Source organism: Opitutaceae bacterium TAV5 (genome assembly GCA_000242935.3).
Classification (GTDB): domain Bacteria; phylum Verrucomicrobiota; class Verrucomicrobiia; order Opitutales; family Opitutaceae; genus Geminisphaera.
In genome coordinates this window covers 2443358-2499327 of the sequence record CP007053.1, presented here as the reverse complement: position 1 = coordinate 2499327, position 55970 = coordinate 2443358, and the positions used below count along the sequence as shown (strand labels likewise).

At 65.6% G+C, this 55970-nt stretch carries 52 protein-coding genes and 1 tRNA gene (1 of these 53 cut by a window edge); 20 read left to right on the top strand and 33 right to left on the bottom strand.

Annotated elements, in window-relative coordinates:
• Window positions 1-807: the 5' portion of a LacI family transcriptional regulator gene (locus OPIT5_10965; protein AHF90638.1), read on the bottom strand. The gene continues 264 nt to the left of window position 1, outside the view; only the first 807 of its 1071 coding nucleotides appear in the window; its start codon is at window positions 805-807; its stop codon lies beyond the left edge, outside the window.
• Between the two features lie 95 nt (window positions 808-902).
• On the opposite strand from OPIT5_10965, the gene OPIT5_10960 reads away from it, so the two are divergent.
• From OPIT5_10960 to OPIT5_10945, 4 genes are all read left to right on the top strand, one after another.
• On the top strand, window positions 903-1754 hold the full coding sequence (locus OPIT5_10960; protein ID AHF90637.1) for a hypothetical protein: 852 nt from the start codon (window positions 903-905) through the stop codon (window positions 1752-1754).
• Window positions 1755-1776: 22 nt separating this feature from the next.
• The gene (locus OPIT5_10955; protein AHF90636.1) at window positions 1777-3837 is read left to right on the top strand and encodes a heparinase; all 2061 of its coding nucleotides are present in this window, start codon (window positions 1777-1779) and stop codon (window positions 3835-3837) included.
• A gap of 4 nt (window positions 3838-3841) precedes the next feature.
• Window positions 3842-4531: a hypothetical protein gene (locus OPIT5_10950; protein ID AHF90635.1), complete on the top strand. Its 690-nt coding sequence runs from the start codon at window positions 3842-3844 to the stop codon at window positions 4529-4531.
• 95 nt (window positions 4532-4626) lie between these two features.
• Window positions 4627-4941, top strand: a complete 315-nt coding sequence (locus tag OPIT5_10945) for a hypothetical protein (GenBank protein AHF94301.1) — start codon at window positions 4627-4629, stop codon at window positions 4939-4941.
• Here the strand turns inward: OPIT5_10945 and OPIT5_10940 are convergent.
• From OPIT5_10940 to OPIT5_10930, 3 genes are all read right to left on the bottom strand, one after another.
• Window positions 4901-6271 (bottom strand): cytosine deaminase, encoded by a 1371-nt coding sequence (locus OPIT5_10940; GenBank protein AHF90634.1) that lies wholly within the window; start codon window positions 6269-6271, stop codon window positions 4901-4903. The genes OPIT5_10945 and OPIT5_10940 overlap by 41 nt on opposite strands.
• Before the next feature lie 66 nt (window positions 6272-6337).
• Entirely contained in the window at window positions 6338-7264 is a 927-nt protein-coding gene (locus OPIT5_10935) for an AraC family transcriptional regulator (GenBank protein ID AHF90633.1), read from the bottom strand.
• An 88-nt stretch (window positions 7265-7352) separates the two neighbouring features.
• Window positions 7353-8351 carry a myristoyl transferase gene (locus tag OPIT5_10930; protein ID AHF90632.1) on the bottom strand — a complete coding sequence of 333 codons (999 nt, stop codon included), beginning with the start codon at window positions 8349-8351 and terminating at the stop codon, window positions 7353-7355.
• Between the two features lie 16 nt (window positions 8352-8367).
• Here OPIT5_10930 and OPIT5_10925 point away from each other — a divergent pair, with 16 nt between their 5' ends.
• A complete protein-coding gene (locus tag OPIT5_10925) occupies window positions 8368-8604 on the top strand; it encodes a hypothetical protein (protein AHF94300.1) in 237 nt (78 codons plus the stop codon).
• A gap of 70 nt (window positions 8605-8674) precedes the next feature.
• Here OPIT5_10925 and OPIT5_10920 read toward each other — a convergent pair whose 3' ends face one another.
• The 5 genes from OPIT5_10920 to OPIT5_10900 all read right to left on the bottom strand — a co-directional run bounded on the left by OPIT5_10920 (window position 8675) and on the right by OPIT5_10900 (window position 15845).
• Window positions 8675-9388 (bottom strand): hypothetical protein, encoded by a 714-nt coding sequence (locus OPIT5_10920; protein AHF90631.1) that lies wholly within the window; start codon window positions 9386-9388, stop codon window positions 8675-8677.
• A 74-nt stretch (window positions 9389-9462) separates the two neighbouring features.
• On the bottom strand, window positions 9463-11493 hold the full coding sequence (locus tag OPIT5_10915) for a sodium:solute symporter (protein ID AHF90630.1): 2031 nt from the start codon (window positions 11491-11493) through the stop codon (window positions 9463-9465).
• A gap of 19 nt (window positions 11494-11512) precedes the next feature.
• A complete protein-coding gene (locus OPIT5_10910; protein AHF90629.1) occupies window positions 11513-12262 on the bottom strand; it encodes an N-terminal cleavage protein in 750 nt (249 codons plus the stop codon).
• Window positions 12263-12276: 14 nt separating this feature from the next.
• On the bottom strand, window positions 12277-14544 hold the full coding sequence (locus OPIT5_10905; protein AHF94299.1) for a hypothetical protein: 2268 nt from the start codon (window positions 14542-14544) through the stop codon (window positions 12277-12279).
• 80 nt (window positions 14545-14624) lie between these two features.
• Complete coding sequence (locus OPIT5_10900) at window positions 14625-15845, bottom strand: hypothetical protein (protein AHF94298.1); 1221 nt, start codon at window positions 15843-15845, stop codon at window positions 14625-14627.
• An 862-nt stretch (window positions 15846-16707) separates the two neighbouring features.
• Here OPIT5_10900 and OPIT5_10895 point away from each other — a divergent pair.
• Window positions 16708-17727: a hypothetical protein gene (locus OPIT5_10895; protein AHF94297.1), complete on the top strand. Its 1020-nt coding sequence runs from the start codon at window positions 16708-16710 to the stop codon at window positions 17725-17727.
• A gap of 89 nt (window positions 17728-17816) precedes the next feature.
• Here the strand turns inward: OPIT5_10895 and OPIT5_10890 are convergent, their stop codons facing one another.
• Window positions 17817-17924: a hypothetical protein gene (locus OPIT5_10890; GenBank protein AHF94296.1), complete on the bottom strand. Its 108-nt coding sequence runs from the start codon at window positions 17922-17924 to the stop codon at window positions 17817-17819.
• A 27-nt stretch (window positions 17925-17951) separates the two neighbouring features.
• On the opposite strand from OPIT5_10890, the gene OPIT5_10885 reads away from it, so the two are divergent.
• The 5 genes from OPIT5_10885 (at window position 17952) to OPIT5_10865 (ending at window position 19298) form a co-directional block, all read left to right on the top strand.
• Window positions 17952-18185 carry a hypothetical protein gene (locus OPIT5_10885; GenBank protein ID AHF94295.1) on the top strand — a complete coding sequence of 78 codons (234 nt, stop codon included), beginning with the start codon at window positions 17952-17954 and terminating at the stop codon, window positions 18183-18185.
• A 24-nt stretch (window positions 18186-18209) separates the two neighbouring features.
• The gene (locus tag OPIT5_10880) at window positions 18210-18620 is read left to right on the top strand and encodes a hypothetical protein (GenBank protein AHF94294.1); all 411 of its coding nucleotides are present in this window, start codon (window positions 18210-18212) and stop codon (window positions 18618-18620) included.
• A gap of 142 nt (window positions 18621-18762) precedes the next feature.
• Window positions 18763-19014, top strand: a complete 252-nt coding sequence (locus tag OPIT5_10875; protein AHF94293.1) for a hypothetical protein — start codon at window positions 18763-18765, stop codon at window positions 19012-19014.
• A gap of 20 nt (window positions 19015-19034) precedes the next feature.
• On the top strand, window positions 19035-19166 hold the full coding sequence (locus OPIT5_10870) for a hypothetical protein (GenBank protein AHF94292.1): 132 nt from the start codon (window positions 19035-19037) through the stop codon (window positions 19164-19166).
• A 12-nt stretch (window positions 19167-19178) separates the two neighbouring features.
• Entirely contained in the window at window positions 19179-19298 is a 120-nt protein-coding gene (locus tag OPIT5_10865; GenBank protein ID AHF94291.1) for a hypothetical protein, read from the top strand.
• 80 nt (window positions 19299-19378) lie between these two features.
• Here the strand turns inward: OPIT5_10865 and OPIT5_10860 are convergent, their stop codons facing one another.
• The 10 genes from OPIT5_10860 to OPIT5_10815 form a co-directional block, all read right to left on the bottom strand.
• On the bottom strand, window positions 19379-19888 hold the full coding sequence (locus OPIT5_10860; protein AHF90628.1) for a hypothetical protein: 510 nt from the start codon (window positions 19886-19888) through the stop codon (window positions 19379-19381).
• Between the two features lie 285 nt (window positions 19889-20173).
• On the bottom strand, window positions 20174-20689 hold the full coding sequence (locus OPIT5_10855) for a hypothetical protein (protein AHF90627.1): 516 nt from the start codon (window positions 20687-20689) through the stop codon (window positions 20174-20176).
• Between the two features lie 263 nt (window positions 20690-20952).
• The gene (locus tag OPIT5_10850) at window positions 20953-22314 is read right to left on the bottom strand and encodes a hypothetical protein (protein ID AHF90626.1); all 1362 of its coding nucleotides are present in this window, start codon (window positions 22312-22314) and stop codon (window positions 20953-20955) included.
• Between the two features lie 3 nt (window positions 22315-22317).
• On the bottom strand, window positions 22318-22989 hold the full coding sequence (locus OPIT5_10845; protein AHF90625.1) for a biopolymer transporter TonB: 672 nt from the start codon (window positions 22987-22989) through the stop codon (window positions 22318-22320).
• A gap of 8 nt (window positions 22990-22997) precedes the next feature.
• Window positions 22998-23435: a biopolymer transportern ExbD gene (locus tag OPIT5_10840; GenBank protein ID AHF90624.1), complete on the bottom strand. Its 438-nt coding sequence runs from the start codon at window positions 23433-23435 to the stop codon at window positions 22998-23000.
• An 87-nt stretch (window positions 23436-23522) separates the two neighbouring features.
• Entirely contained in the window at window positions 23523-23951 is a 429-nt protein-coding gene (locus OPIT5_10835; protein AHF90623.1) for a biopolymer transportern ExbD, read from the bottom strand.
• A gap of 34 nt (window positions 23952-23985) precedes the next feature.
• Window positions 23986-24678: a flagellar motor protein MotA gene (locus tag OPIT5_10830; protein ID AHF90622.1), complete on the bottom strand. Its 693-nt coding sequence runs from the start codon at window positions 24676-24678 to the stop codon at window positions 23986-23988.
• Window positions 24679-24918: 240 nt separating this feature from the next.
• Entirely contained in the window at window positions 24919-26181 is a 1263-nt protein-coding gene (locus tag OPIT5_10825; GenBank protein AHF90621.1) for an amidase, read from the bottom strand.
• 14 nt (window positions 26182-26195) lie between these two features.
• A complete protein-coding gene (locus OPIT5_10820) occupies window positions 26196-26663 on the bottom strand; it encodes an endoribonuclease (protein AHF90620.1) in 468 nt (155 codons plus the stop codon).
• A 3-nt stretch (window positions 26664-26666) separates the two neighbouring features.
• Window positions 26667-27596 (bottom strand): acetamidase, encoded by a 930-nt coding sequence (locus OPIT5_10815; protein ID AHF90619.1) that lies wholly within the window; start codon window positions 27594-27596, stop codon window positions 26667-26669.
• A 303-nt stretch (window positions 27597-27899) separates the two neighbouring features.
• Here OPIT5_10815 and OPIT5_10810 point away from each other — a divergent pair, with 303 nt between their 5' ends.
• From OPIT5_10810 to OPIT5_10795, 4 genes are read left to right on the top strand one after another with little or no spacing between them, the layout of a single operon-like run.
• Window positions 27900-28703 (top strand): hypothetical protein, encoded by an 804-nt coding sequence (locus OPIT5_10810; protein ID AHF90618.1) that lies wholly within the window; start codon window positions 27900-27902, stop codon window positions 28701-28703.
• A gap of 35 nt (window positions 28704-28738) precedes the next feature.
• Window positions 28739-30124 carry an adenine permease gene (locus OPIT5_10805; protein AHF90617.1) on the top strand — a complete coding sequence of 462 codons (1386 nt, stop codon included), beginning with the start codon at window positions 28739-28741 and terminating at the stop codon, window positions 30122-30124.
• A 17-nt stretch (window positions 30125-30141) separates the two neighbouring features.
• Window positions 30142-31731, top strand: a complete 1590-nt coding sequence (locus tag OPIT5_10800; GenBank protein AHF90616.1) for a GTP cyclohydrolase — start codon at window positions 30142-30144, stop codon at window positions 31729-31731.
• Window positions 31724-32794 carry a creatininase gene (locus OPIT5_10795; GenBank protein AHF90615.1) on the top strand — a complete coding sequence of 357 codons (1071 nt, stop codon included), beginning with the start codon at window positions 31724-31726 and terminating at the stop codon, window positions 32792-32794. Before OPIT5_10800 ends, OPIT5_10795 begins: the two co-directional genes overlap by 8 nt.
• Here the strand turns inward: OPIT5_10795 and OPIT5_10790 are convergent.
• On the bottom strand, window positions 32663-34141 hold the full coding sequence (locus OPIT5_10790) for a uracil-xanthine permease (protein AHF94290.1): 1479 nt from the start codon (window positions 34139-34141) through the stop codon (window positions 32663-32665). The genes OPIT5_10795 and OPIT5_10790 overlap by 132 nt on opposite strands.
• Before the next feature lie 101 nt (window positions 34142-34242).
• Here OPIT5_10790 and OPIT5_10785 point away from each other — a divergent pair, with 101 nt between their 5' ends.
• Complete coding sequence (locus OPIT5_10785) at window positions 34243-34833, top strand: phosphoribosyltransferase (GenBank protein ID AHF90614.1); 591 nt, start codon at window positions 34243-34245, stop codon at window positions 34831-34833.
• Here OPIT5_10785 and OPIT5_10780 read toward each other — a convergent pair.
• The 3 genes from OPIT5_10780 to OPIT5_10770 form a co-directional block, all read right to left on the bottom strand.
• A complete protein-coding gene (locus OPIT5_10780) occupies window positions 34772-35737 on the bottom strand; it encodes a cupin (GenBank protein ID AHF90613.1) in 966 nt (321 codons plus the stop codon). The genes OPIT5_10785 and OPIT5_10780 overlap by 62 nt on opposite strands.
• A gap of 119 nt (window positions 35738-35856) precedes the next feature.
• Entirely contained in the window at window positions 35857-38214 is a 2358-nt protein-coding gene (locus tag OPIT5_10775) for a TonB-denpendent receptor (GenBank protein AHF90612.1), read from the bottom strand.
• An 84-nt stretch (window positions 38215-38298) separates the two neighbouring features.
• Window positions 38299-40101, bottom strand: coding sequence for an adenine deaminase (locus tag OPIT5_10770; protein ID AHF90611.1), 1803 nt, complete (start codon window positions 40099-40101; stop codon window positions 38299-38301).
• A gap of 47 nt (window positions 40102-40148) precedes the next feature.
• Here OPIT5_10770 and OPIT5_10765 point away from each other — a divergent pair, with 47 nt between their 5' ends.
• Window positions 40149-41408, top strand: a complete 1260-nt coding sequence (locus tag OPIT5_10765) for an amidohydrolase (GenBank protein AHF90610.1) — start codon at window positions 40149-40151, stop codon at window positions 41406-41408.
• A gap of 63 nt (window positions 41409-41471) precedes the next feature.
• Here OPIT5_10765 and OPIT5_10760 read toward each other — a convergent pair whose 3' ends face one another.
• Window positions 41472-42374: a phosphorylase gene (locus OPIT5_10760; GenBank protein ID AHF90609.1), complete on the bottom strand. Its 903-nt coding sequence runs from the start codon at window positions 42372-42374 to the stop codon at window positions 41472-41474.
• 13 nt (window positions 42375-42387) lie between these two features.
• A complete protein-coding gene (locus tag OPIT5_10755) occupies window positions 42388-43455 on the bottom strand; it encodes a purine nucleoside transporter (GenBank protein ID AHF90608.1) in 1068 nt (355 codons plus the stop codon).
• Between the two features lie 502 nt (window positions 43456-43957).
• Between OPIT5_10755 and OPIT5_10750 the strand changes: the two genes are divergently transcribed.
• A complete protein-coding gene (locus tag OPIT5_10750; protein ID AHF90607.1) occupies window positions 43958-44779 on the top strand; it encodes a cytochrome C in 822 nt (273 codons plus the stop codon).
• A 122-nt stretch (window positions 44780-44901) separates the two neighbouring features.
• Window positions 44902-45675 carry a hypothetical protein gene (locus tag OPIT5_10745; GenBank protein AHF90606.1) on the top strand — a complete coding sequence of 258 codons (774 nt, stop codon included), beginning with the start codon at window positions 44902-44904 and terminating at the stop codon, window positions 45673-45675.
• Window positions 45676-45774: 99 nt separating this feature from the next.
• Here OPIT5_10745 and OPIT5_10740 read toward each other — a convergent pair whose 3' ends face one another.
• From OPIT5_10740 to OPIT5_10730, 3 genes are all read right to left on the bottom strand, one after another.
• The gene (locus OPIT5_10740) at window positions 45775-50400 is read right to left on the bottom strand and encodes an autotransporter (protein AHF90605.1); all 4626 of its coding nucleotides are present in this window, start codon (window positions 50398-50400) and stop codon (window positions 45775-45777) included.
• A gap of 120 nt (window positions 50401-50520) precedes the next feature.
• Window positions 50521-50596 (bottom strand) — tRNA-Met (locus OPIT5_10735).
• Between the two features lie 87 nt (window positions 50597-50683).
• The gene (locus OPIT5_10730) at window positions 50684-51229 is read right to left on the bottom strand and encodes a hypothetical protein (GenBank protein ID AHF90604.1); all 546 of its coding nucleotides are present in this window, start codon (window positions 51227-51229) and stop codon (window positions 50684-50686) included.
• A 144-nt stretch (window positions 51230-51373) separates the two neighbouring features.
• Between OPIT5_10730 and OPIT5_10725 the strand changes: the two genes are divergently transcribed.
• Window positions 51374-51826: an aspartyl-tRNA amidotransferase subunit B gene (locus OPIT5_10725; GenBank protein ID AHF90603.1), complete on the top strand. Its 453-nt coding sequence runs from the start codon at window positions 51374-51376 to the stop codon at window positions 51824-51826.
• Between the two features lie 158 nt (window positions 51827-51984).
• Here OPIT5_10725 and OPIT5_10720 read toward each other — a convergent pair whose 3' ends face one another.
• The 4 genes from OPIT5_10720 to OPIT5_10705 form a co-directional block, all read right to left on the bottom strand.
• Window positions 51985-52098, bottom strand: coding sequence for a hypothetical protein (locus OPIT5_10720; protein ID AHF94289.1), 114 nt, complete (start codon window positions 52096-52098; stop codon window positions 51985-51987).
• Window positions 52099-52113: 15 nt separating this feature from the next.
• The gene (locus tag OPIT5_10715; GenBank protein ID AHF90602.1) at window positions 52114-54021 is read right to left on the bottom strand and encodes a sulfate transporter; all 1908 of its coding nucleotides are present in this window, start codon (window positions 54019-54021) and stop codon (window positions 52114-52116) included.
• 78 nt (window positions 54022-54099) lie between these two features.
• Window positions 54100-55068, bottom strand: a complete 969-nt coding sequence (locus OPIT5_10710) for a chromosome partitioning protein ParB (protein ID AHF90601.1) — start codon at window positions 55066-55068, stop codon at window positions 54100-54102.
• Between the two features lie 58 nt (window positions 55069-55126).
• Window positions 55127-55744, bottom strand: a complete 618-nt coding sequence (locus OPIT5_10705; GenBank protein ID AHF90600.1) for a peptidoglycan-binding protein — start codon at window positions 55742-55744, stop codon at window positions 55127-55129.
• Between the last annotated feature and the right edge of the window lie 226 nt (window positions 55745-55970).

The following is a 55970-nucleotide window of genomic DNA, read 5'->3' as shown; positions in this document are numbered from 1 at the left end:
GTTGCTGCTGCTCATCACCACCACCTCGGGCCGGTGCAGCGCGTGCCACGCCCGGAACTCCGCCATGTCCGCCAGCGGCGGGATCAGCGGCCCGCCGTGGTGCATGTATTCCTCCACCAGATACGCCGCCAGATAGTTGTGGTCCACCCGCTCGTTGTGCTCCGGGGAATAGATGAAGCCGATCCGCCGGAACCCTTTCTCCCGCACCTTCCGCATCGCCAGCGCCAGCCCGCGGAACTGCGCCGCCCCCACCATGTGCAGTTGCGGCCGGCGCAACGTGTAGCCGAAGGCCACCGCCGAAAACCGCTCCCACGGGAAATCCAGCTCCATGTTCGCCTGCGGCAGCGGCGGCACCAGGATGCCCCGGATGTTGCGCGAGCTGAAAATCGACGCCAGCCGCCGGCTCGTCATCCCCGGCGCGTGCAGATCGAAGACGTCGATGCCGTAGCCGTAGCGCTTCGCCCGCGCCACCGCCCCCTCGTAATACTCGTGGAAGATCGGCCGCCAGTCCCACGGCGGCACGTTGTTGACCAGCCACGCCAGCGTGCCCTGGAACGCGTGCGGCGCCAGCCGGTTGCGCCGCGCGATCAGCGCCGACAACATCGGGTCCGGCGCATAGCCCAGCTTCGTAGCGATCCGCTGGATACGCTCGCATGTCGCCCGCGGCAACCCCGGATGGTTCTTCAATGCCAGGCTCACCGTCGTGCGGTGCACCCCGGCCGCCCGCGCCACGTCCGCCTGCGTCGGCGCGCGCTCCGGCTTCCCGCCCTCCCCGCCGCCGGCCGCCTGCGTCCTGTTCTCATTCACATGTGCGAATGCATGTGCCGTTGTCGGGCGCGTCAATCCGGAATCAAGTCTCCCCCACGCCCACCTCCCCCTCCATCCAACCCGACCTCGATATCATGCACCCGACCACCCGCCTCCTCCCGCTCGTCGCCCTGGCCGCCCTCGCGCCCGCCCCGGCCTCCCTCGCCGCCCTGATTCTCGACGAGACGTTCGAAACCGCCCGCACCACCTCGAACCTGCCAGCCACCTCGGCCTGGTATTCCTCCCGCTCGTCATCCAGCGTCTCCTACGAGAACAGCTCGCTCACCCTCAACACCGGATCGAACTCCACGCACCTCCTCACCTGCTTCACCGACAGCGGCAGCGTCACGCTCGGCGTCGGCGAAACCCTGACCGTCGCCTTCACCTTCTCGATCGCCGGCGTCACGGATTCGGCCGGCGGCCTCCGCGTCGCCATCCTCAACTCCGGCGGCAGCCGGATTTCCGCAGACGGCCTCGGAGCCGGAAACGCCACGTTCAACGCCTATACCGGCTATGCCGCGCTGCTCAATCCCGGCGCCACTGTCGACGGCCCCGTCAGCATCCGGAAACGCGACAAGACCAACGAGGTCCTCCTCACCGGCCTCACCGCCTACACCAACTTCGGCTCCGGCGGCTCCGCCGACGCCGTCATCGCCTCCGGCCAAACCTACACCGGCACCTTCATCATCACCCGCAGCTCCGACACCGCCACGGGCATCTCCTTCAGCATCGCCGGCACTTCCCTGAACTACAGCTACACGGACTCCTCCGGACTCTTCTCCTTCGACACCCTCGCCATCGCCGGCATGAGCAATGCCTTCACCAGCCTCACGCTCTACGACGTGACGATCTCGACCTCGACTATCCCCGAGCCCCGCGCCATCCTTCTCGGCTTCGGCGTCACGGCCGGCCTCGCCACCCTCCTGTGGCGCCGCCCCCAACGCTGACCGGCTCCGCCCCGCTCCCGCCATGCGCCCCTGCCTCCCCGTCCTTGCCCTGCTCGTGCTCGCGCCGGCCCTCTCCGGCGCAGCCAGGGAGAACTCCGCCGACTGGACCGCCCCGTCCTCCCCCCGGCTCTACGTGACCGCCGCCCGGCGCGACGCCTTCAAAACCTGGTGTGCCACCGGCGAAGGCGCCGCCTCCTTCGCCCGCCTCCGCGCCGAATTCGACGCCGCCTGGCTGTCCGCGCCCCTGCCCGCCGAGCCGCAACCCTACGGCACCCCCTTCCCCGCCAACAAGGATCCCCGGGCCGTGCAGGCGTGGCGCGCCGCCCAGCGCGACGCCAGCCTGCTGACCGGCGCCGGCGAGGCCGCCGTCGTCCTCTGGCTCGCCACCGACGAGCCCCGTTACCTCGCCCTCGCCAGGGCCGCCCTCCTCGCCGGCTCCCGCTGGGCGCCCGACGGCGCCGCCGGCCTCGCCTACAACGACGAAGCCGCCTTCCGCCTCTGGCGCAAACTCCCCTTTCTCTACGACCAGCTCCGCCCCGTCCTCACCGACGCCGAACGCGCCGACCTCCTGCCCCGCCTGCGCGCCTGGGGCGCCCCCTTCTTCGACCTCGTTCACTCCGACCTGCGGGACACCCGGCGCAACTCCCTCGACTCCTCACCCCGCAGCCACTCCGTGCGCTTCGTCGCCACCGTCGGCCTGGCCGGACTCGCCCTCCTCGACGACCTGCCCGAAGCCCGCGACTGGTTCGCCTTCGCCGCCCGCTGGTATCGTGACCAGTTCCCTCCCTGGGGCGGCGACGACGGCGGCTGGTCCGAGGGCATCCGCTACTGGGAAACCGGCGTCGCCAGCGAACCCGTGCGCTTCCAGGACGCCCTCGCCCGCCTCGACCACCCCGACGCCTGGACCCATCCCTTCTGGCGACAGACCGGTTACTTCGCCGGCTACCTCCTCCAGCCCCGGCCCGCCACCTCGTTCGGCGACATCTCCGGCACCGGCAAGGTGAACCTCGACTGGAAGAACGCCCGCTTCCTCCGCAAACTCGCCCGCATCTTCGGCGACGGCCACCTGCGGGCCTTCGCCGACCTCGGCGAACCGGCGCCCCCGTATCCGCTCGCCCTCAACAACTACCCCTCCGGCATCGAATACCTCCTCTCGGATTTCGCCGATGCGGACAAACCCCTTCCCGCCACCGCCGACCTCTCGGCCCTGCCCTCCGCCCGCTGGTTCCGCGACATCGGCTGGGTCAGCCTCCACTCCGTCCTCGGCCGCCCCGCCGAGGACATCATGCTCACCTTCATCTCCAGCCCCTACGGCTCCTTCAGCCACAGCCACGCCGCGCAAAACGCCTTTATCCTCTCCGCCTGGGGCGAGGAACTCGCCGTCAACGCCGGCTACCGCGAATTCCACGGCTCTCCCCACCACGATGGCTACGTGCGCCGCACCCTCTCGAAAAACGCCCTCCTCATCGGCGGCGAAGGCCAGACCCCGCGCTCGAAGGCCGCCACCGGACGTATCCTCAGACTGGATGCCGGCGACCGCTTCATATGGACCACCGGCGACGCCACCGCCGCCTACAACGCCGGGCGCGCCTCCCCCCTGGCCGACCGGGTGTTGCGCGACATCGTCTTCGTCGATCGCCGCTACTTCGTGATCCGCGACACCGTCCGGCTCCCCCAACCCCGTGTCGTCGACTGGCTCCTCCACTCCGAAAAAACCATCGCCTGGGACGCCGTCACCCAGACCGCCCTCCTCCGCAACGACCGCGCCCGGCTCGCCGTCGCGCTCCAGAGCCTCCAGGGCCCCCTTCTCGCCGGGACCAGCGACACCTGGCCCGTGCCGCCCGACCCCGCCTGGCTCGCCCGCTTCAATCTCGCCACGCAAGGCCACCTCGCCGCGCGCACCGCCGCCCCCGCCCGCGAGCACGAGATCGTCGCCGTCCTCTGGCCCTCCGACGCCGACACCCCGCCGCCCGCCCTCACGCTCACCCGCGACGGCGACGCCACCCTCTGCACCATCACCCGTCCCGACGGCGCCACCGACCGCGTCACCTTCGCCGGCTCCGACCGCCTTCACCTCGACTAGCTCCATGCCTTCCCCCACGCCATTCCCCGCCCGCCGGTCCGGCTTCACCCTCACGGAACTGCTGACCGTCATCGCCATCATCGGCCTCCTCGCCGCCATCCTCGTCCCCGTGCTCGGCCGCATGCGCCTGACCGCCGCCAGGGCCGTCACGACCAGCAACCTCCGCCAGATCGGCACCGCCATGCAGCTCTACATGGACGACCACAAGGACAAGCTCCCCGGCCCCCTCAATACCGGCCAATACAACACCTACAACGCCACCGACCGCCGCACCCTCGGCCACCACCTCTGGAGCTACTTCGGCGCTCCCGAGCCCGGCCCCACCAACAAGATCCTGCCCGTGATCGAAAACCCCGCCCACACCCGCCTGCGCCGCAAGAGCCCCAGCCCCGTCTTTGTCGTATGCAAACGGATACAGGAGGACGACGGCACCACGCCCGCCGGCCTCGCCGACGTCAACCCCTGGGGCTACCTCAACACCGGCACCGGTGTGGAGAGCGCCTCCATCCCGGCCCCCCGCATCCCCAACCGCTCCCGCACCTGGGCCGTGGAGGATGTCGATGCCCTCCACCCCCTCGGCATCGACGCCAGCTGGAACGACTCCGTCCCCGCCCAGCCCGTCTTCGGCAACGTCCGCATGACCCTTTACTTCGACTGGCACGTGGCCGCGACCCCCGTCGACCGGCGGCAATAATCCGGCCGGCGCTCCGCGCCCTTTCCTTTTTTCATGACCCAACCCGGCATCAACCATGCCGTCGAATACGCGTCATCGGAGTCTGCCTCCTCAGGATGGTCTCCATCGGCGTCATCTTCAGGAAATTCAACCGGAACGTCGGCGACTGCTTCCGCGGCGGCTCGCAGGGCACCTGGTGGCTCGTCGGCATGAACGCCTCCATGCTCAACCTCGGCGCCGTCATCAGCATCCCCATCACCGTGCCCACGATGCTCTGCCTCTTCATCCGCCGGGTGCCCGCCTCCGCCAGACTGCCGCAGCCGCCCCCTCTACCCCTCTGGAGCCGGCGACGCGGCCTTGCTGGCAGCGGTGAACCCCGAGGCCTTGGCATCATGTGGAAAAACGCGGGATGCCGGGCAACTCCGGATTGACCAGCGCCTCCCCCAGGATCAGGCGGCGGCGCCCGGTGGGGCGGGAAAGCAGGGCGTTGATCCCCGGCGCTTCCGTCACCACCAGCACGGCGCGCGCTCCCGGCGCCACCCGGCCGTGATCGGGCAGCCCCATGATGTCGGCCGGGGCGGTGGATACGAGCGCGGCCGCCTGCTCCATCCGGGTATCGAGATGAGCGATACGGATGCTCTCGCGCAAAACCTCCAGCAGATCGTAGTCGCCCCACGCGTAAAACGCGTCGCGCACGTTGTCGCTGGCGCAGGCCACGGGACTCCCCTGCGCCAGCGCCTCGTGGATCAACGTAACACCCCGCCAGCGCGGCGTGGCCGGCGCCGCTTCCGCTCCCTCGCCGGAATAACGGCGGCCCTGGAGGTAAAGGTTGCACAACGGCAGCGAGATCAGGCGGATGCCCGCTTCCCGGACGAGCGCCAGGGTCGAGGCCGCGCGGGCCGGATCCTGCGCGGCAAGCGAACAATTGTGCCCGCAGGCCACCGGGTGCGGAAAGGCGTTGCGCAGCACGGCCTCGGCGGTCGCGCGCAGACACTCCGCATGGGCGAGCCCGCTTTCGTCCACGTGCAGGTCGAGGCCGATGCCGAGTTCCCTGGCCGCGGCCATCAGGTAGTCGAGCTGGCTCGGCAGGTCGGGATCGGGTTGCGGGAAGCCGCCGAGCGCCGATGCGTGGTGACGGGCGGCCAGGCCCATGACGGCCTTCGACGCCCCTCCCGCGAAGGCTTGCAGGCCGCACAGGGCCACGGTTTGCAGCGTGATGCGCCCGGCCCACTCTTCACGCAGGCGGTCCATGACCGCAAAGGAGGCGGCTCCGGTATTCTCGCCGGAGTCCAGGTGGGTGCGCAGCGCCACCGTGCCATGCGCCCGGGCGGACCGGAGCGCCACGGTCGCCCGGCGATAGATGTCCTCCTCATCCCAGCGGACGCTGTCCGCGCGCAGGACCGACAGCGCGTCCCGGAACTCGCCGCGCGGATTGGGGGCGCGGTCCCACGTATGCGTCTTGTCGAGATGCGTGTGGCAATCGACGAGACCGGGAAAAACCACCACGCCGCCGAGGTCCGTGCCGTCGCCGCTCCCGCCGGCCGCCGACACGCCGGTGATCCGGTCGCCCGTAATCCCGATGTCCACCTCGACCCACGGCTCCAGCGGGTCCGGCGCGGCGGGCGCGAGCCCGGCGGGGAGGCAGGCGGAAGGAACGCGGGCGCGGCGGTAAAGCATGAGAAAAGTTGGCGGGAGGAAGACGACGAGGCGAGCCGGCAGGGCAGGAATTCCGTCGTCATCGCGGTGTCCGCCGCCAGCCATCCGGACAACAGCCTGGGCCGATGACTCCGGAATCCGGATACATAGGCCGTGGCGAGGCGGGCGCGATCAGCTCCGGAGCAGCCGCTGCTGTTCCTGCTGCCGGTAGATGCCGGGGGAAAGGGTCGTGCGCAGCCTGAAAAAGCGGCTGAAATAGGACGGATCCTGGAACTGCAGTTCGTAGGCTATTTCGGCAATGGTGCGCGGCGAGTAGACGAGGAGACGTTTCGCCTCCAGCAGGATCCGGTCGTGGATATGGTCGCTCGCCGTGATGCCGGTGTGGATACGCAGTTCCTCGTTCAGGTAGGAGCGGGAGACGTTGAGAAGCTTTGCATAGTCCGACACTCGCAGGAGGCGGGGGAATTGCTGGTCGAGCGCCATGCGAAACCGCTGCGCCAGCGAGGTGGCCGCCGGGGCCGGGTGCGCGGGCTCCGGCTTGCCGGGCGTCTCCAGATGCCGCCTGATCTTGCTCAGGATGATCGTGATCAGGGCCCGCACGATGTCATCCCGGCCGACCAGCGGCCGGGCCGCCTCGGCCAGCAGTTGTCCGAAGTGCTGTCCCATCTCCGTCGCCTCGCGACCGCTGAAATGCAGAATCGGCACCACCGGCTCGTGCAGGAACGGCAGCCGTCCCAGCAGTCCGGGATAATCCGAGTCGGAGTGGAAGAACGAGTGAGGAAAACCCAGCATGATGCCGCGCGGCTCGATGCGGTGGTTCCAGGCATGCAGACGCCCCGGCGCAAAGAACGCCAGCGACTGGCCCGTAAACGCATGTTCCTCCAGATCGCATCTCAGCGTGCCCTGCCCTTCCTCGAGCCAGAGCATCTGGAAAAAATCATGCCGGTGCGGCTGGGTGCGCACCTGCCGCGGGTCCACACTCTCCTCGTAACGGAAAACATGAAACGCCCCCGGACTGCGGTAGCCCTGGATGTAGCGGGAAAAAGGCAGACTGGCCACGATGTCTGCCGACAGTGTTGAACGCGCGACTTTGATCATGGTGACACTTTCATTGCATCTCCGATGCCAGATGTGGTGTTTTTAAATACCGGCAGCCGGTACTTTTGTCGTCAGAATGGCATTCCCCTCACTTTTCATCCGGCGGGCGCGGCGGCAGAAAGGCGAACGAGGCGAACCGCTCCAGCGGAGGCGGTTTGTCGAGCATGCCGACATCGGCCAGCGCCTTGATCTGGGCCTGCAGCCGCTCCGGCTTGAGGAGGCCGATGTACTCGCCCGCGGCGGGATCGCCGGCGACGAGCCGGCTGGCATTCATCACCTGCACGGAGAAGTCGATAAACGCCTCGTCCATCTTGTCGTTGTCCGCACGGATCAGCGCCTTCGCCGCCCGGTTCTCCCCCTTCAGGAAATCGTGCCAGCCCCTGGCGGAGGCGGCGACAAAGGCGCGCACCACGTCGGGATGCTCGCGCAGGAATTTCTGGCTGGTGAAAATCACCCGGTACGGATCGTAGCCGGCTTCGGAGATGAGCAGGGTCTTCGGTTCGATGCCGTTCTTGCGCACGAAGTACGGTTCGTTGGTGATGAAGCATTGCTGGATGAAATTCCGATCGGCCATGAACTGGGCCAAGCCGTAGTTGAGCGGCACGATGTTGAGGCGGATTTTGAATTTGGCTTCCAGAAAACGCACCCAGGCCGCGCCGGGCGTGGTCATCACGGTCTTGCCGTCGAGTTCGGGGAACGAACTGACGGGATTGTCGGCGTGCAGCAGCAGCGCCTGGGGATCGTGCTGCATGAGCGCCGACACGATCACGAGGGGAAGCCCCTGTTGCACCGCCAGGAGCACATCGTCGCTCCGGCCGATGGCGAAGGCCGTCTGGCCTGTCGCCACTTTCTGGGTGCCGAACGCGCCCGGGCCGCCCTGGTTGATCGTCACGTCGAGACCGGCATCGCGATAGAGCCCGGTGGCCACGGCCTGATAAAAGCCGCCGTGCTCGGCCTGGGCATACCAGTCGGTTTGCAGCATCACGGGGATGGGTTCCCCGGCCTTGCCCGGCAATTCCGACCGGGAACAACCCGCCAGCAACGCGAGCACGACGGCTCCCGCCAGACCCGCCCAACCGGTCGACATCACGGATAAAAGACTCATGCGCCTTTATCCCAAGCAGGATGAACGCCAACCGGCCGGTTCCCCGACGCAAGTGCCCATTCTTCGGAAAAACTACCACGAGCGACACGGGTTTCCCGGTCGCCGTTCCGGGCCGGGCGCCCGTTCACCCGGTCCCCGGAAAATCAACCAACAACGGTCTGATTCCATCCGCCTGCCTCTGACCCCATCCGCCTGCCTCCAGACGCAAAAAATAACGACCAGCCCCCTTATCTAAGCGCCATTCCGGCCTGACCCCGTTCGCTTTCGCCGTTCGCTTTCCCGGAAATCAAACCGGATAGAAACGTTTATCGATGTGGTTCGGATGAGCAATCAGCCGGCTCGCGCTTGGAAAGTTCCAATCCCGCCCATTCTTCGTAATGATGGAAATTGGCTCGGGATAACGCCGGGTAAGAGGAAAGCTCACGCTCCGGGACATGGCGTCCGTAATTGTATCGTCCCGCCAGGATCAACCATGCGTTTTCGGCGTCCAACGAAACGCCCTGCGCGGCAAGCTCATCGAGCGGGATCGCCATCTCGGCCGTCCAGCCCCGATCATCGTCCCTCCAGTGATTGAGCGTGCCGTCAATTTGCGCGGCCACCCGCAAACCGCTGCGATAATCAAGCGTGCCGGGCAGCCCCTTGTGGCCGCGTCCGGGATAAAAAAACGCCGTCTTCAATCCATTGGGCGTGACATAAAACTCCCAATACCAGGAGGCCGACACCGGCCTGAGAAACAACTCCAGAGTGTCGCCCGTCTGGTAGTGCTGCCGCTGATCCTCCGTCGCCTCCTGCACCACGTCGCGATCCACGACGCGGAACGCCACATAGAGATGCCGGTCATCCCAGGCGAATTGCACGTCGCCGGGCTCCTCCGGCATGGCGCCCGAGCCATCCGGCAGCCCAAGAGGGCCTGATGGGGCCGAGCGCCACACCGCCTCGTCCAGTTTCCCGTCAACGACAACAGGCGTGTCCGTCCGCAGTGCGCGGACGACGGGGATTTTTCGAGAATGATCGGTCATGGTGGACGGTAAGGATGCGCAGCCGGGAAAAGACAGCATGCTTGCCAAGACGATCAAGACGCGCCGGTGGTGATTCATGGCTTGATCTTCTCTTCTTTGACCTGTACGCGCTCCGCCTCCGTCACCGTCCCGTCGTCGGAAGCATTGCGTGCCGTGGTTCGCAGCATGCGCACCATCACCGCCAAATCCCTGAAACCGCCCCATAGAAACCAGACCACGGTGATGAGTCCGGCGACAATGGTAATGCCCACCTTGAATCCCCACCATTGTTCCCAGGCGGAATCAGGGACGGGCCAAAAACAGTTGATTGCCGTGCCGATCAGAAAAACGAGAACGAAGAACATGGCCCAGCTGATTTTGAGCACGTAAATGACCTTGTCGCCGCGCGTGAATTCCGGTCCGACTCCGAGCCGCTGCCACCACGTCCTCCTGTTGGGGGATAGTCGGGGCTGCCTTATATGCTCGCCAGCCACCGCGTATTTACCGCGATGCAATAATTTATCCATGTTTGCCGGGGGCGTTTTGGAAAGCAGCGAAACGGTCACGTAAGCCGCCATCGCCGCGCATGCCGCGCCAAAAGACATTTGCATGCCATTAAACGGAAACGCCTCGGGCAACGAATTCCACAACCAGTAATCCGGCGAGGCCTCGCGCCAGCCGGGCAGCAACGACGGCCAGACAATGTTGCGCAGGACAATCCCGGATACGGCCAGCACCGACCCCGTGATCATTGCCGCCCATGCGCCGCCCGCCGTGCCGCGTTTCCAATACAGTCCGCCGATGATCACCGCGCCTGCTCCACCCAGATAAATGGCCCCCGTGATCTGAAAATACATGTAGATGTAGTCGTGCAGCGGAAATACCAGGCTCCAGGTGAAGGCGAACGCGGCCACGCTCAGGATCGACAACCGCAACACCCACATATGCACGCGCGGTGGGAGCGGTTTTTTGCGCAACGGCAGCAGCACATCCTGAATGAAAATGCTGCCCCACGAGTGCAGATAGGTGTTGTCCGTCGAAACGGCCGCAATGATGACAACGGCGGCGAAGATGCCCATCACGCCCACCGGCAGGATGTCACCCAGCGCCATGGGGACGAGCATCTGTTTCCGGATTTGCGCATCACCGATCTGCGACAACTGCTCCTGCACCAACGCAGCGTTCTCCGAAAACTGCGGCAGATGCAGGTAGGCGAAGACAAAGATCGGCACCATCAGGATGACAAGTCCGGTGATCATGCCTCGAAACTCGCCGAGGATGCCGGCCATGCGCGCCTCGTGGGGGGTGCGCGCGGCGGCGTTGTAGCCCTGCGATCCTTGCCAAGCCCGGGTTCCATAAACCTGCAACACGCCCATCATGAGAAAAAACCACACGTTAAAATCTGTCACATTCTGCTGTTTGAATGGATTGATGCGCGATTGCCCTTCCGGAGCGTGACGCAGCCCTTCCAATACATCGCTCCACGACATATGCCAGAGTAGGATGAACAGGATCAGCAGCATTGCGAGCGTCACGAACTGTCCCTGGATCATGTCGGTGATCATGATTGAAATCTGCCCGCCCAGCATGGTCATCGTCATGGCCACCGTCAGCAGGATGACCATGACCGGAGCGATGGTCGGGATTGACCAGCCAAGCCATTCCACCTGCTGCGGCAGACCGGTGAAATGAACCAGAAAACGCGCGCTTACCGCCGGGAAAATGCCGTAGTTGAGAATACCCGATAGCCAAGCAAGAATGCCGGAAAAGATGCGAAAATTATGGCTGTAACGCATCTCGAAAAACTGGGCCATCGTCAGAGCGCGCGTTTCGCGATAGCGATAGACCACGAAGCCGGACAGCGCCAACACAAGCCCGATGGGGGCGACCATATTTATCCACCATGCGGCAGCAAAACCTGCCTGATAGTATTTCTCGAAATTGGCTGCGATGGTGATGGCGCCAAGCGCGGTAATTCCTTGGCCGATAGAGAGAAGATAGCGGCCAGCCATGCGGTTGGCGGCAAGGAAATCGGCCACGCTATTCGTCAGGCGAGAGGCTCCCCAGCAAATCGCCAGCAGAAGAACGATGATCCCGGCCGGGATCATCCAATCGACAAAATGCATATTCAAGGGCCGGAGAAGATTAGTAACGGCGGCGTTCGCCCCAGAAGACATGCGCCTGCGCTTTTTCGATACTGCCTTCCGAAGTATTGGACGGAATCGTGGCGGGGTCGCGGGTCTCGACGTGCGTGTCAATAAAGGCGACGTTGACCTTGCCCTTGTGGACGGCAAGCAGACCGAGGGGTTTTTGTCCGGTCCAGATATTGCCGGGATTGAAAACACCGCTGTAAACAAAACGCCGGGCGTTACCCGTGGCCGACAACAAGTCGCCATCCGTGAAGAAGGCGGTTTTTCCGGGCGACCTGAGCATCTCAATGGTCTTGGCATTGCCCTTCACGTCTCCGTGATCAATATCGCCATCATACGTGCGGCAGACGGACATCACGATGCCATAGGTGCGCAGGTTGTCGCTAAGTCCGGTGAGTGGCGAGGGGTGACGGAGAAAGCTTTCCGGACAAGTGAAAACGCCAGTCTGTTTGGCACTGCTGTTCGTGCTAATCCCCAGATAGGAGCGGAGCGAATACCTGTTGTCACCCCCCACTTGCCACAGGTAGGCATCGGGCAGATGGCCGCGATTCTCGGTTATCCAGAGCTGGCCCGCCGTGGCGATCTGGCGCAGGTTGCTGACACAGAGGGCGGTTCGGGACGTGCGGCGCACACTGGAAACAACAGGCAAAATGATGCCGGCAAGAATGCCGATGATGACGATCACCACCAGCAATTCGACCAAGGTGAAAGCGGAGGCGTTTCGAGTCTGGCGGGTCGTTTTCATAGTCATTGGGTTCGTCAGTTTTGCGGTTTTGGCTTTTTGGGAGTGTTCCGATATTCTTTCAAAATTCCTGCAACGCGCTCGCGGAATCCCGCATGGGCGAAACCCACCGCATAAAAGTTTTCCTCGAAGATTTGCCGGAAGACCTCCTTCCGTTCCTCCAGCAAGGCGTGGATGTCTTCGGCGGGCGGGGGCGTTTGATCTGTCACGAGGCGGAAGAGGCGGCTTTGCTGGCGGGTGTAAGCCAGCCCGGCGCGGAGGAATTCCACGCGGGCCGCCACCGCCGTATCGACGGAGGCGATACCCGCGGCCTCGTCCAGCAGGGATTCCAGTTCGCCGAGTTGTTCCGGGGTGTAGATACGGGAAGCGACGGCGAAGAATCCCTGTCTGGAGCCCGCCTGTTTCAGCACATCCACGATTTCCTCTTCGCGGAGCGTGTCGTTGCCCGATTCCCCGCCCATGACGGCTGCGATTCTGTCGGTCAGTTCCTCCACTTTTTCAAAGTAGCGGCGGACGGGCGCGGCAGCGGCTCCGAAGCCCGTCCGGCAATAGTCGTCAACCAGCGCCATCGCATCCTGCGACGGGTCCCACAACAGACGGGCCAGCACGTAATAGTTGAGCCCTTGCGTGGCCCAGTGGTGCACGACGGCGTCAAAGTCGGCTCCGACCATCCCGGTCTCGAAGCAGCGCTTGATGTCGCGATCCAGTTTGCGGACGTAGATGGCGGGAAAGCCTTGGCCGGCGTGAAACAAGTTGGGGCGCAGGAACAGGCGGTCGGTCACGCCCGCCCAGCCCTCCCACAGGCGACGGTCCTGTTCCAGGGTGTTGTCGTTGAGATAGGTCAGCCCGACAAAGCCGATCAGGACGTTTGGGTGAAGTTTCTGCCGCAGGGGAGGGGTCCTGTAACTGGCGTAGGCATACGTGCCGAGAGTCAGGTCGGGGCGTTCCGCGGCCACCTCGGTGGCGATGCGGTTATAGAAATCCACCATGCGGTCGCTGAGCGAGGGATAGGAGAAGGCCAGCGGTTTTTCCTCGCGGATGACCCTGAAATTCAGCGGATTGCCATTGGGGGGATCGAGTCGGCGGCACGCCTCGTCCATGCAATAAAAATTCTTCCCGTCCTCGTCGTTGGGCGAGATGGAGAAGGAGATTTCGCCGGGCGACTTCGCAGCCTTGTCCAGTATGTCGCGGGCGATGGCACGGGTCAGGTCGTGGTTGGCGGCGCAGAGGCGGATGCGGCCCGGCAGCAAGGGAGCGCGGCTTCCGTCGGGTTGCAGGGCGAACCATTCGGGATGCGCCTCGCCGTGGCGTTTGAACCAGTCGTTGAAAGCGTGGGTGTAGCGGTATTGGAGACTGCCGCCCGTGCGCTGATGCCGGAACCAGTCGCCTGCCACGAGCGAGTTTTCGATGTAACGCTCCAGTGGCAGTTGATACACCGCCAGCCCCTGCTTGACCCGGCTCCCCAACGAGGAGAGGGAAGCTCCGCGTGGTCCTCGCGTGACGGGTCCCCAGTTGCGCACCCGCCGCTGGTTGAGGGCGGGCGCGTCGCGCCAGTCCGCACGGACCGCCTGTATGCGATGGGTCTTCGGGTGCACGGTTCCGTTTGGTCCCGGCCAGAGCCAGCGCACGCCGCATTCCTCCTCCAGAAAAGCCAGCGCTCCGTAAAGCGTCCCTCGTTCGCCGTGCGAGCCGTGATAGGCGCTGTCGGGTTCGTTGTCGGGTTCGCTCTTCGCGAGGCCGTCACGCCCGGCGATCAGGAGATGGTTGCCCCGGGTCACAATGCGGAATCCTTCGGGGGGGAGATTATCAGCCCCGGCATCCAGGCCGTGTTTCAATGCGCCGAGGAGAACGGCGCGGGGATAAGGCCCGCCATCTGCCAGCACGGCGTCCTTTTCGAAGACCACGGCGTTCTCGTTGAAAATGGGCACGCGCACGCCGCTCATCGCCTCGAACGCCGCCTGCAATTCCTCCGCAGCGAGTTTTTCCGCCGGGCGGGGTTTTGCCGGGACGATCAATGCCAACCGCGTTTGGCCCGCGTCTGTGTCGAGCAAGGTAAGCGGTTCGCCGTCCAGCAGTCGCTTCTGGCGGAAGGCGGGCGCGCTTTTTTTCACCGGAGCAGGCACGAACGCCTGGCGGGGGGCTTCCTCGCCGAGCGGCACGGTGTCCCATCCGGAGCGCGTGGCGGGCGCTGGCTCCTCCCCCGCAAAAACCGCCGCTCCCGCTCCGAGCCCGGAGAGGAGAGCGAGAAGCCGGGCAAAAGAGCCTCCGGAGAGGCGGCGTGTCATCGGATTTTTACTGCGCATGATGTGTTTTGGTGGTCGAAGAGGGCATGATGTCTGGTGTCGGAGGGAGATTGCGGCATGGGTTATCGCGACCGGGCCGCGCGGATTTTCCTGACGGCGAGCAACCCCGCGATGGCGGCGAGTCCGATAAGAATGCCGGTGGCGCGGGGTTCGGGGACAACCGCCGAGGCGATCACACTGAGAACCCCGGCGGATGCCAGTTGAGTCGTATCCCAATCGAGACTGCTCCCCTTCCATGTGTAGGGAAGCGCCACGCTGGAAAAGCTCCCGGCAGTCTCCGCCGAGAAAAGGGTGAAGCTGACGCTTTGGCCGTCTGTCAGGACAAGGTCCTCAAGGAACGACACGTTGAGGGTGCCGCCAAGCGTCAGCGTCTTGCCTGCGGCAACCGTGAAGGACCAGTAATCCTCGCCGCGCGTCTGCCCGCCCAGGGCCAGCGAGACTGTCGCGTCCGAGGCAAGCGTTACGTCGTTGGCGAAATTGAGGATGCTCGTGTTGCGGGCATCTTGCAGAGTTCCGTGAACCGTAACAGCCCCGCTGATACGGCCCGCGCCGCCGAGGGCGCCGCCGGCCTGCACCTCTACAGCGCCCGTCCCCGTGCCGCTGGTGTCTGAGTCGGCGTTGTCCACGAGCAGCGTGCCGCCGGAGATTTGGGTGCCGCCGGTGTAGGTGCTGGCCGCTTCGAGAATTGTCGTACCGGCGTCCTGCCGCAGCTTGACTTTTCCCGTAATGGCGATGACGCCCCCGTCTTTTGTCACGAAGCGATAATCTGTGTTCGTGTGATTGAAGTGCAGTTCCGAGTTGTTGCCGCTGGCGGCGACCGTGGCCACGTTGAGCGTGCCCGCGGCCTTCGTCGTGGTCCGCCCGCCGATGTAGAGGTAGCCGGTGTAGGTGCTGCCGCTGCCGAGTGTCAGCGTGTTGGCTGTGACCGATCCGCCATTGCTGACTTCAAGGTAACCGCTCGCGTTGGCTTGGCGGCCGAGAGTGATTGTGTTCATTGTCAGCGAACCGCCGTCCACCGTCACGTAGCCGGTGCCGCTGGCGGTGTTGCCTACATACAAATCGTTGGTGCTGCTGACGGTGCCGCCGCTGTTGACGGTAAGCGTCCCGGCGTAGCCAAGCTGAATTAGGCCGCCCGCAATCACGGAACCGCCCGCATTGACTTCCAACGTGCCTTCTTGGGCATTCGCACCAACGCCCAGACTGATCGACGAAGTGGAACCCATGGTGAGCGTGTAGCCCGTGATGGAGAGACGGCCTGTGCCTTGGGTTCCTCCGATGGTCATCGTCCCGGAGGACGCGTTAGCCGAGATGATTTTTGTCCAGCCTCCGTTATAAATTTGGACCGTATTGGCGGTAGTAGGGATGGATGTGCCGGTCCAGTTTGCGGCCGTGTGCCAATCGCCCCCTTCGGGATCAGAATTGATCCACGATGCGGCTCGCGAAGTGCTTACACCGCCCATGAGCGGCGCCAGTGCCAGTAAAAGGGTGCGAGCAACGGCGGTTAGACGTTTGGGGCGGGACAGACATCTGTCCCTCCCATGCGCGTTACGGTTACGGAGGGTGATGGTGTCGATGTTTTTCATGTGTTTTTGGCGTTGATTGCGATGGTTACAGATGGCGAAGGAGGCATGGGCGGCGGGGAGACAGGCGTGGGATGGTGGCGGTGAAAACGAGACTGGCTGAGATTAACCCGGATACCGCGATTGAGGCTCAAGCGGTGAGGTTTTCGGTTTTCAGTTTCATATGGGTGTAATGAAGAGACTGTAGCCAATGCATGCTACCGGGTCACTCCATAGTCAATATAATTTCAATTAACTTCTTTAAAATTAAAAGATACAAGCAAAACCCATGCCAATCGCCATCACATCGGGAGGCCGGCATGGCGACCGCCGGCCTCTCGGCACGACGGGACCGGGAGCCGCGGAGGGGGGGCTTCCAATCAGTTCTACTTTGGTAAAATGACCGAAGACCACGGACGCGAATAGCCACGCCCCTGCTACAAACCCGCTCTTGCCTGTAGGGGCGTGCCTCGTGCGCGTCCGGTTTGGTTCAATTTACCAAAGTAGAACTAGTTTCAATAAAGTTCCATGAAACTTGTCTTGTTCTCCGACCTCGCGCCTGTTTGAAAAAAACCGAACCCAAGCCATGCCCACGACCCCCGTCCGAACCAAACGAGCCAAAGTAAAATTGTCCGACCTCGCGAAAGCCGCGGGCGTGTCGCTGTCCACGGCCTCGCTGGCCGTCCGCAACGACCCGATCATCCGACCGGAGCTGCGCCGGCAAATCTCCGAGCTGCGGGAGCGCATGGGATATGTGCCCCTGCGGCGCAGCAGCGCGGCAATCGCCGCCGGGACATCGCACAAGCTGCTCTTCTCGCTCGTGGATCGCTCGCTGGAGGAAGACCCCTACAGCGCGATCCTCAACGGGGTGATCTTCGGCTGCCGGAGGCGCGGGTGCGCACTCACCATGAGCGACACCGACGGGACGGTGCCTCCGGACAAGGATGCGCACCGCAACCTCGCCGGCGTGATCCTCGCCGGAGTTGTCACCGAGGACATCGTGGAGGCCTACCGGAGCCGGGGGCTGGCGGTGGTCGTGGTCGGCGCCCACCACTTCTCCTCGGCCGTCCATTCCGTGCAGGTCGATCTCTTCGAGGCCGCGCGGATGACCGTCCGCCGGGCACTGGAGGACGGAGCGCGCCACTTCGTCTATTTCGCGAAAAACCTGGAGACGGACGTGGGCAAGTATTTCCTGCTCTACCTGCGTTCCACGCTGGAGGACCACGGTCTGGAACTGCCTGCCCCGAACGTGTTTCTGGCCGATTACCGGGACGAGGCCCGGGTCTCCTCGCAACTCGAACGCCTAGGCCGGCACCTCCGGCCGGACACCGCGGTCTTCACCAACGGGCTGGAACATGCGGACGTCTATCGGACCTTTCTCGCGCTCTCGAAGCGGAATTCGCGCGTTTATTCGATCTCGTATTCGGACAGTCCGATCAACCATCGCAACTACCCGTGCCTGAACATCGATCTGAACCAAGCGGGGCGGATCGCGGTGGACCGGCTCTGCCTCATCATCGAGGCGGACGACGACGACGCGCCGGATTGCTACACCTGCCTGCTGCGCCCGGACGGCTGGCTCCCCCGTGCCAGCGTGGCGCAATAAGTCGGTTCTTCGCGGAATGGTGAAGGGTCACGTAAAGGGTCAAACCTTTACTTTGATATTTTCAAAAACAGGCCGAACGGGCCAAAGGGTCACTGGCTGGAGTTGACGAGCGACGTGCCGGCCTTGCGGGCGATCATTTCGGTGAGGCGCTGGACCTCAAGCTCGGCGTTGCGCCGCTCGATCCGCGCCAGCTCCACGCGGCGGTTCAGTTCGAAAGTGTCCTTGTGCAGCGTCTCCAATCCGGCGCGCAGCTCCGTGAGCTGTTTTTCCAGCGTGGCGATCTCCGCGGCGCGGGCGGTGGCGGTTTCACGGGCGGTTTTGGTATCGGCGGCGATCTTCGCGCTCTCGGCCCCCTGGCGCGCCTGTTTTTCCTCCTCCTTCTTCTTTTCCTCGGCCTGGCGTTCCGCGGCGCGGCATCACGCAAAAATGCTTACCCAAAAACACCCGTGCTCAACTGAGCGCTGGCGCCGTGAATCCCACGCATGGCAACCCTCGACTATCAGCGCACTGTTTTTGCCTACCATGGTTGCGACCGGCACGCGGCGAAGCGTATCCTGGACGGCGATACGTTCCGTTCCAGTGACAACGACTACGACTGGCTCGGGCGCGGCATTTATTTTTGGGAATACGGCCCCGAGCGCGCCCTCCAGTGGGCCAGAGAGACAGGATGGAAGCGACGGCCCAAGCCATCCAGGCGCTTCCAACCCGCCGTGGTCGGCGCGGTCATCCACCTAGGCCGCTGCCTGGATTTGCTGGATGTGCGCTACACCACGGCATTGCGAGATATTTATCCGGAGTTTGTCCAGCTTCACCGGGATACTGGAGTGGATCTCCCCAAAAATTCAGGGATAATGGACAGCTCCGGTCTCCCGTTTTTGAGGCGGCTTGATTGAGCAATGCTGAACTGGGGTGTTCCTGCATCATGGAAAAATCCCACATCCAGATCGTTGTGCGTGATCCGGCCTGCATCGTCGGTGTTTTTCAGCCGCGCAGTCACTCTTGACCATTCCCCCCTGCTTACGCATCGTTCTTTCCATGGTCGCCGCCCGCAAGAAAACAAAAAAAGCCATCAAACCTCCAATGACAGTCGATGAGCTTGTTGACGCTACGATCAAGCACGTCAAAAGCATGACCCTTGAAGAAGGCATCCAGTCACTTATCGACGCTGGCATTTACACCTCTCGCGGCTACCTCGCCAAACCCTATCGTGTGCCCGGCGAAAAAGTCCCTCGCCTCAAGATCCTCCCCGGCCAGTTGAGGGCGAAGGCGGTGGCGAAAGTGAAATAATCCCTTCTCCGTTTTTGCTCATGCTGGCTCTCCATGGTCGCTGTCCGAAAAAAACGAAGAAAATCTCTGTCACGTCTTCCCGCCCCATGACCGTTGACGAGATCGTTGCCGCGACTATCCAGGACATCAAGAGCATGACCAAGGAGGACTGAATCCTTTCGCTCGTGGATGCGGGCATTCTCACCCCTCGCGGTTATCTTGCCAAACCCTACCGTGTGCCCGGACAGAAGCTCGTTCGCACTCCCATCCCGGCGCGCAAGCCGAAGGCCAAAGCGACGGCGTGATACCCCCCCCACGGCAAGCCATAAAGGGGCAAGCCTTTACTTTTGATATTTTCAAAAACAGGCCGAACGGGGCCCAAGGGTCACTCGCTGGAGTTGACGAGCGACGTGCCGGCCTTGCGGGCGATCATTTCGGTGAGGCGCTGGACCTCGAGCTCGGCGTTGCGCCGCTCGATCCGCGCCAGTTCCACGCGGCGGTTCAGTTCGAAGGTGTCCTTGTGCAGCGTCTCCAGCCCGGCCCGCAGCTCCGTGAGCTGTTTTTCCAGCGTGGCGATTTCCGCGGCGCGGGCGGTGGCGGTTTCGCGGGCGGTTTTGGTGTCGGCGGCGATCTTCGCGCTCTCGGCCTCCTGGCGCGCCTGTTTTTCCTCCTCCTTCTTCTTTTCCTCGGCCTGGCGCTCGGCGGCACGGCGGGCGGCGTCCTCACGCGCTTTCGCCTCGGCCTCCGCTTTCTTCGCCGTTTCGGCCTGCTCCAGCCGGAGCGTCTCCGCTTCCTTCTGCAAGGCCAGCTCGGCGGCGTGCTTCGTGTGATTCCAGTAAACGCCACCGAACAGCGCGACAAGGACGAGAGGAACGATCAGGTAAAAGCGGTTCATTTGAGATGGAAGTTTGAAGTTGGTAGTTGGGAATTTGCGGTTTGTCGTTGGAAATTGGTGACAGGGGGATGCGTTTACCGGGGGTGCCGCAACTGGCCGCAATCCCTTTCGATCAAGATCAACCGCGAATGAACGCGAATAGACGCGTACCGAGCGCAGCGACAGTCTGACATCCAGAAAGACGGATGACGTACATAATTATCCAAACATGAGTTTATTGTATTTTATTCGCGGCCATTCGCGTTCATTCGCGGTTAAAAAACGATCAGGTAAACCGTATTGCGGCTAGCTGCCGGCGGGGGCCGGAGGAACGATGCCTCCGGGCGGGATCTTGCTGATGACACCCTCGAGCGCCCGCTGGTTGGCCCGGACTTTTTCAACGTAGGTCTTCAGGAACGCCTCCTCGGCCAGCGCGGCTTCGTGGACGGTTTTCACCGACGCGATGTCCGCCTGCACCGCAGCCACGTCTTTCTTCAACTGGTCGAGCCGGCGGCCGGATTGCTGCATGTCGGAATACGCCTTGTCGCGCTCGTCGAGCGCGCGCTGGCGGGCTTCCTTCGCGGCCTGCTCCTGCGCCTCCTTTTCGGCGCGCTCTTTTTTTCGCTGCTCCTGGAGCGCCACCGCTTCCTCGATCGCCTTGCGGCGCGCCTCGGCCTCGGCTTTCAGGCTCTCCTCCTTTTCGGCGCGGATTGCGGCCTGTTTGGCCATCTCCCGCTCCTGATAGCCGCTGCGGAAATTCCAGTAAAAACCTCCGAAGGCGAGGACGGCAATGATGGGTGCGAGAAAGTAGGCTTTGTTCATGGCGGGTGTGGAAGTTGGTCGTTCGAAGTTCGAAGGGGCGTTCTAAAAATTCATTTTTGAACAGAAGGAAACAAAGGTAACGAAGGTAAAACAGAGAAATCCATGAATAATAACTTATTGATTTTAATAAATTTAAAGAAGAATGAACGGTAAGCGTTTCTGGTTGTTCTTCGTTCTCTTCGTTGCCTTCTGTTCAATTTTCAGATCCCTCTGTAGTTGGTAATCGGTATCTTGTAGTTAATTCCTGGTGACGAGTCGTGAGGTCAGCTTTTGCCGGAGCGGGCGGCGAGGGCGTCGCGGACAGCGCGGGTGAGGCGCCTGACGTCCTCGGGTTTGGCGTCGGGATGGGCGGCGGCCTCTCCGGCCCATTTTTCCGCCTCCTCGAAGCGTTGCAGTTCGTAGTCGATGTAGGCGAGGAACAGGCGGGCCTGGCCCGGTTTTTCCAGCCCTTCCTTGCCGAGCGCCGCCTCCAGCCGCGTGCGCGCCTCTCCGATCTCCCCGAGCGAGTAGTGCAACTGGGCCAGCGAAAACTCCAGTTGCGCATCGTGCGGGAACATTCCGATGGCCCGCCCCAGCGTTTCGACGGCCTGTTTCTCCCGGTTGGCCTGCTGGCAGGCGGTCGCGAGCAGTTCCCAGTTGCGCCGGGTGTTTTCGATCGCGCCGGAGGCGAGCCCTTCTTCCAGCAGCGTGATGGCCCGGTCGTAGTTTTCCAGCGTGAGGTAGAGGGCCACGAGGCTGAAGTTTTCCTTCGGCGAATCGAGCAGGCCCTGCTGCCGGGCGCGCTCGAGCGTGAGGATCGCCCGCAGATTGTAGCGCGCGGTCTCTTTCGGATCCTTCGATTCCGAGGCGAGCCCGAAGTAGGTCGCCGCCAGTTGCTGCCAGTACTGCGCGGAGTCGGGATGGCGGCTGACGAGCAGTTCGAGCAACTCCGCGGCAGATGCCGCTTCCCCGAGTTGCTGGTGAATGGCGAGGAGCAGGATATACGGCTGGTCGCCGGGGGCGGCTTTCAGGTAAAGGCTTTCCCCGGCTTCGGCGAGGGCCTGCCGGAGCAGCCCGTGGTCGGGTTTTTCCGCATCCAGCGTGGCCAGGCTGTACAGGATCGAGGCGGCGTAGAGGCGCGCATCGAACGTGGGTTGCGGCGCGCCGGCAAACCAGAGCCGGATCTGCTCGTACGCTTTCCGGAGGAAGTCGGCGCGCCGGGCAGGGTCCTTGGCCTCGGAGCCCTCCTGGTAATAAAGCTGGCTGAGCAGGTAGCGCTGGTCGACGAGCGGTTTTTTCTCGAAGAAGCTGTAACGTTCGCCGAGCGCGAGCGCGGTCTCGAGCGGCGCGATCGCTTCGGCATACCGGTCGACCGTCAGCAGGATCTGCACCTTGATCTGCGAAAGGATGGCGCGGTCGAAGCTGTCGGCGGCCGTCCCGGGCAGCAACTGGTCGATGAGCCGGAGCGAGCCGGCGTAATCCTTCGCCTCGGTGAGCGTGCGCAGTTTGCCCAGCTCGGCAGAAACGGCGGCCGAGATTTCCTTCTTCGGCGCATCGTCGGCGGCGGCGCGGACGGAAAGCGGCGGCAACAGCGCGGCGAGAAGCGGCAGGAGGCGGAGCAGAAAAAGGCGGAGCGCGGTTTTCATGATTCAGTCCCGGGTCGGGTTGAACGAGATCGGCACCTGCATGCGGGCGTTGACGGTGGCGCCGCCTTTTTTGCCGGGCCGGAACTTCCATTTCATGACGGCGTTGACGGCCTCCTGCTCGAACTCGCGGTGACTCGAGCTGATCACGTAGGCGTCGCGCACGTCGCCGGAGGTGTCGACGATGAAACCGACCATGACCTGGCCGCCAATGCCGGCGCGGCGCATGGCGAACGGATACACGGGAGCGGACTGGAAACGCGGCGTGGGCCGCTCGTCGAGGCTGGCCAGATCGAAGAGATTGGCCATGCCGGAGCCGGCGATGCCCGTTCCCGGCCGCCCGGCGGGGATCGAGATGACCCCGGTCGGCCGCGACAGGCCCGGAGGGGGCGGGGGCTGGATTTTTTGTTCGAAGGGCGAGGGCACCGCCGAAGGCGTGTCGGTCTGCATCGGCGGCGCCAGGTCGGAAAGGTCGGCGGTCGCCTCCTCGGGCGTGGAATCGACGACCTCGGGCTCGTCGGGCTCGACCGCCGGCATCGGCATCAGCTCGATGGTCGGCACCTCCTCTTCGGCCGCGGCCACGGTTTTTTCGGACGGCTTGAGCCATTGTCCGCCAAAAACGAAGCCAGCGTGCAGGAGGATCGCTCCGATGATGCCGATGATGAGGTCGCGTTTCATGGGTCAGGTCAGCGTCCGGTGGGTCGATAGGCGGTCTCGATGGAAACCTGGGTGATGCCGGCCTTGCGGACTTCGTCGAGCGCGTTGATGGCGGCGCCGTAGCGGGCCCGGTCGTCGCCGGTGACGAGCACCCGCGGGTTCGGGTTCGAGGCCTTGTAGTTGATCAGGCGCGGGGCGATTTCCGAAATGTTGATCAGCTCGCGGTTCCAGTAGGCGGTGCCCGGCTCGGACAGTTGCAGGACAATCGTCTCGTCGTCGTTGTTCTGCTGCTGAGGCGCGGGCGTGGCCTGCGGCAGGTCCACCGGCACCGACTGGATCTTGTTCAGCGAGAGCGTGAACAGGACGAAGGTGGCGAGCAGGAAGAAGATCACATCGATGAGCGGGATGATCTCGATGCGCGCTTTCTTGACGCCGCCGCTGTGGAATCCGCCGGTTGAGCCTGACATGGTGTTCGGGTGGAGTTGGAAGTTTGAAATTGGAAGTCGGGAATTTGAAATTGGCAGTCGGGAGAGAGTGATCGTCGCCGGGAGAGGTCAGGCGCCGGGGCGCAGGCGCGTCTCGATCTTGATCCGGCTGATGCCGGCCTTGCGCACCTCGTCGATCACGTAGCGCGCCTGGGTGAACAATGCGTTCTCGTCGCCGTTGATGAGCACGTTCGGGTTGGGCTCCACCTGTTTGTACGCCTGCAAGCGCGCGATGAATTCCTCGAGCGTGACCGGCTCCTTGTCCCAGGCCAGCGTGCCTTCCTGCGTGATCGAGATCGTCACCGCATTGTCGGCGCTGCGCATCTCGCCGGTCTCGGTCATCGGCAGGGCCACGTTAAGACCCCCCGACTTGTTCAGCGAGAGCGTGAACAGGACGAAGGTGGCCAGCAGAAAAAAGATCACGTCGATCAGCGGGATGATCTCGATGCGCGCCTTCTTCGCGGGACCGGAGGCAAACTTGTCGGCTTGTAGTGACATTGCAGTTACAGATGGCAGCAGGGAAGGCGCGGTGTCAGCGGCCGGCCGCAACCGCGGCGGGTTCCCCGGCGGCGGCCTCGGCAGCCGCGGTTTTCTTGATGATGACCTCGAGTGCGTTGGACGCGTCGGAGACGTCGTGCTTGGCCGCCTCGATGCGGGTGTTGAGGATGTTGAACGGCAGCAGGCCGATGATGGCGATGCCCAGGCCGCAAGCGGTGGCGATGAGCGCCTCGCCGACGCCGCCGGTGATCTTGCCGGCATTGGCCGCGATGTCGCCGCCGCCGAGCGCGCCGAAGGTGTTCATCATGCCCGTCACCGTGCCGAGCAGGCCGAGCAGCGGCGCCGCCGTGATGCACGTATCCAGCGTGGCCATGCCCTGCTGGAACCGGGCGAACTCCCGGTTGGCCGCCCGCATGAAGGCATCGCCGAGCGAGTGTTCCTTGTGGGCGAGAGCGTAAACCAGAATCCGCGCCACGTAGTCGCGGCTGTTCTTGCCCAGCCGTACCGCGGCCTCCGTGTCGCTGGCCTCGACCTGCTCGAGCATCTTGTCGACAATGGCCGGATCGCGCGCGGATTTCTCGCGCAGCAGGAAGATCGTCCGCTCGATCACCACCGTGACCGCCAGAAACGAAACGATGAGGATCGGCCACATGATCGGGCCGCCGTGGACAAAAAGCTCCATGGGCGACTGGCCCATGAGGAAGGCAAGAGTCAGTTGATTGGTCATAAGAAGAGGCGGTGAAGACGTTGCAGCGATGACGAATGACCACGGCAGACGCCGCCGGCCCGGAAGCGCATTCCGGTTTGAAGAGCACCCGGCCTTTCCGGCTTTGTCATGTGTGGCAGAATTACTGACGACTTGTTCAGCAATTATCCGGCCAGCCCGGTGTCACTTTCGGCAGATATGTAGCACAAATCGTCGGAGATTCTGTGCTGTGTGGCACATAAGCTTCACGGAGAATTTTTTTCACCGGCGCAGCGCATGAAGAAAGACCGGGCTCGCGAGATCACGCCCGACAATTTGCAGGCCGGTGCCCAGCGGGCCCCCGCCGAGAGCCAGCGGCAGGGTCAGCACCGGCAGGCCGCCGAGACTGGCCGGCGCCGTCAGCGAAAGCAGCCGCGTGCGGTTGGCCGGGTTGCAATCGGCCTTCGCCAGCGCCACGCAAGGCGAGGCCGGCAGCACCAGAAAATCGCACGCATCGAAAAATCCGGTCCAGGCTTCGCGCAGCCGGGCCAGCGCCGCGCGGGCCGGGCCGATCTGCTCCGGCCCGAGCCGCCGCGCGCGCTCCAGGCGTTGCCACACGACCGGATCGTAACGCTCCGCAAACCGCTCCGCCCAGCCGGCATGCACCTGCCAGGCTTCGATCGCGCCGAGAACGCCATACACCTCCGCCGCCGGCGCGAAAGCCGCGCGCAGGATTGCCGCATGAGCGTCGTCGAGCGGCGGCGCCAGCCGCCCGGCCCCCGCGCGAAAGGCGGCGCTCACCTCGGGATCGAGGCCGGGCAGCTCCAGCCAGGCACCCCGCAGCGGCCGCTCGTGGCAGCGTCCGTCGCCGAGCATTTCCGCGAGCAGGATTTCCATGTCGCCGGCATGGGCGGTGAACCAGCCGGCCGTATCGTAGCCCGGGGCGAGCGGAAACGCGTCGGCAATCCACTCGTGATGAGGCACGGTGCGAAATCCGTAGAGCCCGCAAAAGGCCGCGGGCACGCGGATCGATCCGCCCGTATCGGTGCCGATGGCGAACGGAGCCAGGCCGGCGGCGACAGCCACCGCCGAACCGCTGCTGGACCCGCCCGAGGTGCGCCCGGGCGCCAGCGGGTGCTCGCAATCGCCGTAATGGGGGTTTTCCCCGGTGAGGCCGAAGGCGAATTCGTGCAGGTGGGTTTTGCCGGCGAGCACCGCGCCTTTGTCGCGCAACACGCTCACCAGCCTGCTTTCGCGCGGAGGCGCGGGGCGGACTTCCGGCAAAAAAGTCGAACCGGCCAGCGTCGGCAGACCGGCGACGTCCCACAGGTCTTTCAGGAAACAGGGCACGCCGCCGAGGGGAGAAGACCGCGGCGCGCGTTCAAGCTGCTCCGCCAGCGTGTATTCGAGCAACAGCGACGCGAGCGCGGCCCGGCGCTGGCCCGGCGCGAGGCGGTTCGCGGCCTCATGGACGCGGCGAGCGGCTTGCGCGGGCGAGAGCGCGCGCCAGGCGGCGATCGTAAGCATCGAGGGTTGCGTGGACATGCGGGCCGGGCGGGTTACAGGTGAAAACGCACCGTCACCTGGATCTCCGCGGAAGCCCCGCGCGGGAGCCCGGCGACGGCGACCGCCGCGCGGGCGTGTTTGCCGGCTTCACCGTAGAGCTGCACGAACAGATCGCTCGCGCCGTTGATGACCTGCGGGCTTTGCCCGAAGCCGGCGACGGCGTTGACGTAGCCGCCGAGGTAAAGAAATTCGCTCACCCGGTCCAGCCGGCCCAGCGCGCCCTTGATGCCGGCGAGGACGTTGAGCGCGCACACCCGGGCGGCGGCATATCCTTCCTCCACGGTGCGCTCGCCGCCCACCTGTCCGGCATGGGTGACCTCGCCGTCGAGGGTGCAGATGACGCCGGCCAGGATCAGCATGTCGCCGCATTTTCGATACGGGACGTAGTTTCCTCCCGCGGTCGGCGGGGAGGGCAGCACGAGGCCGAGTTCGGCCAGTCTGGTTTCGATCGGGTCGGTCATGGCTTAATCGAAGATGGCTTCGGGCAGGTAGGCGGTGAGGGTGGTGACGGGAGCGTTGACGAGCTGGCTCACTTTCAGGTCGAGCACCACGCTGCACAGCGTGTAGGCCATCGCGGGCGTGACGCCGAGGCGGTCCACGATGAAGGCGATGGCGCGGCGCACGGCGCGCTTGCAGGCCTCGCGCGGATTTTCGTCGGATTCGACAAAAAGGTGCCACGGCTTGCCGGCGTAGCGGGACGGCGTGAGCGGGCCGGGAGAAATCGCATAGGGGGCGGCCAGCGGACGCTGTTTGTGCACGTTGAACGTGAGCGTGACGTCCATGGGCGCCTCCATGCCGTTGATGCACACCTCGCCGTCGCCCTGGGCGGCATGGCAGTCGCCGGCGAGCACCCCCGCGCCCGGCGTGAACACCGGCAGGTGCAGCGTCGTGCCGGCGGTGAGGTGGCGCACGTCGAGATTGCCGCCGAACGCGCCCGGCGCGCGGGTGCGGAACTCGCCGGCCTCCGCGCGCTGCACGCCGATGATGCCGGCGAACGGATGCAGGTCGAGGGTCACGCCGGGGAAACTGCGGGTCCGGTTCCCGTCGAGTTTCCAGATGAAAAGATGCGGGTCGGGGAAATCGTCGGCGAGCAGGCCGAGGCCGGGAATCAGGCTCGTCCATGCCCAGCCGTGATGCCGGTAGTCCTCGATCCTGATTTCCAGCACGTCGCCCGGTCCGGCGCCGTCGATCGCCACCGGGCCAGTGAGTGCGTGGACCTTGAGCGGATCGAAGCGCGTCCGGAAATCCTCCGTCGTCCAGTCGGGCCGCACCTGCCAGCCGCTGGAGTCGGCGCACTGGAACGTGACCGTGTCGCCGGGCGCGACGGTGAGCCGCGGCGGCAGGGCGTTGTTCCAGCGATGGACGAAGGGTTCGGGAGCGAGCGTGTGGTGCATGCAGGACAGAAAATTCCGGCATCGATGAACGCAGGAACCGCGCCGGATGCGGTCGCAGTCAGCGCATTTGGCGGAATGACGACCAAACTCCAGGCCGTTCCCCCCCCCGAACACACGACACCCGCAGCCGCGGAGGGGCGCAGCCCTGCCGATGAAAAGCGCGGACCCCGGCGCCGGTGTGGTATTTATGTACGAAATCCGTCATTAACCGGCAGCCTGTCGCGGGGAAGGCGCATCTCTTTTCCCGACGCTGCGCCCGAAGCGCCGGATTGGCCCTCAAGTTGCTGAATCGGGAATCATCTCATGATTCGCCAGGAAACCGCCACCGACTGGGTGCTCATCACCCATCCCGACCACGCCCGTCTCGCCGGCCGGTTCGCCGACGCCTGGGGCAACGATCGTTTCGCCCGACCCGAACCGTATCAGGATATCCGTTACGCCGTTTATCACCATGACGACGGCTGGCTGGCGCGCGACGCCGCTCCGTCGCTCACCCCGGCAGGGTTGCCCGAGGCGTTCACCCGCACCCTGGTCGGCGCGTACAGCGCATTCGAGGAGATCGACCTGCCCGCCTATCTGGCGGTGCGCGCCCGGGCCACGGCCGAAGTGGCGGAGGTCAATCCGTACGCGGGCATCCTCGTATCGATGCACACGTACAACCTGCTTTCCGAACAGGCCGATCTGGACAGCATCCGCCCCGAACATCGCGACGCGCACGCCCGGTTTCTCGACGAACAAAAATCCTGGCAGCAGGAAACGGCCGCCCGCCTCGGGGCCGCACCGGAGGCGCTGCTGCGCGGTTTCGAGTTCCTGCAATGCTGCGACAACCTCTCGCTCATCGTCTGCTCCGGCTACGAACAGCCGCGCACGCTCCGGCACACGCACCCCGATGCCGACGGCGTGCGCCACACGATCCGGTGCGCGCCGGCGGGGGCGGACACGTACACCCTCGATCCCTGGCCGCTTGCGCCGGACAAGCTCGAACTCGAAATCCCCTGCCGGCAGGTGCCGAAAGCAGAGGCCACGACGACCGGAGCGTTTCGCGCCGCCTTTGCCGCGGCGCCGGTCGCCACCCGGCGCGTGACGTTGCGGCGTGCCGCCGCCTGAACGGAACAGGCCCGCAACCGCACCCTTTTCCCGTCATGCTCCAGCGTCTGTTCAAACTCGCCGAAAACCGCACCAACACGGGGCGCGAACTCTTTGCCGGCCTGGCCACGTTTGCCGCCATGGCCTACATCCTCGCCGTCAACCCGGCGATTCTGATGAACGGCTTCGGCGCCGATCCCGCGATCGGCAACGATCCGGCGTCGCAGTCGTTTCTGGCCGTCAAGGGCGCGCTGGTCACGGTCACCGCGCTGACCGCCGCCGTGAGCACGATCCTCATGGCGTTGATGACCAACTACCCCGTGGCACTCGCTCCGGGCATGGGCATCAACGCGTTTTTCGCCTTCAGCATCTGCCTGGGCGCCGGCGTGCCCTGGCAGCAGGCGCTGGGCATGGTGTTTGTCAACGGCTGCATCTTCCTGCTCCTCTCCGTCACCGGCATCCGGGAAAAGATCGTGAAGTGCATTCCGTATCCGCTGAAGATCGCCATCACCTGCGGCATCGGCATCTTCATCGCCTTCATCGGGCTGAAAAACGCGGGCATCATCGTGTCCAATCCCGCCACGTTTGTGTCGCCCGGCGACTTCACGCAGGGACCGGTCGCGCTCGCGCTCGGGGGCATCGTTCTCGTGCTGGTGCTCGTGGCGCGGCGCGTGCCGGGTGCGATCGTCATCGGCATCATCGCCACCACCCTGGTCGGGCTGGTGGTGCCGGATGGCGAGGGCGGCCGCGTCACGCGCCTGCCCTCGTCGCTCTTCGCCCTGCCGGCCTCGCCCGCCCCGGTGTTCCTGCAGCTCGAATTCGGTTTCCTCGCCAGCCTCGAGACCTTCCTGAAAATCCTTCCGCTGCTCCTCACGTTGCTGCTGGTCGACATGTTCGACAATCTCGGCACCCTGATCGGCGTGACCAAGCGCGCCGGTTTCCTCGACAAGAGCGGGCATCTCCCCAAGGCCGGACGCGCGCTGGTGGCCGATTCGATCGCCGCGATTCTCAGCTCGCTTTTCGGCACGTCCACGGTGGTCAGCTACATCGAGAGCGCCTCGGGCGTGGAGGCGGGAGGCCGCACCGGGCTCACGGCCGTGTCCACCGCGTTGCTCATGCTGCTGGCGCTCTTCCTGACGCCGCTCATCCTGGTGGTGCCGGCGGCCGCCACGGCGCCCGCGCTCGTGGTGGTCGGCGTGTTCATGCTCCAGTCGGTGACGGAAATCGAGATGACCGACTTCCGGATCGCCGCCCCCGCCGCGCTCACCATCGTCGGCATCCCGCTCACGTTCAGCATCGCCGAAGGCATCGGCTTCGGGCTCATCGCGGCCGCGGTGCTCGCGGTCGCCACCGGCAAGCCGCGCGGCTTCACCATCACCGGATATGCGATCGCGGCGGTTTTCTTTCTGGAGTTCTTCCATATCTTCCCGTTCAGCGGCTGAGCCGCGCCTTTTTCCTTATGTCTGTTTCCGCTCCGATCCTGCCTGATTCCGCCGCGACTCCCGATTTCGACGAGCTGATCGCCCGCTTCCAGCACGCGTCGGGCTCCGTGCTCGAACCCCGGCCGTTCGACGACCGTCCTGTTTACGGCACTACCCTGTACATTGCGACCTGCACGCTCGACACCCGTTTCGGCTACTTCCGCGCGCACATTTTCCAGGACATCATCGACAAGCACTACATCATCGCGCTCGTCCACGGCGACATCGTCAACGCCACCACGCTCTACACCCGCCTGCACTCCTCGTGCATCACGAGCGAGACCCTGCGCGGCGGCGATTGCGACTGCGTCCAGCAACTCGAAGGCGCGTTCCGGGTCATCGCCGGGAAGGGCAACGGCATCCTCTTCTACCTCATGCAGGAAGGCCGCGGCGTCGGCTACATGGGCAAGGCCCGCGACCGCATGCTCGTGCAGGCCTCGCTCGACCAGCTCTCCACCTTCGCCGCCTACTCTGCGATGGGACTCAAGAAAGACCACCGCAACTACGAGAACATTTCCCACATCTGCTACCTGCTGGGCATCCGCGCCTCCTTCATCGTGCTCACCAACAATCCCGACAAGGTGGAGGCGATGAAATCCCAGGGGCTCGCCATCGCGGGCACCGAGGCGCTGGAGTTCGAGCCCTCGCCCTTCAACCTCGCCTACCTCACCTCGAAAGCCGCCGGCGGGCACAGCCTGAAGCGTCCGGCGATGACGGAGGTGAAGCGCGCGCTCCCGCCCGAGCCGGTCATCCCGTTCAAGCCCCATGCTCTCCCCGAGGCGCGCCGCTTCATCTACGCGGCCAGCTACTTCCTGCCGGTGAAGCCGGTGGACAACGACATCCTCATCACGGAGGCGCGATTCAGGGAACTTTTCCGGTACGATGCCCTGAGCCGCTACACGGCCGGCTCCCACCCGCCGGTGCTTGATTGCCGGGCGATTCGCGGGAACCGGTTCTTCGTCAGAATCTCCGTCGACAACTTCAACCTCTTCAAGCGCGACAACCCCGACGATCCCGTCCTCGACCTGCTGACCACGCCGTACTGGTTCCGCGTGCACGTCTATTACGACATCGTGACGTCGCAGGATTTTGTCGTGCTCACGCACGGCACCCCGCAGATCCATGACCTGCCCGTCGTGCGCGTGCACAGCGAATCGCTCTTCAACCGCTTCCCGCTGCGCACGGTGGAAAACCGCGACAAGCTGAAGCAGTCGGTCAAACACATCGTCACCTACGGCGTCGGCGCGATGCTGCTGCTGCACAACGACGGCCGCGGCGCCGGTTTCGGCGCCTACGCGACCGACCGCATGATGACCGACTCCAACCAGGCGCTCTCCTCCGACGAAGCCTACCGCAAGCTCGGCGTCGGCTACGACAGCCGCGACTACGACTGCTCCATCATCCTTCTGCGCCACCATATCCCCAACGAAAAAATCCAGATGGTGATGAACTCGCCGACCAGCCTTGTCAGGAAACCCGAATACGCCGAGGCTCTCAACCGCCACAAGATCGATGTGGAGCGGTGGATCTTCCTCGAAGGCGAACCCGCCTCCCCCGCCCATGCCTGACGCCCCTTCCGATCCGCTCGGCCACGACCTGCTCGCGCACCGGCTCGCGCAGATTCCCGCCGTGCTCGCCGGCATGATCGACCGCGGCCAGACGCCGCTGAAACCGGCCACCCTCGGCGCGCACCGCTTCATCATCACCGGCACCGGCAGCTCCGAGGCGCACGCCCGTTACCTGACGATGCTGGTCAACCTCCACACCGATCGCGCCGCCGCCTACCTGCCGCTCTCCGGTTTCGTGGACCTGCGCCGCGACGCCTTCGCGGGCAAGACCCTCGTCGTCTTCTCCCAGGGCGTTTCCCCCAACGCGCAGATCGCGCTCAACCGCCGCAAGGATTTCGCCCACTGCGTGCTCTTCACCGCGACGACCCCCGACGCCGCGCTCGCCGCGGGCAAGCGCGACCGCGCCGCGCTTCTCCGGAGCCTCCTCGATGACGGCGGCGAGCGGGTGGAGTTTCCCCTCGCCGAGGAGTACACCACGCTCATCCGCTTCGTCGGCCCGGTCGCCGGCTACCTCGCCGCGCTCCAGTTTGTGGCGCAACTGGCCGGCTGCCGCTTCCCGTCGCCCTCCGCCGATGTGATCCTGCCGTTGCTGGACGCGCCCGCCCCTCCCGCGCTGCTCGATGCCATGCTCCGGCTGCCCAGCGCCTTTTCCCAGGGTTTCAACATCGTCACCGCCGCGCCCATTTCCGACTTTGCGCAAAACCTCGCCTGCAAGTTCATGGAGGGCCTTTTCTGGCCCTGCCCGCCCATCTCCGACTTTTTGCAGTTTGCGCACGGCCCGTTCCAGCAGATGAACGCCCACCCCAAGCCCGTGATCATCCTGCAGGGCGACTCCCCCGCCGAGGCCGACCTGGTGGACCGCAGCGTGCGCATGCTCGGCGAGGTCGGCCTGAGCGCCTTCGTCGTGCAGGTGAACGCGCCGCCCCTGTATTCAATTTTCGGATTCGAGGCCGCGCTCAACGCGCTTGTCTTCGCCGTCATGCGCCACCTGCGCGTCGACCAGGTCAACTGGCCCGGGAAAGGCCGCGACGACCTCCTCTACGGTTTTTGTCCCGACGCCTGAAGCCGCCTCCGCCCCTCCCGGCAGCACCAGGTTGAGGACCAGCGCCGTCACCCCGCCTGCCGCGATGCCGGATTCGAGGAGCGCCCGGAGCGCGCCCGGCAGCTCCGCCAGCCACCCGGCCTGCGTCGGCGCCCCCAGCCCGACCGCCAGCGCCAGCGCCACGACGAGCGCATCGCGCTGGCCCACGCCCCGGCTCGCGATCAGCCGCAGGCCCGACACCGCCACCAGCCCGAAGAGCAGCAAGGCCAGCGCCCCGAGCACCGCCGGCGGCATGGCCGTCACCCAACGGCCCACCGCCGGGAAAATCCCCAGCAGCGCGAGGATCAGCGCCATGAGCGGACCGATCCGCCGGCTCGCGACCCCGGTGATCTGGATCACGCCGTTGTTCTGCGCGTAGGTGGTGCTCGGGAAACCGCCCGCCAGCGCCGACAGCAGGCTCGTGAGGCCGTCGGCAAAAATCCCGCCGCGCAGGCGCGCCCGGTGATCCGCCCCCTCCGCCGGCAGCCCCGAGAGCTGGGCGGTCGCGGTCATGTCGCCCATCGCCTCCAGCACGGACACGAGATAGATGAACGCAAACGGCGGCACCAGCGACCAGTCGAAGGCAAACCCGTGCGGCATCCAGCGCGGCAGGGTGATCCACGATCCGTCGCCCGCGACCGGCGCGGCCAGCCATCCGCCGAGGCCGCAAACCCCGTAACCGGCCGCCACCCCGAAGAGCACGCCGCCCACCCGCGCCCACGGACGCCCCGCCGCCTGCGCGCCCAGCACCACCGTGATGACGACCATCGCCACCAGTCCCCCGGCCCACACCGGCGCATCCGGACCGGCTGGCGCCACGATGCCATGCATGGCCGACGGGATGAGCGACAGGCCGATCAGCAGCACCACCACCCCCGACACCAGCGGAGTGAACACGCGGCGCAGTTTCGGCAGAAACGGCGCGATCACCAGTTGCACCGGCGCGGTGACGAGCGACATGCCGAACATCAGCGCCAGTCCCCCCGCCTGGCCGGCCAGCACCAGCGGTTGCAAAAAGGAAAAACTCGTCCCGGTCACGCTCAGCAGCCCCGAACCCACCGGCCCCGGCCGCAGCGTCTGCAACAACGTGCCCAGGGCCGAGGCCAGCAGCGCCATGCTCACGAAGTAAGCCGTGTCGGCCGGGTTCCATTTCAGGATGCCCGCGAGGATGAGCGGCGGGGTGATCGTGCCCACCACCATCGCGGCCACATGCTGGAGGCTCACCAGCACGGCCGGGCCGGGCGGCACCCGCTCTTCCAGGCCATAAACCAGAGAGGGCGCGTGGGGCGCGGGATCGTCGGCGGTGTGCACGCGGCCTGCGAAGCACATTGCGCACCAGTATCCGCCGCGGCTGGCACCCCGTGTGCTGGATCACCGGCAATCCCCTGCCCTCCGTCTCCCGCCGGGGCGGCAGGCCGGCGATTTTTCCCATGCAACTGCCCGCTCATGTCGACCTCCTCTACACGTCCTCCCGGATCGACGCCCGCCTCGGCGAGCTCGCCGGCGTCCTCGATGCCTGGGCCGCCGGGTCGCAGGCCGAAACCGGCCGGATGCTGATTGCGGTCTGCGTGCTGCGCGGCGGCGTGTTTTTCTTTTCCGATCTGCTCCTGCACATGCGGGCCTCCGTGGAGCCGGGATTTTGCCGCGCCTGGAGTTATGCCAAAAACAGGAATGGCGAACCCGGGGAAACCGTCCGCATGGAATGGCTCGGGCTCGATGTGAAGGACCGCGACGTGGTGCTGGTCGACAACATCTGCGACAGCGGCCGCACGCTCGGCGTCGCCTCGGAATGGCTGCGCGGCCGGGGCGCCCGCACGGTGCGCACCGCGGTCATCGTGCACCGCCTGCGGCCGGATTCGCAACACACGCCCACTCTCGCCGGCTTCGTTTATGCCGGCTCCGAATGGCTGGTCGGCTACGGCCTGCGCGACCGCGAGGCCGGCATGATGAACACGCGCGTCATCTGCTCCCTGCGGCCGGAGCCGGCTCCTCCTCTACCCGCACATAATCCGCCGGGCTGAACGCGGGAAACGTGACCGCATAAAACTCCAGCCCCTCGTCCGCCGCCGCAGTCAGCGCGTGACGCGACCCGGGCTTCATCACGACCACCGTGCCCGCGCGCACCGGGGAGGATTTGCCGTCCAGCACCACCGTGCCGCGTCCCGCGATGATCAGGAAAATTTCCTCGCCCACCCGGTTGTAGCTCAGGCCGGTGCCCCGCCCGGGCGCGAGGGCGAAGCGCGCGATGCTGTAGTCACCGGTCCTCGCCTGGCCCTCGCGCCCGACGAGTTCGCGCAACTCCACCCCGGGCGCCACCGCGATCCTGTCCGCCGTCTCCGGATCGAAAACGACGGACTGTTTTTCGGCAGCCGGCGCGGCCGGGGCGGTGGTCACCGTCGGCGGACGCCTCAAAAATTCCTCGCGGGTCAGCTCCGCGATCAGGCCGGCCCGCTCCGGCCAGCCCGCCTGCAACTCGTCCCGGTAGCCCGGCTCGTAATCGGCGTAGTCGAAGCCCGGCGCCAGTGTGCATCCGAAAAGCGAATACGCCCCGGGCGAGTCCGTCAGCGGGCGCGCCCCCATCCACACGCCCGCCGGCACGGCGAACTGCGGCCTTTGCCCGCCGGCCACATCCGGCCCCATCACGACCACCTCGCTCCGCCCTTCCGGATGGAGCAGCACCAGCTCGAGCGGATCGCCCGCGTAGAAATGCCAGACCTCGTCGGTCCGCAGCCGGTGCAGGGCCGAAAAATCCGTCCGCGTCACCAGGGCATAAATCGCGCTGCCGGCGAGCCGTGACGCGCCGTAGCGGGAGGGCAGTCCGCCGGCGGGGAGCCGGTCGGCGCTCTGCCAGGCGAGCGCAAACCATGCTCCCTCGGACGGGATTTTCTCCATGCGGAGCCGGGCGATGAGTGTTTCCGCAGTCATGTCGGATCGGGCGAAGGCGAAGGCGGGAAACGCCAGCCAGCAGACGACGAGGAAACGCAGCATGGCCGAAGCAGGCAAACGGGAAGTTTTCGCGGCGCAGGGACGACGGATTCCGGAACCTAGAACCGGCAGGTGACGGTGAACTCGGTGCGGATGCCGGGATCGGCGAGGATGGAGCCGTTGCCATAGGTGGCGTTGGGCGGGGACCAGTTCTTCTCGTCGGTCAGATTGAGCACCGCGATGCGGAAATCCCAGTTCTTGTAAGTATAGAAGACGCTGGCATCGATCTGGAACTGCCAGGGAATGACCAGCGTGCCTTCCCAGTTGTTGTTGATCTTGCTGTGAAGTGTGCCGTTGAGAGACGCGCCGAAGCCGTTGTCGAATGTATACGAAACCAGCGCGTTGAACTGGTGATCGGGGAGGCCCTGGGATTCGAAGGTCCGGCGGCCGCCGGCGAAACCCACCGAGTTGCCGCCCCCGGGCAGCCCGTCCGAACCGATGTCGACAAAACCGCTCGTGTCGATGCTGGCCGTCGAGTCGATGTAGCCGTAGGAGAACGTCGTGTAAAAGTTCCGGTTGGGCTGGTAGTTCACCTCGAACTCGACCCCCTTGTTGGTGTAGTCGATCAGGCTGCCGCCCTGGGGCCGGCGGGAGAACGTCTGGTAATAGAGCGCCGCCCCGAGGAAGAGCTTGCCGTCGAGCAGGGAAAGCTTGGCCCCGACCTCGTAGAGCTCGGCCGTGCGCCGGAAATCGTCCTTGTCGAGTTCGCCCGTGGCGGAGGCGAGGTAGCCGCCGCCGTTGGCCTCGGCGCCGGAGGTGTTCTTGCTGTAGTTGTAAGTGGCGTAGGTGCTGAGCCTCGAGGTGACCTTGTAGAGCAGACTGGCATTGAGGTTGGGCAGCACCACGGTGACGGAGTCTTCGGTCGCGGACGAATCCGTGTTCTGCGTGTTGACGTGGAGCACGTCGGCGCGCGCTCCCGTGAGGAGACTCAGTTTGTCGGCCAGCTTCCAGGTCGCCTGGGCAAAGGGCGCGCCGCTGATGCCCCAGGAATCGCTGCCGTCACCGCTGCCGGGAGCGATGCCGTAATAACGGTTCGAATACCCGGGAACGGGCAGGCGATCCGTGCCGATCGAGGCCCAGAAGGCATCGGCGAGGTAGGCATCGATGTAGCGGTGATCCTGCGTCAGGTCCCACACGTTGGCCGGCTCGAAACCGAAGTCGCTGTAGGATTTGACATGCGTGTAACGTGCGGCGACGCCGTAGTTGATTTTGTGTTCGCCGAGATTCTGCTGGAACTCGAGGCGCGACTCGAAGGTGATCGAGGGATCGATGATCTCGGAGTAATAATACGAGCTGAGCGTCTCCCGGCGCGTCCAGGTGAAAAGGTTGTTGTTCACCACGGTGAGATCCGGGTTGGCGGAGACCGTCTGGATCGCCTGCAGCTTGAAGTTGCGGGCCGTCGAATTGTCGCCGGGCTTGAGCAGGCGGGTGTGACGGTTGATCTTCACGGTGGGACCGGACCAGTCCATGGTGTCGCCGAACGGATTCTCGCCACGGACGTTCGCGGCGTTCTGGGGGTCCGAGGGCGAGGCGGAGGTGCCGTTGTTGACGTTCGTACCGGTCTGGTACCGGCCGTGGTCGATGAGGTCCTGGGTGGGCCGGTTGATGCCGAAGTTTTCCGTGTACTCCATGTACGTCGCCTGGGCGTTGATGAAAAGCTCGTAGCGGTCGTTGGGCCTCCAGGTGAGCGCGGCGTAGAGGGACTGGGTCTTGCGGTATTCGTCATCATAATACCCGTCGCTGTCCTCGCCGAAATAACTGACGCGCGTGGCCACCTTGTCCGAGACGGGAAGGTTGTAATCCAGCCCCCAGCGCAGGGTGCTGTAACTGCCGACGGTGGCGAAGATGCTGCCCTCGCTTCCGGCGAAGCTCGGCCGCTTGGTGACGAGATCGACGTAGCCGCCCACGTAGGCGGACACGCCCTGGACGGCCGTGGCGGGCCCTTTCACGATGTTGACGGATTCGACGGCGTTGAAGTCGATCGGCATGCCGTTGCCGTTGCTCGTGATGCGCTCGCGCATGCCGTTCTGGAACACATCGGCGGAGGAGCCGCGGATGTCCGGATTGCCCGGCGCGCCGAAGTTGGTGCGCGTGTAGGAGCTGGACGTGAGCTTGGAAAAATCGCGCACGTCCTTGATGCTGATCGCGCTCAGTTGCTCGCGCGAGATGATGGTCACGTTGCGCGGGATGTCGGTGATGTTGTCGGCCATGCCGAACACCGAGGTGAACGGGCGGGAGGTCGGCATGATGTTCTCCTCGATGGGCACGGTGCTGACCTCGAAGGTTTCGAGCTTCACGACCTCTTCGCTGGCAGGCGTGGAGGCGGGAGCGGAGGCGGGCGGCGTTTGCGCCATCAGCGGAGAGCCGATGATCCCCAGGGCCGTCAGCAGAGCCGGATAGTTTTGCTGCGTCTTCATTTGGTTTTGTTGGTTGGCGGGATTTGCCAAATCGTCAGCACCGGGTGTGCCACCGCCTGCAATCGTCACCCCCGGGGCTGGTACTTATTGATCGAAAAGTGGTACTTGTTGCATCCCGGGGATCGTCACCAGGCCCCGGTCGGTGATCCGTATTTCCGGGATGACCGAGAGGGGAATCAGGTTGAAGCCCATGTAGGGGAGGACGCATCCGGCTGCGGCCCAGGCCTTTTTCAGCCGCGTGGTTTCCCGGGCGACGACCCGCGCGCGCCGGTCGGAAATCAGGCCGGCCACGGGCAGGGCCACGCGGGCCACGACGCGATGCCTGCGCACCACGCACACTCCGCCGCGCATGGCCTTGAGGGTGTCGAGAGCGAGGCGCATGTCGGCCTCGTTCGTCCCGGCGATGATGAGGTTGTGCGCATCGTGCCCCACCGAGCTCGCCACCGCGCCGTCGCGCAGGCCGAAATCCTTGAGCAACCCGTGCGCCACCGCTCCCGACCGGCCATGCCGCTCGATCACGGTCACGAAACACAGCCCGTGCCTCGCAAGATGGTCCGCCCAGGACGGCGCCGGCTCGAGGCGGATTTTGTCATGGAAAAGAATGATGCCGGGCAACGCGGTGCGGATGACGTTGGCCGTGACCGGACCCTTCGGCAGCGGCGGCACGAGCGGCTTCCGGCGGCCGGTCCGGATCGTCCGGTAGGCCGCGCGCGGATACCGGTAGGGCCGGGAGAGCGCCGCCTCCAGCAGCGGAGTGATCTTGCGGTTTTTCACCACCAGCTCGCCGCCGTACCATGTGCATTGCGGCTCCAGCGCATCGTTCAACAACACCAGGTCCGCCCGCCGGGCCGGGGCGATGCCGCCGATCTCGCCGTCCATGCCGTAACGCGTCGCCGGGTGCAGGGAGCCCAGGCTCCAGGCCGTAACCGGAGCGAGCCCGGCCGCCACGGCCTGCCGCGTCACCCAGTCGAGGCCGAACAGGAACAGGTCGTCGGCATCGCGGTCGTCGGTGCACACGCAGACGCGTTTGGGCGACGCGCCGAGCTCGGTGACGGCCTTGATCGCGTGGGGCAGCGAGTGCCAGGGCGTGGTCGGCGGGCCTCCGCGCAAGAATACCCAGAAGCCGTTTTCCAGAAAATCGTCGGCGATCTCCCGGTCGATGGCCTCGTGCGTGTCGGTGATCCCGCTGGCGGCGCCGGCGGCCACGAACTCGCGCCCGTAGATGTGCCCGCAGACGGGCCGGCCGCGCCGGAGCGCCTCGGCGAGGATCGCGTGGCTGCGCGGATCGCCCGCCGCCACCTGCACGAAGTCCATTTTCTCGCCGAGGGCGACCGCCTCGGGCCAGCGGTCGAAGAGCCGGCCGATTTTCTCCGGCGTGAGGTCGCCGCCGGCAGTCTCGAACTGCGGGCCGGTGGCAGGCACCGTGCTCGGCACCGTGAGATAGATCGAGAGCGGCGCCCGGCGCGCATCCTCCAGCATCCACCCGATGCCGGCGGCGTCGCACACGTTGCCGATCTCGTGGCTGTCGCAAAAAATCGTGGTGGTGCCGTTCAGGAGCGCGCCCTCCGCATAGGCGCAGGCCGTCATCATGCTGCTTTCGATGTGCACATGCGGATCCACCAGTCCGGGCGCGAGAAGGCCGCCGCGCGCGTCGAAACGTTTGACGCCGCTCCCGTGCAGCGCCCGCGCCGCGCCCGCCGGCTTCACTGCGGCGACCCGACCCGACTTGATCCACACTTCCCGCGCCTCGTGGATGCGCTCCGTGTACGTGGAAAGAATCCGCGCCCCCGTGATGACGAGATCCGGCGCCTCGCGGCCCGTCGCCACGGCGGCGAGCGCGCGAGTCAGTTGATGAAGCGGGGCGACACTGAAACGGGTGAGACTCATGCCCTGCCCCACAGCACCGTCAATGCCAGCAAACCGCGCGAAGCAGGATGGCGCTCAACCTGCTTCTTCCGCATACCCGCACCATGCCTGAAATCCGCGACTGCCTCCTCCTCCACGGCCCCGGTCTCGAAGCCCGCCGCTGCGCCCGCTTCGCGTGGGAGCACGACACGATCACCGCGCTGGAGCCCGGCCCGCCCTGCCTCCAGCTCGACGCGGGCGGCCTGGTCGTGATCCCGGGCCTGACCAACGGCCACACGCACATGGGCGACAGTTTTTTGCCCGACGGCGCCACCGGCCTCACGCTGGAGGAAGGTTTTTTCCGGCCCCACGGTTACAAGTACCGCGAACTGGCCAGGATGACCGAAGAAGAACACTTGCCGCACATGATTGCGCACCTGCAGTACATGGCGCGTACCGGCACCGTGCGGCATCTCGATTTTCGGGAGCAGGGCGCGGCCGGCGCTTCGCTGCTCCGCAAGGCCGCCGACACGACCGGCGTGGAATCGGTGATCCTCGGCCAGTTCAACGACGCTCCTTTCACGGCCGCCGAACTTCGGGCCAATCGCGCCGGCCTGCCGGAAACGGCCCGGGCCGAACTCGCGGCCATGCTGGCGGTGGCCGACGGTTTTTCCGAGAGCACGATGAACGACCTCACCGATCCGGCCTGGCGGGAAATCCTCGCCGCGACGGCCGCGGGCGGAAAACTCCGCGCCATCCACTGCCTCGAAAACGCCGGCTACCGCGAAACCTCGCTGCAGGTGACCGGCCGCGGCGATCTGGAGCGGGCGTTGTCGGTCCTCGATGCCGACCTCATTGTCCATCTTACCGTGGCCAATGCGGACGAGATCGACCTGTTCGCGCGCAGCGGCAAGACCGGCGCGATCAACCCGCGGGCCAACGCCAACCTCGGCCTGCCGCTGCCTCCCGTCGCCGCGCTGCTGCGCGCCGGCGCCCGCCTGCTCCTCGGCACCGACAACGGCCTGCTCAACTCTCCCTCGATGCTCGCCGAGCTGGATTTCACGTACAAGATCGCGAAATCGCAGTTCGGCAACGCCGTCGATCCCGACCCGCGCGAGATCCTGAAAATGGCGACCGCCAACATCCGCCCGCTGTTGCAGGGCGATGTTTACGGCTGGCTGGAGGCCGGGCTGCCGGCGGATTTCGTGGTGCTCGATTTCAACCGGCCCCACCTGCGCGCGACGCGCCACGTGATCGCCAGCGTGCTCACGCGCGTCACGCCCGCCGATGTGCTCGCGACCTACCGCCAGGGCCGCGCGCTCTGGCGCGACCCGCAATGGACGGCGTGAGGCCGAGGGCGGGGGTCGGCCGTGATCGTGATATCGCCGCCCGCCTTCGCGCGCTCGTCTTCCTCACATCTCGCGAAGGATCGCGCGCAGCACGCGCACGGCGTTGACCGAGGAGGTGGCCTCGTGGGCATCGATCACGTTCTTGCCTTCCTGGCCGCCGGCCAGGTCGCTGAGCGCGCGCACGGCGAGAAACGGGACTTCGTTGGTGTAACAGACGTGGGCATACGCGGCGGATTCCATGTCGACGCAGCGGGCCTGCCAGACCTTGAACACGTGGTCGCGGTAGGCGGCGTTGTCGAGAAAGACGGTGCCGCTGACGCCGGTGCCGCCGACATCGATGGTGAGCGTGCGGCCGGTGACCTCGCCCTTGACCGGGCCGAGCCTGGCGATCGCCCGGCGGGCCACGGCGAGCAGCGCCGGATCGGCGGGGAAGGTGGGCACGCGGGTGAACGTCTCCTTGTCGGCGCGGATGGCCACCATGTCGTCGGGGAAGATCATGCCGAAGTTCGCGTATCTGATTTTGAAATAGTCGGCCACATGGTAGCCGCCCTTGCCGTCCTCGTTGAAGTAGGCGGCCTCGTTGTGGTAGGCCCAGCGCTCGGGGATGACCACGTCGCCGACTTCCAGCGCCGGGTCGATCCCGCCCGCCACGCCGGCAAACAGCACATGCGACACCGGAAAATGATCCAGGGTGAGCTGCAACGCCATGGCCGCGTTGACCAGGCTCATGCCCGTCTCGACCACGAGCACGTTCTTCCCCTCGACGACGCCGCGATAGAAACGGAAGCCCTTGATGCGCTTTTGTTCGAACTTCGGATCGTCGAGGCCGAGTTCCCGGATCATCGCGCCCATCTCGGGCGGATACGCGTTGAGCACCGCGATCAGCGGCGCGGACGAAGCCTCCTTCGCGTGCGCGAAAGGCAGGCAGACGAGAAAGACCAGCAGGAAACAACGGATGGATTTCATAAAGGCGGACGGATCAGGGTCCGGGGAGTTCGGTGGCATAGCGATCCCGGTTTTTCAGCAGTTCGTGGACCACGCGGCTGCCCACGCGCCAGGCGGCCTCGAGCGCGGGGATGAGGCCGGAGTAGCCGTCGCCTTTCTCGCTCGCGAGACTTTCCGCGGCGGTGCCGCCGGGCCACTGCATGTCGAAATTGCTGGCGGTGCGCAGCACGAGCACGCGCTTCACGTCGACCTTGCCGGCCCGGTCCAGCCAGGTGAGCGACTGGAGCGTGCCCGTCTCCTCCATCGCGGTCGTCACATAGTTGCCCTTGCCGTCGGTATGGTAGCGGACCCAGTCGTTGGCCCACTCGTTCATGAGCTTGCCGTGCCAGTAGGTGCTGCCCGCGAGCTGGTCGCCCTTGAGCACGAACGGCGGACGCTGCGCGTTCGGGTAACCCGTGTAGGCGGCGCGGCGCGCGGCGATCTTTTCGTTGTCCGGCAGGGGCGTGTCTTTCGTGAGCTGATACGCCCACTCGACCAGGCCGGGGTCGAGGCGGTAGGCCTCGCCGAGATTCAGGTCCTTGCGCGGCTGCTGGTAAGGCTCGGTGCGGCCGAAGGGGAGGTAGCCGGTTTTCCAGCCGGCGGGTATTTCCCGGGCGTCGATTTCGTGACCGAGGTCGGCGTCCACCAGCCACTCGGCCCAGACCGCCGAGCCCAGCGTGCCGTCGGCCGGATCGATGCCGGCGATGCCCGCCACCAGCCAGTAGGCTTGCGAAAGATCGAAGCGCGGATCCAGCCCCAGGGCCATGATGCTCGCCGCCGAACGGGTGTTGCCCATGCCTGTGACGATGCCGATCACCGAGCCGTCGGCATTGGCGCGCACGTCGTGGTAAGCCTGCGGCAGCGGGATGACGCGATCCAGCTTCTCCCGTTCGACCCAGAGTTGAAACTCGCCCGGCATGTCGCCGGTGTCCGCACCGATTTCGAACATCGTGACGATGACCACCGCGACCTTGAGCGGCGGCTCGGCCGCGCTGGCAGGCGCCGCGGTCGCGGCAATGCACAACGACAGGGTTATTCCCGGAAACAAGGCAATCAAACGCATGCGTGCGCTCAGCAACTCACGTGCCGCCCCGCCCCGACACGGCAGGAGATAGCTGGCAGAAATCGCGCCAAACCGGGTAGTTTTGTCATGAGTGCCCGCAACCGCGTGAGCGTGATCGCTTTTCCTTCCGGGTGCCCGGACGAAAAGCAGGCCTGGCAGGGATGGTATTTACGTACACACTCCGTCATTGACCGCCGGTGCGCCGCAGGAGGGGCGGGTTTTGCCTCCTCCACGCGCGGCCGGGCGCGCCGGATTGGCCCTCAAGCTGCTGAATCCGGAGTCACGACCAGATCCGGAACCTTTCCTGTTCCGCACCGCCCATGCCACTTGTATCCATCGTTTCATGCGAGTTCTCCGCCTGTGTGCCCATGCCCCGCCCCGTCGCCGTCCGGCGGGCGAACCGGCGGCGGCAACCTTCCCGCGCGCACCTTCATTATCCCGGAGGCGACTCATGACGCGTTCTCTTTCTGCTTCCGCAACCGTTTGCCTGGCGATGTTTTTTATGGGCCCGGTGTCCGCGCCGGCCTTCGCGCTCGAACTCCATCCGGAACAAGGTTCGCCCCGGGATCTCGCGCTGAAGGGAAAACTCGACGGCGTGCCGGCGGACGAGGCGCGTTACCTGCGGTGGGACGAACTGCGGTCGTTGCCGACGCGCGAACTCACGCTCGACGGCGAATTTGTGCCGGGGCCGCAAAAAGTCACCGTGGTGATGCTGGCGGACATTCTCGCACAACTGCCGCGCCAGGCCGGCGCCGACGCGCTCATCGCGACCTGCACGGACGGATACGCCTCGATCTATACGGAAAAGTTCATGGAGGTCTGGCATCCGTTCCTTGTCCTGGAAATCAACGGACAGGGGCCGGACAAATGGCCGCCGCCCGGGCTGAAATTCAACCCGGGGCCCTACGTGATCAGCTTTGCCGCGCAACTCGCGCCGGGGGCTCCCGCGCTGCTCGACGCCGGGCACAAGCGCCCGTGGGGCGTGACGACGCTCGAATTCGTCAACTACGCCGAACGCTTCGCGCCGTTGCACACGGGCGCGCTGCCCTCGCCTTCACCGCTCGTGGCGCAAGGGCGCGAAATCTGGATCAACTCGTGCTTCAGTTGCCATGACGTGCCGCAGGCGCGGCTCGGCGGCGTGAAGGCCGCCCGTCCGATCCAGATCCTGGCCGCGCATGCGGCCTACAACGCGGACTACTTCAGGACCTATGTGCGCACGCCGACGAAACTGAACCCGGCGGCCCAAATGGAACCTCATCCGCACTATACCGACGCGCAGCTCGATGCGCTGATCGCCTTCCTCAAGCGGACCCTGCCGCCGTGAGCAGCGTCGCCCGCTCTCCCTCGCCCGCGCATCGCCACCGCCTTTTCCGCGGCAGGACCGAAAGTGCCGCCTTGTGCCGAAAATCACCCGCCCGCGCGCATGCTTTTCGCTTCCTCACAGGCATGCTCCGCATCACCTCCTTCCTTCTGCTCATCCTCCTCTCCGGCGGCGCGACGGCATCGGCGGCGACCGCCATGGAAACGGCATTGACGGCCCGGCGCTGGGACGAGGCCGCCCGGCTCGCCGGCGAGTCGCTGGCGTCCGCTCCCGGGGACAGCGAGGCGCGGACGGTGCGCGGTTTTGCCCGCGCGCGCCTCGGCGACCACGCCGGGTCGCTGGCCGATTTCCTCGCCGTGCTCGCTGTCGAAACCGGCAACGCGCGCGCCTGGCACGGGGCCGGCAAGACGCTGCGCATGCTCGGCGACCTGACGGCCGGGCGAGCCGCCAACGACCGCGCGCTCGCGCTGGCGCCCGACACCGCCGACTACCTGGTCGAGCGCGGCGTGAACCTGTTTCTCGCCCACGCGTTCGCCGCGTCGAGCGAGGCCTTCGAGCGGGTGCATGCGCTGGCCCCCGGCTATCCCGGCATCAACGCCTATCGCGCGGAGCTGTTCCTCTATCTGGGTGACGCAACCGCAGCCCGGGCGGCGGCGGAAGAGGGGCTGCGGCGCGAGCCGGGCTACGGCATCCACCGGATCAACCTCGCGCACGCGGCGCTGTTTGCCGGCGACCTGCCCGGGGCAAAAGAGCTCTACCTCGCCTGCGCCGACCTCATCGACATGGACGGCGTGACTCCCGGACGCGACCTGGTGCCTCAGGATTTTGCGAAGATGCGAGCGGCCGGCATCGAGGTCCCCCACAGGGCTGAAATCGAAACCCTCCTGAAGAAGCCGTAGCACACGCAAGCCCCGTCGTCCCGGGCCGCGAACATTCGCGGGCGCAAAAAAGCCTCCGGGGAAATCCCGGAGGCTTTGTCACCTGAGTCCGGATACGGATCAGAAGCGGAAGGAGAGGCCGGCGTTCCATTCACCGGTCACGCGGGTGGTGTCGCCGGTCTGCATGCCGTAGTCGGCGTAGAGGCTGACGCGTTCGCTGAGCCGGGCGTCGAAGCCGGCGCTGAAGCGGGCGCTGTCGCGTTCGGGCCTGCGGGTGGCGACGGTGTAGTTGACGGCGCCGAACGCGGAGTGGATGGAGCGGGAGTCGTTTTCCAGCTCGTGAATCCAGGCGCCGCGGACGTGCGGCCTCAGGACGACGTTGCCGATGACGAAGTCGAACGAGGCCTCGAGACCGAGCTGCGTGCGCAGCGAGTGGGCGGACTGGTCGGCAACCCGGTTGTTGAAGGCGCCCGCGCCGGTTTCGGTGAAGCCATCGGTCTTCCATGAGCTGGCCAGCAGTCCGACGAAGGGCGACAGGGTCATGGGTCCGGCGATGAAGCGGCGTCCGCCGGAGATGTCCATGAGCCACTGGCGTCCGTCGGTGTCGGATTTGGCGGTGGCGGAGGTGCCGGTGAACGCGATGGTGCGGGTGGACTTGTAGTCGTCGAAGCCGTAGGCGACTGCGGCGTTGACGAACCAGGCGTCTTTTCTCCAGGCGGCGCGGATGCCGGGCATCTTGCTCTTCACTTTGGTGCTGCTGCCGGAGGAGCCGAGGCCGGCGTCGGTCTCGGTGTAGTCGAAGAAGCCGCCGAGAACGAGGTTTTGACCGATGGCGTAGTCTCCGCCGACGAGGCCGGTGTCGCTGTTGAACGAGGAGGTGCCGACGTCGCGGTCGCCCTTGGCGCGGTTGCGGCTCTGGCCGACCTGGAAGTAGAAGTTGTCGTGGCCGGAGATGATACCGGGATCGCGGGCAAGACGCTCGCTGAGGGAGAGAGACCGGGCGAAGGCGATGTCGGACCAGATCTGGTAGCCCTGCGGGGAGAGGGCGTTGAGGGCGGCGGGCAGCTCGGCGGCGGTCGGGACGCCGTTGAGGGCGGCGGTGAGCGCGGGGTCGAGCTGGGCGGCGTTGGCGACGGCGATCTGGTTGGGCGTTTCGGCGAAGCCGGCGAAGTCCAACTGGGTGAAGGAAACGGTGACGTCGTTGGCGTTGTAGGTCACGGTGGCGTCGATGGCGGCGCTGCCGGTGACAGGATTGAAGGTGCCGGCGACTCCGCCCGCGGCGGTGAGGATTTCGAACGACTGGCCGACGGGGTTGTAGCCGTCGAGCAGGTCGAGCTGCAGGGTGCCGGCGAGGGAGGCCGAGCCGCTGACGATGATCTGGTCAAACGAGACGGCCGAGGCGATCTCGATGACGAGGACGCCGCCGGCGGTCTGCGTGTAGTTGCCGGTCACGATGATCGTGCCGGGGGAGAAGCCGGGGCTGACGGTGCCGCTGTTGAACAGGTCGCCGTTGACGGTGCCCTCGCCGCGGAGAAACGCGCCGGAGGCGACGGTGGTGGCGCTGACGGTGCCGTTGTCGAGGACGAGGGTGCCGCCGTTGATCAGGGTGTCGCCGGTGTAGGTGTTGGCGCCGCCGAGGGTGGTGGTGCCCGAGGTGTGGGTGAAGGTGCCGGTGCCGGCGAGGACGGCGTTCACGGTGCCGCCGGTCGAGGTGTAGGAGTCGCCGGTGAGGGTGCCGTTGTCGATGGTGCCGTCGGCCAGGGTGACCGCGCCGACCGTCTGGCTGGTGCCGCCGAGGGCGAGGGTGCCGCCGTTGACGGCGAGCGGGGCGGTGGAGGCGCCGAGGGTGCCGTCGCCGGAGAGGGCGACGGTGCCGCCGTTGATCGTGGTGCCGCCGGTGTAGGTGTTGGGGGTCTCGATGGTGAGGGTGCCGGTGCCGTTCTTGACGAGGGTGCCGGTGTTGATGCCGTTGGAGCCGGTGAGCGTGTAGTCCTGCGTGGAGTTGGTGAACGTGGTGCTGGCCGGGCTGAAGGTGCCGTCGTTGATGGCGACGGTGGTGGTGCCCGTGGCGGTGTCATCGAAGAGAGCGGCATCGCCGGTGATGAACTCGGTGCCGGTGCCGGCGTTGAGGAGAACCCAGTTTTGCAGGCCGCCGACGGTCGCGGTGGTGGCGTCGCCGCTGGCGAGGCCGGTCCAGACGGGCGTGTCGCCGGCGATGGCCAGCGTGATGAAGCCGGCGCCGTCGCCGGTGTTGCCGAGCGTGGCGGTCTGGCGGATGCCGAGGCCGGTGAGCGGGGCGAGCGTGAAGTCGGAATCGAGTCCGTCGAAGCTGCCGTAGCTGATCAGATTGTAGGTGCTGCCGTTGGTCCAGGAGGGGACGGCGAGCAGGTCAAGGGAAACCTGGCCGTTGGCGGGCGTGGTGGTGAACGCGCCGGTGATGGCGAGCGCGACCGCGCCGGTGTTGTCGGCCTTGTTGAGGGAGATCGTGCCCGCGCCGTCAAAGGTGAGCGAGGCGACGGTGAGCGCGGCGGTGGTGCCGTTGCCGTTGGTCACGATGCCGCCGGTGCCGTTGCCCACGGTGACGTTGCCGACCGAGCCGGTGCCGTCGAGCGTGCCCTGGGTGAGCGTGATCGCAGGCGTGCCCGCCAGCGTGCTGGTCTGGAGGAGCTTCGCGGTGGCGCCGTCGAGGATGATGCCGCTGCTGCCGTTGAGGCCGCCCGCACCGCTGATTTGCAGGGTGCCCGCGGTGACGGTGGTCGCTCCGGTGTAGGTGCTGACATTGGAGACGGCGAGGGAGCCCGCGCCGGTCTTGGTGAGCGATCCGGTGCCGCTCATGACACCCGCGTAAGCGCCGTCGGTCGTCTGGTCGAAGGTGACGGCGGTGTTGTTGGCGATGTCGCCCTGGAGGCTGGTGCTGTTGCCCACGAGCGAACCGGCGGAGACGGTGGTGCCGCCCGAGTAGGTGTTGGCCCCGGTGAGCGTGAGGATGCCCGCGCCGGTCTTGGTGACCGAGCCGATGCCGTCGATGACGCCGGAGTAGGTGCCGGCGGCGGCCTGGTCGAAGGTGACGGCGGCGCTGTTGGCGATGTCACCCTGGAGGCTGGTGGTGTTGCCGACGAGTGTGCCGGCAGAGACGATGGTGCCGCCCGAGTAGGTGTTGGCGCCGGTGAGCGTGAGGGTGTCCGCGCCCGCCTTGGTGAGGGAGCCGGTGCCGGTCATGACGCCCGCATAGGTGCCGGCGTCGGCCTGATTGAAGATGACGGCGGCGTCGTTGACGATGTCGCCCTGGAGGCTGGTGGTGGTGCCGACGAGGATGCCGGCGGAGACGGTGGTGCCACCCGAGTAGGTGTTGGCGCCCGCGAGCGTGACAGCGCCCTCGCCCTCCTTGGTGAGGGAACCGGTGCCGGTCATGATGCCCGCGTAGGTGCCGGCGTCGTCCTGGTCGAAGGTGACGGCGGCGTTGTTGAGGATGTCGCCCTGGAGACTGGTGGTGGTGCCCACGAGCGTGCCGTCGTCGACGGTGGTGCCGCTCGAGTAGGTGTTGGCGCCGGTGAGCGTGAGGGTGCCCTCGCCGGTCTTGGTGACCGAGCCCTCGCCGGAGATCACGCCGCCGAAGGTGCCGTCGGAAGGCTGGTCCAGCACGAGCGAACCTGCGGTGCCGGTGGCGTTGCTGTCGATGAGGGAGATGTCGCCGTTGGTCGGGAGATTGGCGCTGCCGGCGATGAGGGTGCCGCCGTCGACGATGGTGCCGCCGGTGTAGGTGTTGGTGCCGGTGAGGGTCGCGATGGTCTGGAACACCGTGAGGGTGGCGGGGGCAGACAGGGGCGTGTCCGAGCTGTCTCCGTCGATGATGACGCCGGGGGTGTTATAGATCTGGCCGGGGGTGAGAACGACGCTGGAGGCTCCCTGGCTATAGGTGCCGCTCGCGCTGAGCAGCACGTAGCCGGAGGCGACGAGGTTGCCGTTGTCGTCGAAGGCGAGGCCGCCGGTCAGGTCGCCGTTGCCGGGACCGCCGAGCGCATCCATGGTGGCGCTGCCGTCGAAGGTGACGCCGGCCAGAGCCAGGGCGCGGCCGCTGCCGGAGCCGGCGGCGGGGACGGTGGTGCCGAAGGTGATGTCGGTGCCGGCCAGGTAATTGCCCGCGATCACGTTGTTGGCGCCGAAGGTGAAGGCGGTGCCGGCGTTCCAGAAGAGGCCGTTGTCGGCGCCGCCGTTGGAGCCGAGATTGATGAACACGACCTGGGCGTTGGCGCCGGTGGTGAGAGCGGTGCCGATGTTGATCACCCAGGTGACGTTGTTTTTGCCCTGGGCGTCGAGGGTGAGCACGCCGTTGAGGGAGAGCGACGCGGCCACGTCGAACTTGTAAACGCCCGGGGTCAGGATTTGGGTGGCCAGGTCGCCGCCGTTTACGCCGGTGAGATTGTTGGCGGGCGGGGAGACCATTGCGGACAGCGCGTTGCGAGCGGTGATCAGATCGTTGAGTGCATTCCCGACAATCATGCCTCCGGTGATCGTCGTCCCGTTGACGACGGTGGCCGGAGGAAATCCGGAGATGGAGGCGTCCGCGCCGACGTTGCCGTTCGAGAAGACGTCGGGGCCGGCGCCGGCCACGGTCACCTCCGTGCCGCCGAGCAGCACAAAGTCACTGGCCGAGAGGAGAATCGATTGGGACTGCGCGGAATGCGAGGGTAACAGCAGGGCGGCAAGCGCCACGAGCGATAGGGAAAGTCGACTGGTATGGTTCATGGTTATTGGGGGCCATGATGGTACACACCGTCGCAAATAGATATGGGGTGTAGTACTACCTGCTTCGCTGCTTCCGGAGTTCTTTAACGAGGCTTCCCCGGGTCCGGAAGCTCTCCGGAATGGTGGGCCCTGCGGGATTCGAACCCGCAACCAAGGGATTATGAGTCCCCTGCTCTGACCGTTGAGCTAAAGGCCCGTTCTCCGGCTTCACCGGAAGCCGCCGACGAAAATGGTTTTCCCGGCGGGTGCAACGTCAGGGTTTTGCCGTCGGCAAAATCCGGGTTCAGCCCCGGGGCATCGGCGGCGGCGTCGCCCGCTCGCGATCCGCCAGCGCCTGTCTCACCGCCGGCCGCCGGTTGCGGTACCAGAGCGCCAGACCTCCCTGGAAAAACAACGTCACCAGCATGACCGTCAGGTAGAACGCAAAAAAAGCGGGCCGGAGCAGCGGCCGGATGTCGCCGGTGGTAATGCCGGCCTGGTCGAGCAACGCGCTCACCCCGGCCTCGGCCGTGAGTTGCCCCATAATCCGCGCTTCGTCGAAAAGCGCGAGGTTGACCGCCGCGTACACCTGGATCGTGCCGAGGATGATAAGCTGCGCGGCCACCAGCGCGGTCGCGCCGCCGGCATCGCCGCGTTTCAGGCGGCGGTTGCCGAGCAGCTCGATCACCCCGCCGGCCGTCACCAGCGTGCCGACGAGCACGCCGACCCACTCGGCAAAGGCGAGCGAAAGCAGGGTGCAGGCTCCCGCAAAAAGCGCGATGCTCCAGCCATCGAGAGCGGAAACGACCAGCACGCGGCCGAGTTTTTTTTCGGAAAGGGAATCGGGCATGGAACGGGAAACCCCATCGTCAGCCGGCACGCCGTTTTCAGCAACACTCCGCATGCGATCGCGGTGCGGCCTGGCTCCGGATTCGCCCGGCAACCGTGTTGCCTTCTCGACACGCCCGGGGGTCTGCGGCCACGATCTGTCGCCATGTCCACGACGATCTACGAACAGCTCCGCGCCGATATCATCGCCGCCGTCAAGGCGCGCGACTCCGACACCGCGACGATCCTCCGTACCAACGACGGAGCCATCCAGCGCGCGGCGATGGACCTCAACAAGCCGATCGACGACGCGCTCGCCATCGCCACGCTGCGCAAGTCCGTCAAGAATCTCGCCGACGCCAAAGCCCAGTTCGAAAAGGGCGGCCGCGCCGACCTCGCCGCCGCCAACGACCGCGAACTCCGCCTCATCGAAAAGTACCTGCCCCGCCAGCTCGATGCCGCCCGGCTGGAAACCCTCGTCACCGAAGCCATCGCCGCCACCGGCGCGGGCTCGAAAAAGGAAATGGGCAAGGTCATCGCCGCGCTCAAGCAGCACCCCGACGCCGGCCTGATCGACTTCGGCGCCGCCAGCAAACTGATCCAGGCGAAGCTGGCCTGATATTCAATACCCGCGTCCCCAAACCTCCGGATTTTTACACCAAGGCCGCAAAGAACGCGAAGAAGATCATCGGCGGCATGCCGACAAGCGGCGGGCCGTACATTCTTCGCGCCCTTCGCGGCCTTGGTGTAATACCAGCGTCCCGAATGTTTTTGATTTTACACAAAGGTCGCAAAGAACGCGAAGAAGGTAATTGGCAATCCTTTGCGCTCTTTGCGGTCTTTGTGCAAAAATCCGAAGGCTTTGGGGCTTTGGTGTAAAACCGGAAACATCCGGAACACCGGTCGTCAGATCTGGAAATCGCCCGGTTTGTCGGTGGTGCGCGAGTCGCGGGAATCCGTGCCGCGGTCGGCGGCGCTTTCCTTGTTCTTGTCGTAAAAAATGCGCACATCGGGCCGGGCCTTTTCCCCGTCCTGTTGCAGGAGCTGCGAGGCGCGCAGCAGCGCGCGCTTGGTGCTCATGGTCAGGTTGGCCTCGGCCGGGAAAATGTTCTCCGCACCGATTTTCTGCCAGGCGCCGGCGCGGCGGAGCACCTTTTTGACGTCGGGGTTGATGCCGCTCACCAGCAGGTGGCGCCCGGTGGTCTGCATGTAGTCGTGGAGTTGCAGCAACGACATCACCGAGGTGGCGTCGAGGTGGCGGGCATTTTTCATGCGCAGGATGACCACGCGCGTGGCCTCGTCGCCGGCGAGCTGGCGGACCTGTTCCTGAAACAGGTCGGCGGCGCCGAAAAACAGTTCGCCCTCGACGTGCACGATCGAGATGGCGGCGTTCTTGCGCCCGCTGCTGTCATCGAGTTCCGAGAGGTGCCCGCTGTCGTTGAAACCGTACTCGACCAGCGAAGGCGCGCCGGCCTTGCGCAGGAAGAGGACGAGCGACACGCCCACGCCGACGTAGATGGCGATGTCGAGCTTGAGGAAAAAGGCCGCGAGCAGCGTGGTCGCGAGCACGATGGCGTCCGAACCCGTGGCGCGCCAGGCGAGCCGGAGCTGGTCGCGGCTGATCATGCGCAGGCCGATGCGGATGAGGTGGGCGGCGAGGCTGGCCACCGGGATGTAGTTGATGAGCGGCGCGACGAAAAACAGCGCGCCGAGCACGATCACGCTGCTCATCAGCGACGCCATCTGCGTCCTGGCGCCGCTCTGGAAATTGGCCCCGCTGCGCGCGAACGACGCCGAGCCGGGCATCGCGCCGTAGGCGCTGACGACGATGTTGGCCGTGCCCATCGAGATGAGCTCCTGGTTCACATCGATCTGCTGGCCGGACTTGGCGGCAAACGTCTTGGAAAGCGAAACGGCCTCGAGCATGCCGAGGATCGAAATGGCGAGCGCGGCGCCGAGCAGCGTGGGGATGACGCCCCAGGTGTCGGGACCGAGCGGCATGCCGATGAAGGAAGGCAGCTCCACGGACAGCACGCCTTCGTCGGAAATCGTGCGCAGGCCCCAGACGTCGTCGAGGTGCAGGTACTTTGTCAGCAGCGCGATGACCACGAGGCCGATCAGCTCGGCGGGCACGCGGCGGATGTAGTGCGCGCAGATTTCGAAAATCGCCAGCGTCCCCACGCCCACGACCAGCGCCCAGGGGTTGAACCGGAAGTGGACGATCTGCTGCAACGCATCCCAGAGGTTGCCGATGAAGCTGCCGTGCGAACCGGTCTGGATGATGCCGAAAAAATGCGACACCTGCCCGGCCGCGAGCAGGATGCCGATCGCGGTGCCGTAACCGATGATGACCGAACGCGAGATGAACTGCGTGATCTTGCCGAATCGCGCCAGCCCGGCCACGAGCTGGAACAGGCCGATGAGGGCCGCCAGCACGATGGTGATCTGCGCCGGCGTGAGCCCCTTGCTCGAGACCGAGTAGATGGTGGCCGCGAGCACGATGCTCATCGAGTTGCTCGGGCCGAAAACGAGGTGGTGCGACGACGTGAAGAGCGCGGCCACGAACCCGCCCACGATTACCGACATGATGACCATGAGCGGCGGCAGCCCGGCGATGAGCGCGAAGCCGATGGCCTGCGGTATCGAGACGAGCGATACGGTGGCGGCGGCGAGGGCGTCGGCCCGGAATTTCCCGAGAGTGTAGGTGCGGAATTCGCCGCCGAGCGGGAAGCGCTCGCGGAGCCAGCGGAGGGAACTGCGCCCGACTTGCGACGCAGTGGAGAGAGTGGACGGCGAGAAGCGGAATGCACTCATGCGACACGCCGCGTTGCCGGCGTTTCTGGAAAAAAGCCCCCGCCACGGGTTTCCGGCTGCGGTTTTTTCACCAGTCCCTCATGCCTCCACTCCGAGTTTTTCCAGGATGCGCTGCAGGTCGTCGTTGCCGGCGTACTCGATGACGATCTTGCCGCGCTTCGGCGTGTGTTTGAGGGCAACACGGGCGCCGAGATGGGAGATGAGCCGCTTCTCGATATTGGCCACCGCGGCGGCCTCGACGGGCGGCAGGTTGCGGCCGGCGCCGGCCACGTGCGGGACGGGCGAGGCGCCGCCGGCCTTGCGGGCCTGCACGAGTTTCTCGGTGGCGCGGACGCTGAGGCCTTCCTCGATCACGCGCCGGGCGAGGACGGCGCGCTGCGCGGGATCCTCGATGCCGAGGAGCACCTTGGCGTGGCCGACGGAGAGAAGCCCTCGGGCGACAAACCCCTGCAATTCGCCGTCGAGCGTGAGGAGGCGCAGGGCGTTGGCCACGGTGGGGCGGCCCTTGCCGACGCGTTCGGCGGCGGCTTCCTGCGTGAGGTCGAAATCGCGGATGAGGCTGGCATAGCCGTATGCTTCCTCGAGCGGGTTGAGGCTCTCGCGCTGGAGGTTTTCGATCAGGCCGAGCGCGGCGGCGGAGGCGTCCTTCGCCTCCACGAGGCGGGCGGGAATGCTCTTGATCCTGAGAAGCTGGAAGGCGCGCCAGCGGCGCTCCCCGGCGATGAGCTGGTATTTGCCGTCGCCGGCCTTGCGCACGACCACCGGCTGGAGCAGGCCTTCGGCGCGGATGCTCTCGGCGAGTTCCTGGAGTTGCGCGGGAGCGATGTCCTTGCGCGCCTGATACGGGCTCGGGGCGATGGCGGTGACGGAGATTTCCAGAAACCCGCTGGCGGCCGGCGCGGCGGGGGCGGCGGCTTCGGGCGGAGCGGCGGGAGCAGGCGTTTTCCCGGCGGCAGCGGGCGGGACAGAGTTTTTTTTGGCCGAACCGCCGGCGGCGATGAGGCCGCCGAGGCCGCGACCGAGGCGGGATTTGGAAGGAGGAGGCATTGGCAAAAATGCGGGAGGTGGAGTGCGGAGTGAAGAGAGAGGGGGGACGCGGCCCGGTTCAGTTGCCGCCGGGAATGAAGAGCTTCTGCCCGACCTGGAGTTTGGTCGGGTCGGCGATCCGGTTGGCGTTGATGATGTCCTTCGTCTTGCCGCCTGTCTTGGCGGCGATGGAAGAGAGGGTGTCGCCGCGTTGCACGACATATTCGATGCCCTCCTTGGGGAAGTTCGGGTCGAACTGGGGTGGCGAGCTGACCGGCGGCGGGCGGGAGTTGACGGATTTGGCGATGGAATCGATGGCGGCGTTGGTTTCCCGGGCGAGTTTCTCCATCTGGGTGCCGACCTGCTGGAGGGTGTCGCTCTTCGACTGGGCGATGGCGGCTTTCAGGAGGCGGCTGGTCTCGTTGACCGATTCGTTGACGTACGAGGTGCTGGCATAACTCTGCCCCGAACTGGTGATCTGCTGCCTGAGCCTGGCGTTCTCGGATTCGAGCTGTTCGACGCGACTGGTGAGAGTCCGGATGTTCTCGCTGGCGAGAGCGACTTCCTGGCGCAAGGCGGCGAGATCGGCGGCGGGATTCGCGGGTTGCTGGTACTGCGCCCGGGCAACGGAAAGGCCGGCCACCGCCGCCAGCAACAGGCCCGCGCCCCGGATCACGGATTTTGTCTTCTTGAGCATGAGCGCGGACTTTGAGGAAACTCCGCGAAGTTTGAAGATAGAAGTTTGCAAACCGTGCCAGGCCGAAAGGACCGGAGCAAGGCGCGCTCCCGGTCCATTCAGCCGGCCAATCGTACAAAGCCGCCCCCTAATAGGAACAATTACGATAACGGATAATCCGGCTTTCACGGTTGTTTTTGGTTCTCGTCAGTGGCTGGATATTTGCACTTTTCCCCGAGCCAACTTT

What these genes read in the sequence shown, in the direction of transcription:
- OPIT5_10895 (AHF94297.1), top strand. Translation starts at nt 16,708, where the DNA reads ATGCCCACGACCCCCGTCCGAACCAAACGAGCCAAAGTAAAATTGTCC.
- OPIT5_10800 (AHF90616.1), top strand. Translation starts at nt 30,142, where the DNA reads ATGTCTGTTTCCGCTCCGATCCTGCCTGATTCCGCCGCGACTCCCGAT.
- OPIT5_10760 (AHF90609.1), bottom strand. Translation starts at nt 42,374, where the DNA reads ATGAAATCCATCCGTTGTTTCCTGCTGGTCTTTCTCGTCTGCCTGCCT.
- OPIT5_10820 (AHF90620.1), bottom strand. Translation starts at nt 26,663, where the DNA reads ATGACCGACCCGATCGAAACCAGACTGGCCGAACTCGGCCTCGTGCTG.
- OPIT5_10710 (AHF90601.1), bottom strand. Translation starts at nt 55,068, where the DNA reads ATGCCTCCTCCTTCCAAATCCCGCCTCGGTCGCGGCCTCGGCGGCCTC.
- OPIT5_10850 (AHF90626.1), bottom strand. Translation starts at nt 22,314, where the DNA reads ATGAAAACCGCGCTCCGCCTTTTTCTGCTCCGCCTCCTGCCGCTTCTC.
- OPIT5_10900 (AHF94298.1), bottom strand. Translation starts at nt 15,845, where the DNA reads ATGACCATCGGAGGAACCCAAGGCACAGGCCGTCTCTCCATCACGGGC.
- OPIT5_10785 (AHF90614.1), top strand. Translation starts at nt 34,243, where the DNA reads ATGCAACTGCCCGCTCATGTCGACCTCCTCTACACGTCCTCCCGGATC.
- OPIT5_10755 (AHF90608.1), bottom strand. Translation starts at nt 43,455, where the DNA reads ATGCGTTTGATTGCCTTGTTTCCGGGAATAACCCTGTCGTTGTGCATT.
- OPIT5_10720 (AHF94289.1), bottom strand. Translation starts at nt 52,098, where the DNA reads ATGTTTCCGGTTTTACACCAAAGCCCCAAAGCCTTCGGATTTTTGCAC.
- OPIT5_10745 (AHF90606.1), top strand. Translation starts at nt 44,902, where the DNA reads ATGCTCCGCATCACCTCCTTCCTTCTGCTCATCCTCCTCTCCGGCGGC.
- OPIT5_10835 (AHF90623.1), bottom strand. Translation starts at nt 23,951, where the DNA reads ATGTCACTACAAGCCGACAAGTTTGCCTCCGGTCCCGCGAAGAAGGCG.
- OPIT5_10805 (AHF90617.1), top strand. Translation starts at nt 28,739, where the DNA reads ATGCTCCAGCGTCTGTTCAAACTCGCCGAAAACCGCACCAACACGGGG.
- OPIT5_10815 (AHF90619.1), bottom strand. Translation starts at nt 27,596, where the DNA reads ATGCACCACACGCTCGCTCCCGAACCCTTCGTCCATCGCTGGAACAAC.
- OPIT5_10750 (AHF90607.1), top strand. Translation starts at nt 43,958, where the DNA reads ATGGGCCCGGTGTCCGCGCCGGCCTTCGCGCTCGAACTCCATCCGGAA.
- OPIT5_10915 (AHF90630.1), bottom strand. Translation starts at nt 11,493, where the DNA reads ATGCATTTTGTCGATTGGATGATCCCGGCCGGGATCATCGTTCTTCTG.
- OPIT5_10945 (AHF94301.1), top strand. Translation starts at nt 4,627, where the DNA reads ATGGTCTCCATCGGCGTCATCTTCAGGAAATTCAACCGGAACGTCGGC.
- OPIT5_10795 (AHF90615.1), top strand. Translation starts at nt 31,724, where the DNA reads ATGCCTGACGCCCCTTCCGATCCGCTCGGCCACGACCTGCTCGCGCAC.
- OPIT5_10825 (AHF90621.1), bottom strand. Translation starts at nt 26,181, where the DNA reads ATGTCCACGCAACCCTCGATGCTTACGATCGCCGCCTGGCGCGCGCTC.
- OPIT5_10740 (AHF90605.1), bottom strand. Translation starts at nt 50,400, where the DNA reads ATGAACCATACCAGTCGACTTTCCCTATCGCTCGTGGCGCTTGCCGCC.
- OPIT5_10765 (AHF90610.1), top strand. Translation starts at nt 40,149, where the DNA reads ATGGCGCTCAACCTGCTTCTTCCGCATACCCGCACCATGCCTGAAATC.
- OPIT5_10730 (AHF90604.1), bottom strand. Translation starts at nt 51,229, where the DNA reads ATGCCCGATTCCCTTTCCGAAAAAAAACTCGGCCGCGTGCTGGTCGTT.
- OPIT5_10770 (AHF90611.1), bottom strand. Translation starts at nt 40,101, where the DNA reads ATGAGTCTCACCCGTTTCAGTGTCGCCCCGCTTCATCAACTGACTCGC.
- OPIT5_10930 (AHF90632.1), bottom strand. Translation starts at nt 8,351, where the DNA reads ATGTCGACCGGTTGGGCGGGTCTGGCGGGAGCCGTCGTGCTCGCGTTG.
- OPIT5_10705 (AHF90600.1), bottom strand. Translation starts at nt 55,744, where the DNA reads ATGCTCAAGAAGACAAAATCCGTGATCCGGGGCGCGGGCCTGTTGCTG.
- OPIT5_10715 (AHF90602.1), bottom strand. Translation starts at nt 54,021, where the DNA reads ATGAGTGCATTCCGCTTCTCGCCGTCCACTCTCTCCACTGCGTCGCAA.
- OPIT5_10775 (AHF90612.1), bottom strand. Translation starts at nt 38,214, where the DNA reads ATGAAGACGCAGCAAAACTATCCGGCTCTGCTGACGGCCCTGGGGATC.
- OPIT5_10910 (AHF90629.1), bottom strand. Translation starts at nt 12,262, where the DNA reads ATGAAAACGACCCGCCAGACTCGAAACGCCTCCGCTTTCACCTTGGTC.
- OPIT5_10830 (AHF90622.1), bottom strand. Translation starts at nt 24,678, where the DNA reads ATGACCAATCAACTGACTCTTGCCTTCCTCATGGGCCAGTCGCCCATG.
- OPIT5_10790 (AHF94290.1), bottom strand. Translation starts at nt 34,141, where the DNA reads ATGTGCTTCGCAGGCCGCGTGCACACCGCCGACGATCCCGCGCCCCAC.
- OPIT5_10880 (AHF94294.1), top strand. Translation starts at nt 18,210, where the DNA reads ATGGCAACCCTCGACTATCAGCGCACTGTTTTTGCCTACCATGGTTGC.
- OPIT5_10725 (AHF90603.1), top strand. Translation starts at nt 51,374, where the DNA reads ATGTCCACGACGATCTACGAACAGCTCCGCGCCGATATCATCGCCGCC.
- OPIT5_10955 (AHF90636.1), top strand. Translation starts at nt 1,777, where the DNA reads ATGCGCCCCTGCCTCCCCGTCCTTGCCCTGCTCGTGCTCGCGCCGGCC.
- OPIT5_10840 (AHF90624.1), bottom strand. Translation starts at nt 23,435, where the DNA reads ATGTCAGGCTCAACCGGCGGATTCCACAGCGGCGGCGTCAAGAAAGCG.
- OPIT5_10960 (AHF90637.1), top strand. Translation starts at nt 903, where the DNA reads ATGCACCCGACCACCCGCCTCCTCCCGCTCGTCGCCCTGGCCGCCCTC.
- OPIT5_10935 (AHF90633.1), bottom strand. Translation starts at nt 7,264, where the DNA reads ATGATCAAAGTCGCGCGTTCAACACTGTCGGCAGACATCGTGGCCAGT.
- OPIT5_10870 (AHF94292.1), top strand. Translation starts at nt 19,035, where the DNA reads ATGCTGGCTCTCCATGGTCGCTGTCCGAAAAAAACGAAGAAAATCTCT.
- OPIT5_10780 (AHF90613.1), bottom strand. Translation starts at nt 35,737, where the DNA reads ATGACTGCGGAAACACTCATCGCCCGGCTCCGCATGGAGAAAATCCCG.
- OPIT5_10860 (AHF90628.1), bottom strand. Translation starts at nt 19,888, where the DNA reads ATGAACCGCTTTTACCTGATCGTTCCTCTCGTCCTTGTCGCGCTGTTC.
- OPIT5_10920 (AHF90631.1), bottom strand. Translation starts at nt 9,388, where the DNA reads ATGACCGATCATTCTCGAAAAATCCCCGTCGTCCGCGCACTGCGGACG.
- OPIT5_10810 (AHF90618.1), top strand. Translation starts at nt 27,900, where the DNA reads ATGATTCGCCAGGAAACCGCCACCGACTGGGTGCTCATCACCCATCCC.
- OPIT5_10925 (AHF94300.1), top strand. Translation starts at nt 8,368, where the DNA reads ATGCGCCTTTATCCCAAGCAGGATGAACGCCAACCGGCCGGTTCCCCG.
- OPIT5_10905 (AHF94299.1), bottom strand. Translation starts at nt 14,544, where the DNA reads ATGACACGCCGCCTCTCCGGAGGCTCTTTTGCCCGGCTTCTCGCTCTC.
- OPIT5_10940 (AHF90634.1), bottom strand. Translation starts at nt 6,271, where the DNA reads ATGGCTGGCGGCGGACACCGCGATGACGACGGAATTCCTGCCCTGCCG.
- OPIT5_10875 (AHF94293.1), top strand. Translation starts at nt 18,763, where the DNA reads ATGGTCGCCGCCCGCAAGAAAACAAAAAAAGCCATCAAACCTCCAATG.
- OPIT5_10845 (AHF90625.1), bottom strand. Translation starts at nt 22,989, where the DNA reads ATGAAACGCGACCTCATCATCGGCATCATCGGAGCGATCCTCCTGCAC.
- OPIT5_10855 (AHF90627.1), bottom strand. Translation starts at nt 20,689, where the DNA reads ATGAACAAAGCCTACTTTCTCGCACCCATCATTGCCGTCCTCGCCTTC.
- OPIT5_10950 (AHF90635.1), top strand. Translation starts at nt 3,842, where the DNA reads ATGCCTTCCCCCACGCCATTCCCCGCCCGCCGGTCCGGCTTCACCCTC.